The following is a 57,671-nucleotide window of genomic DNA, read 5'->3' on the forward strand; positions in this document are numbered from 1 at the left end:
TGTACCTGAAGATGATAAGGGTTTTATTAATCATAATGGATTATCTTCTAACCCGATACCCGGAGACGCATTACTAATGGCAAATCAGCAACAAAATCCTCTGTTTTCATGGCTCTATGATGAGGTTGATGCAAACATTACCCTGGATGGTTGTCACTTGACGCGCCATGAGGAAGTGAGTGCCCCTGACGCTGATTTACGCCTGCGCCTGGTCTATCAGGGGGCGCTGTCCCAGGAGGTTATCGCCGAGCAGCTCTTGTCTTGTGTAGCACGCGCGAGTATCGCCGTTATCACCCGTCAAAACGATCTTGCTTGTATCGAACTCTGCCTCGATGAACGAGCGGGACAGCAGCTCTGCCAAGGGCTTGGCAAGCGCGACAATATCGAGCTGCTGCATATTGGCGCAGAGCAGCCGAGGCTAGATCAGCCTGGGCTACTCGTGATGGACATGGACTCGACGGCGATTCAGATAGAATGTATCGATGAGCTGGCGGCCATGGCCGGGGTGGGAGAGGCGGTGGCCGAGGTTACCGAGCGCGCCATGCAGGGGGAGCTGGATTTCGAGCAGAGCCTGCGCGAGCGGGTGGCCAAGCTGGCGGGGGCCGACGCTAGTATCATAGATACCCTGTGTAGCAAGTTGCCGCTAATGCCGGGACTAGAGGCTATGGTGGCCGAACTACAAGCCCATGGATGGCGTTTGGTGTTGGCCTCTGGCGGATTTACCCCGTTCGTGGGGCATCTTAAGCAGCAATTAAATCTCGATGCCGCCTATGCCAACGAGCTGGTGATCGTCGAGGGTAAGCTCAAGGGGGAGGTAGTAGGCACTGTGGTCGATGCCCAGTTTAAGGCCGATACCGTGCTACGCAGCGCCGAGAGCTGGCAGATCCCCGAGGGGCAACGTCTGGCCATTGGCGATGGTGCCAACGATATCCCTATGGTACAGGCGGCGGATTTTGGCATCGCCTACCATGCCAAGCCCAAATTGAAGGCGGCGGCGGATGCGGCGATAGCTAAGTTGGATCTCAGGGTCCTGCCCTACATGCTAGTTAACCTGGCCTAGGCGGGATACTCGGCCTGCTCTAATTCTGAATCGAGGCTCGCCGTGTGCGGGCCCGTTATTTTACTCTCTCCTTATTGAAACTAATATAAAGCCCGCGTTTAAAACCATCTTTTTATCTTTGATCTACAAGTCATTATTTTTAAACACCTGTTTAAGCTTATTTAAGGTTCGTTTTGCTCTTGTATTAGCCCTTTAAAGTCAGTAATTTAAATCAAATTTAACTCGGATGTTTTCAGTGTTGCCTCTGATCCAAGAATCTCGTTTTATCCCTTACCGCCAGGGACAACTTCACCTGCGCATGCTCAAACGGTCCGGCGCCGACATGAGTCAACCACCCATCTTGATGCTTCATGGTGCCATGTCGAACGGCCGTGTCTTCTATAGCGACAAGGGCAGAGGTCTTGGCTGCTATCTGGCGGAGGCGGGCTATGTTGTCTATGTACTCGACACGCTGGGACGAGGTTTGAGCACCCCTAAATTGAGCACTGGTGCCAGTCATGGTCAGGGCGAGGTGATCCGTGAACAGCTTCCTCTGGTGCAGCACTATATTTTGTCTCAGCATCCTGAGGTTCATAGGGTGCATTGGTGCGCCCACTCCTGGGGAGGCGTACTGATGGCCAGTGCCATCGCTCGCTTCGACTTCTTTCAGGCCAGCGTTGCCTCGCTACTGACTTTCGGCAGTAAGCGCGCCATCAAGGTGCGCTCATTTAAGAAGTGGCTGATGGTTGATCTGGTGTGGAATAAGCTGGCACCGGCGATTGCCGCCGGACACGGTTATCTGGCCGCCGATCGCTGGCGTATGGGAATGGATAACGAGACCAAGGCCTCCCTGTCCCAGAGTATCGACTGGGTCAGGGGCGACTGGATAGATCACGACGATGGCTTCGATTATGCCAAGGCGGCAAGTGCCTTAGGCGCCAAGCTGGGCTGGCCTAAGGCCTGGTTTATTGCAGGCTCGGGCGATGAGGTGCTGGGTAATCCGGCCGATGTCCAGCGCATGATAAAGGAGTGCCATCTCAATCGGGTGACCTATACCTTGCTCTCTAAGGCCAAGGGTAACCTGCATGACTATGGTCATGCCGAGATGCTTACCCATAGAGACGCGACTAAGGACCATTTTCCTAAGGTGTTGGAGTGGTACCGCTCTTTTAGCTAGGTCGATTCCTTGACGAGCTCTATGTGTTGCTCATTGGATGACTCATCGAGCTGCTCGCAGTGCAACTGGGGGTAGCGCAACATCACCTCGTCTGTGATATCCAGTAGCTCACCAACCCCTATGATGTGCCACATCAACTGCTCGAGTTTCTTACCCTTATGCTGGGCGTGTAGGCCAATATATTCCAGTTCACGCTTGATATAGTTGATATCCGGCTTACCGGCGGCGCCGCGGTAGACGCGAAGGGCCATGAAGCGACCCAGATTTTGGCTCTGCCGTATGAAATGCAACTGCGCCTGTTGATCGCCAATCTCCATTGGCGGCACGCATTTTATCTTTATCCGTCCCTGGGACTGGCGGGAGATCTGCACATAGGTTTCAAAAAACTCGAGTCCATGTTGCGGCTTCATCTGCCGGATCGGGGTGATGAAATCCTCTTTGAGACGTCCCTTATCCAACAGGGCGCTGAGGTCATATTTCAGGGCTTCCTGGGTGGTTGCCGCAAAGAGGTCGGCGATGGCGTTGGAATGTTTACTAATGCCAAGAACACTGACTTTTGCCGATTTGGCTGTCTTCTCGACGAAGTAGGGGACGGATGCTAATTCGCGCATCAGGAGATTCTTTAGCCCGTCAGAGAGCTCCTTCATGTCGCTGTTGGCCTCGGTCAGTTTCCTCAGCTTGTCGCGGTTGGCCTCGATGAGGCGGCTGAGAAAGGCCACACCGACATGGGGCGTGTGGCCGACCATGGCGGCAAGATGTATGGTTACGCCATTCTTGCGGGTGCGGATCAGCCTATAAGGCAACTGTGCCAGGCGCGTCTTACCTGCAAGGTGTTGTAGCTTGGGAAAGGCGACCATCACGGGCGCAGTAGTATCTAAGTTGGCCGGTTCATCCAGGGTGACCTGTAGCCCCTTACCTGAGATATCTAAGGTAAATCCATGGTGCGTCTGTTTGTCCTGGCTGACGGTGACCAGTGTCTTAAAGGAGAAACGTGCCTCGTTGCGCCGCTCGGTAAATTGTAGCGACAGTAACTTAATCTCATCTTCTTGTAGTTTCTCCTGCCCGAAGCGCTTTAACTCGTTTGCCTGATGGCCTTTGGCATCCCAGGCCTCATACCTGGGCAGGGCTTCTTCATTGGTCAGATCGATTAGCTGTAACACATGGGTGAAGCGTTTGAGCTGGGCCTCGGTCAGGGAGGCATAATTAACCGAGTCTCCTGGAATCACGCTGGATTTGTAGGAGATCTCATGGTCTATCTCGTGACTGGCCAGCTTGAAGATACGCCAACTGGCCTTGGTGGCACCAAAGCGCAGGAAGAGCCCCAGCAGATCACTCTGCTTCAGTTCGGCCAGGGTGGCGGAATAGAAGAAGATCGCCCCCTGTGCCTGAAAGGTAAAGCAGAAAAACAGGCTGTGATCCGGATCTTGAGGCGCGTTAAACTGCGCCTGTAGACGCTCATGGGTTAGCATGCCGCCGAGCTGGCTGACAGATTTTTCATCCACAAAATATTGCTGCAGCTTCTGGTTGTCCCGGCTCAGCAGTTTGTGGGTGATGCGGTATTGTCCTTCAATCTGCTCCACGTACAGCGGCAGGTGGGGGAGGTGAGGCAAATAGTGGCGCTCGAAGCCCAGTCCTGTGGCGGCCACCAGTATGTCGTTGATGTCCACCTTATAGCGAAACTTATAGCCTTGGATCAGATTGGCTAACATGTCAGACAGGGCTTCGCTGCCGCCGACGCGCTTTAGGCGCATCCAGCTGAACTCATGGTTGCTCTCCACATCGACCACTTGATACTCGACGCCTTTCTGCAGGTCATCGAAATAGTATTCTTCGCTCAGCTCCAGCAGCTTGACGATAAGCGGCTGCTCAGGGTTGAGGCCGTGATCGACTGGCAGACGGATACGGGCGCCGCCGACCGAGAGGTCCACCGTAATACCTTTCACCTCATTGCGACCCGGCTGCAGTACACCGATGCGGATCGCGTAGTTCATTCGCTCCTCGGCGCGGTTAAAGTAACTGCCTAATATGGCGCCGCTGGCCACATAGGGAGTAAGGGCGGTATCGCTGGTTTGGTCGCCTTCCCGCGCGCGTTGCCGGCGCAGTTTATGCCCCTCGATCACCTGTTCGTATACGCCTAGGGTGTATTGCCCCCGGTACAGGGCCAGCGCCTGAATAAAGTTCTCTTTTGCAGGGGCGTCGACAAAGTGGGTCTGGGCGCCACTGTTAAAAGCCTCACAAGGCAGCTCGGATCTGTCCCTGAGATCGATAACTCGAGTACAAGGGGAGGAGAGTCGGTTGAGCTCCATCTTGAGCAGAAAACGGGTCGAATTGGACTCGCCCGAGGTCAGATGATCAAACAGCTCCTGGAAATTGGTTTCCATTAGCAGGGGTTTTAACTGTTCGATCAATGCCTTATGTTGCTCTAGACTCATGGATTATATCTTTTCGACTCGTAATTGATGGCGCGGCTTACCTTCTTGTGTCGGCGGCTTGGTTCAAAACTTGATAGCCTTTTGTTTATTCAACACAATTTTACTTTTCCGGTGAGGGGGAGCAGCTTGGTAAGCCTTAACGCCAGTGTAAGATATTTTGAAGTCATTGTGGGAATCATTTTACCGCTTAGTCAAAAGATGGATTGGGTTAAGCGGACTACAGCCGCTCATGATACTCATGTAGAATGCCTGCATGAAAAAGGGCTGTCTCTAGGTTTGCGCAGCTAGATCGGGGATAATCCGGACATTGAAGAGATGACAAACAGTTAAGCTATGGCGAAGAATAAAACAGCATATGTGTGCAGCGAATGTGGTCAGGACTTTCCCCGCTGGCAGGGGCAGTGTAATGCCTGCGGCGAATGGAACACCATCTCTGAGGTGAGGCTGGCACCGGCCAAGTCAAGCGCGGGCTCGGTGGCCGGTTATGCGGGGGCCGTCGGTGGCGGCTCGAAGAAGCTTAGCGAGGTGGAGGAGTTCGAGGCCAAGAAGCTGCTTACCGGCATTGGCGAGCTGGATCGCGTGCTGTGCGGCGGGCTCACCACGGGCTCGGTTAACATTATCTCGGGGGATCCCGGCGCCGGTAAGACGACCATTTTGTCGGATCTGGTGTCGCGTATGTCTCAACTGATGCCCTCGCTCTACTGCACCGCCGAAGAGTCGCTGTCGCAGTTTAAGAACCGGGTCAATCGCCTCAGGCTCGACTGCAACGAGGAAAACCTCTACCTGATGGCCGAGACCAATGTGGAGGCGATCATCGCCGAGCTGGAGGCCAAGCAGGTCAAGTTTGCGGTGATCGACTCAATTCAGGCCGTGGTGACGGATCTGGCCAACGGCAGCCCGGGGTCGCCATCTCAGGTCAAGGGCAGTGCCCAGGCGCTGACACAATACTGTAAGCAGAACAATGTCACCATGTTTTTGGTGGCCCACGTGAACAAAAACAACGAGACGGCAGGTCCGCAGACCCTGATCCATATCGTCGACTGCCTGACGCATCTCGAGTGTAACGACGGTCAGGTGCGCACCCTGAGGGCCAACAAGAATCGTTTCGGCGACGTGGATACCGTAGGCATCTTCAGGATGACGGAGCGGGGCATGATAAGTGTCGATAACCCCAGCGAGATCTTCCTCTCGGGCTCCACTACCGAGTCTCCCGGGGCGGCCATTACCTGTATCCGCAAGGGCAATCGCAACCTGCTGCTGGAGATCCAGTGCCTGACCACAGAGGCTGAGGGGGAGTTTCCCCAGCGGGTCTGTGTCGGCCTGAACATGAACCGCATCAAGATGCTGACGGGAATTTTGCGTAAACATACCCGCACCAAGATCTATCACGACACCTATTTCAATCTGGTGGGCGGACTCAAGATTGACGAGTCTGAGACCTGTATCGACCTGGCGCTGGTGGCAGCGCTGTTGAGCAGCCTCAACGAGTTTGTGGTGCCGCGCACCACCTGCATCATGGGCGAGCTGAGTCTCAACGGTGATGTGCGCCCCATTGACAGCGGCGTGCCCAGGGTGAAAGAGGCGGTGCAGCATGGCTTCACCGAGATCTTTATTCCCTATCGCAACTATCATAAGTCGATGGAAGGGTTGGGCGCCAAGATTAACCCCATCAAGACGATCCACGAGCTACTAGAGCTGATCTGTTAAGGTTTACTGTCAGCGAGAGGAAACCCATGCGTATACGCAGTGAAGCCCCCGGCGATAGTGCAGACATAGCAGAGATCACCAGGGCAGCCTTTCTCGAGGCGCCTCACACAGACCATACCGAGCATCTTATCGTCAATGCCCTGCGAGATGCAGGCGCGCTGGCGATATCATTAGTGGCCGAGGTGCAGGGAAAACTAGTAGGGCATGTTGCCTTGTCCCGGGTGAGCATCTCTGATGGGAGTCCAGACTGGTATGGACTCGGTCCCATCTCGGTATTGCCCGGGCTTCAGGGAGAGGGGATCGGCAGCGCCTTGATGCGCGCCGCACTGGAAGCGCTCGATAACGCCGGTGCCCATGGCTGCGTCTTACTGGGAGAGCCTGAGTTTTATCGGCGTTTTGGCTTTGCGTCCAATGCCGGACTTACTCTACCCGGCGTGCCAGAGGCTTATTTTCTTGCGCATAAAACGCGCGGCGAATGGCCTCAGGGAGTGGTGAGCTATCACGCTGCCTTTCAGGTAAAGGCTAACTAGATTGAACGTTTTCTTGTTGTAAAAGATAAAAAAGCCTCCGGATATGGAGGCTTTTTTGCACTTAAGGTTGTTTAGCTACACTTGCCAAAAGTGGGGGTTGAATTTCCATCTTGGGATTCAACGGTCAGGTTTGAACAGACTGGCTGGTCACCGACTTTCACATCGGTGAAGTTAAACTTCACCTGTTGGCCTTCATGCAGGTTTGAATAAACGGTATCGCCGTTTTTCAGGTTGTACTGCACTGTAAAGAAGGTGGGGAACACGCCGCCTTCGTTAAGGATCTGTGGGCCATCGACCGTTGGCACCATAACAGACTGTGGGATGGCTACCGCGCTGTGGAAGGCCAGTAGTTGCGCCGCCATGGTCTGCTGGTAGCTCATGTCTTTGAAGTCCTGGCTCTCTGCATGGTGCAGGCCGCGTACATAACGAGACAGTGATGAGTAATCCGCAGGCAGTTTAGTGCCCAGTGCACTGCGATCTACCGTCTTAGAGAACTTTTGGTGGTCTTGGAACAGAGGCTCGTTGGTGACGAAGCGCAGCTCGTCGTTGGTGCTGCCACGCCATACCTTCAGCTTGCCACCTGCGTTAAGTTGGATTAGAGCCACGTTACCCTCATTATCACGCAGGTTAAAATGCGCAGGTACTAAGTGATCCATGTCCATCAGGGGATCAGAGAAGGCTGGCTGCCATTCGCCTTTGTCCAGGCCGTCGATAGCCTCGGCAACGGTTTTGTAGTTTGAGGTGATGTAGGTCGCCAGCAGTCCGTTGTTGACCGCAGGTGCACCATCGTCATTGTCTTTATGCATCGCCAGAAACGGCGCGCTAGCTTCCTGGTATTGACCGTGGACAGACAGGCCTTGGTCGTTGATGGCGTCGTAGGCGGTGCCATGGAAGATAGGGTTATCAGACAGTGACATTGTCTTGTACTTGGTGGTCCAGGTGGCCTGAGTCTTGTAGCTAGGCGCATTGGAGCTCACTTCTATGCCTGCTGGAATGATCTTGGCGCGGGCTTCGACTGCGACTCCCCAATCTAGCGAGCGGGCGACTAGTGTGCCATAGTCTGTGGTGGCCGATACGCTAGAGCAAGCTGAAGCGGTTTGTACTGCACCTATAGTCATAAGAGCGGCGATGCTGGCTGCGACGATTGATGTTTTCATGGTGACTACCTCGTTTGGTTGAACCTAAAATGGGTTTATTTCACGGCTTAATTTTGCCTATGGAGCTAGAATAGGCTTAAAACCTAATAGTTAATAACTAATAACTATTCGATAATCGAATATATTGGGTTGCACTAGAGCCGAGCTTTTAGGTGAACTTGTAGGCAAACATTTAATTGAGTATTTAAGTGAGTTGTTAGGTGGGGCTTGAGGCGTGCTTGCGGTGCATTAGATAGGAAAACATAGAGCGTTAACCTGTGACGCCGGCATCAGGAGTTAGCCCGATGGACCGGCGTTAGCGGCAGCGCCAGATCGAAAAAGAGGACCCTGGGTCCCCTTTGTGTTGCATTCATTGCTGCTAAGCTAACTCTAGCAAAGTCCATGGCTGGCAGGAGGGCGCATCACCCTTGATCATGCACCTCGATAAACATCTTGAGTTCACGGTCGAGCAATGAGGCATCGCCTATGTTGAGCTCTAGCATGCGCCTTAAGTGGCTGATGCTGTCGATATCGATATGCAGGCATTCGAGGCCGAGTTGGCCGTCTTGACGGTGGATCACCTGGGTCTCCATGGTGACCTCTACATCCGAGCCTTCCAGGGTGAAGCTCAGGAGTATTGGTTCCTGGCTTGGTGTGAAGGCTGGGGGCAGCTCTACCAGGGCACCATTTAGGCTAAGATCATGGAGCGTGGTCGACCATACCTTATCGTCTTGGGTGAGCGTCGCATTGACATCGAAGAAGATGCGCGAAAATTGCCGCCTTTCATCCATAAGCTGTCTTAGCCTCTAATGTGAGCGTGATGTTAATAAGGTAAGCATAAGCTAACATGACCCAAGTGTAAAAATCTTGATTTATATTTAGCTTTAGTGACTTGAGGCAAAATCTCTTTGCCTGGGGCGATGAATCTGGTAGGCGACGCTGCTGGTGATTTTTTAGGGGCTATGGCGGCTAAAAATCGCGCCAGATCCCATAATTGAGATAAAGCTTATATGCAATTATGAAAAATTGTGAATAATAGCCTTAACCTTTATTTAACGTGTCTGGGAGCTGGGTCATGGCCCTAACTTCATTACAACCTTGTGTGCTTGTGGTCGACGATGAGGCGGTGATCCGTGCTCGTCTGAAGGGCTATTTCGAGAAAGAGGGTTATCGGGTGCTCGAGGCCGCCGATGGTGAAGAGATGTGGCAGCAATTCAGCCAGCAACATGTCGATCTCGTGATGCTGGATATCAACCTGCCCGGTGTCGATGGCCTTAGTCTGACGCGAGAACTGCGCAGTCGTAGCGACGTGGGGATCATCCTTGTGACGGGACGTGACGAGGCGATCGATAAGATCATCGGCCTGGAGATGGGCGCGGACGATTATGTGACGAAGCCCTTTGAGCTGCGCGAACTCCTGGTGCGGGTCAAGAATCTACTCTGGCGCATCTCTCTGGTGAAGAAGGCGCAGCAGCAGACCATCGCCGAGCTCGAACGCGGCGACGATCTCATCGAGTTTGAAGACTATAGCCTGGCCCTCAACAGTCGTAAGCTTTCCCTGGGCGATGAGGTGATCAAGCTGACCAAGGCCGAATTTGAACTGCTGAGCGCCTTCGTGCTGCATCCTCAGCAGGTGCTAAGCCGTGAGCGTCTGATGCAGCTCACCAGCCATCGCAATCAGGATGTGAATGACAGAACCATAGACGTGATCATTCGCCGTTTGCGCAACAAGCTAAATGCCGAGCTCTTCGTGACCGTCCACGGTGAGGGTTATCTGTTTGCCGCTAAGGTTGAGGATTAGCCCCGGGCACCTCGACCCGGTAGATGGGGTAAAAATCCGCCGGTGCCAGGCTGTCAGTCAGCTGTTTCACCTGGCTATTTTGAGGCGTGAGTCCCTTTATCCTGGGGCCGATATCACCAAAGGGGGCGGCGCCCTCGAGTTCTCGCACCACCACATCTATCGCTAACTTACCCTGCAGCACCACCTGATCGTCACTACTAAAGGCCACCCTATGGCGGTACAGGCCGCGCAGGGTGGCGGGCGAGAGATAGCTGCTCACCAAGGCTATGTCTTGTGCCGTGTCCTGTTGCGCCAGGGCGCCGATGGCGGCCTCGATGGCCACGGCGCTGCCGAGAATATAGTCGGGGGTGTGATCTTTGAGCAGGTGATGCAGCTGATCCCGATAGAGGGCGCGATTGTTGTCGGCATGGCGATTGGAGGAGATAGTTACCCGACTGCCCTTGAGTGCTGCCATGATCCCTTGTTCCACCCAGGTGCTGCCTCCCAGCTTCTCTGGGCCCAGCAGCAGTGCTAGCTTAGCGGGCTTATTTTTGGTGGTGCGGCGAATATAGTCGCCGGCATGCCATCCCATCTGATACCAGTTGACGCCAATGCGTGTGTTTACCAGCGGGCTGTCGAGTCGGTTGACCAAGGCCAGCATGGGCTTGCTGATCTGCCCCTGATAGTGCTTGAGCAGCTCTGGGTCCACTGTACCCAGCAAGATGGCGTCGAAATTGCCGGCCATGCAGCGCTCGAGCTGCTCGAGTTGTTTGGCCTTACCATAGTAACTGCCGGCCTCAAACAGCTCTAGGGCTACGCCCAATTGCCTAGCCTGGGTGACCAGGCCATAGTCTATGCCTATCCAATAGGCATCTTTGAGGTGAGGAACCAGGGCGCAGAGTCGCCAGGGCTGTTTGGTCATGTTCAGGGGCTGATAGGTGAGCGTCTCGACCTGCTGAAGCTTGGCGTTATAGGGGCTGCGCTGCTGAAGTGACCAAGTATCTGCGGCGTAGGCGTGTGCCGATATTGCCAAACAGGCAGAGATCGCTAGGCCATTGAGGCAAAGATAAAAGGCGCTGAAAAAGGGAGATTTATTATGCTTCACCACGGGGCACTCAGTATAATGTAACCAGACGCATGTTATTGATTCATTGTAACAGTTAAACGGGAGCCATGTGGGCGCTTTATCACTCTCAGGAAAAAGTTTAGTCGGCCGATTGATGCTGGCTTTCAGCCTACTGGCCCTGCTCTTACTTCTGCTGGTGAGCCTGGGCAGCATTTCCCTCTATTGGGTGAAGGCTGCCGACCAATATCTCTATGAAGAGGCGCTGCCCGCCTCTGAAGCCGCGCGCCAATTGATGCAGTCGGCCAATGTGCTGCAGGACAATGCCCAGGCGCTGGAGCGAGTCGAGGAGGAGGCGGAGCGCGCCTTTATCGGCCGCAAGCTATCCATCGAGAGCGGCAACCTGCTCGGCGCCATCGCTCGTCTCAAGTCGCTGAATCTGCAAGGCGATAGTCACCTGGGGCCCAGGGCGGCGGAGATCATCCATGATCTCACTCAACTCGGCCATCAGGTGGGAGAGCGTCTGGCGCTCGCCAAGCTGTTGAGGGGGGATGGCGAGGCCCTAGTGGACGCCTCCGGGCGGGCAATCGAGCTGCTGGAGGCGGAACTGGCCGTAGTCGATTCGGCCGTGCTGGCCAAGTTGAGCTTGGCTTACCCCGAGGTTGCCGGCGCGACACAGAGTGGCTATCTGCTCGATACCATCATTGAGAAAGATCTCGATATACAGGCGCGTCTCAATCGCGCCTTGGCCCTCATTCATCATCTGGCGCTGGTGGGTCAGCTACTGCAGTCGCCCGAGCAACATCTAGGCCTCACTAAGGTGCTGGTCAGCATGTCGCGGGTGCTGGCCGAGCAGCCCGGCGGCGAATATCGATTGCAGCCAAGCGAGGCTCAGGGCGGAGCCCCCGGTAATGATGCCGTTAACGCATCAACCAGGGAGCAGAGCGGCGATCTGCTAGCCACTCAGCCCGATCTGATGCCGCTCGAGCTGCTCAAGGGAGTGGTGCGCGATCCGGTGCGGGCGGCCGAGCTGGCCCATGAGTTAGATATCTTGCGCGGCGTCGGCGATAAGCTCATGCTGCAGCGCCGCTATGCCAAGGTGCTCGCCTCCCAGACGGCCCAGCTACAGCGGCTGAGCGATAAGCTGGGCCAGCTCAATACCCTGGTTGACTCGGCCATGAAGGCTCAGCAAACCCAGGCGGAGCAGGCGAGAGGCGATTTTTTACGTCAGCTCTTCTGGGCCAAGGCCGGGCTCTGGGGCACCGGCCTTGTGATGCTGGTGCTGATCCTGCTGGTGGTCTACCGGGTGATCTACAAGGGGATCGCGCTGAGGCTGCATGAGGCGACCGATGCCCTGGCACGCCTTAGCAAGGGCGATACTCAGGTGGCGCTCGATCCCCATGGTGATGACGAGCTGACCGCCATGGCCTCGGCCATCGATGCCTTTAAACAGAAGACAGATCATAATCAGCGTCTGCAGTCGGCGCTGCAGGAGACGGCCGATGAGCTATCGGCCCACAAGGCGTCGCTGGAGACCACGGTACAGAAGCGAACCCAGGAACTGGCCCAGGCCAATCGCCGCCTCGATGCCGAGGTTAAGGGCCATGCTCAGGCGAGACAGTTGGCCGAGGCGGCCGACAAGGCCAAGTCGCTATTTTTGGCGACCATGAGTCATGAGATCCGCACCCCCCTCAACGGTCTGCTCGGCACCCTGACCCTACTGGGGGAATCTGAGCTGCCCACGGCCCAGAAACAGATGCTCGCCCTGTCCCAGTACAGCGGCGCGCTGCTGCAGACGGTACTGAACGATATCCTCGATTTCTCCCGTCTGGAGCAGGGTAAGCTGACTAACGAGCTGCGCTCCGTGGCCATCAACGAGCTGCTTGATGAGGTGGTGGCCATCATGCTTGCCGGTGCGGGCAACGCCGGTCTGTCGCTGCGCCTCGAGCGAGACCAGTTGCCCGAGTGGGTAAGCCTGGATGGCCCCAAGCTGCGACAGGTGTTATTTAATCTGCTAGGCAACGCCATCAAGTTTACCCCGGCTGGGGAGATCCGTCTCAGGGTGCACCGCCAGGGGGAGCGTATCCATTTCGCGGTGAACGATACCGGCCTAGGGATCCCCGAGGAGGTTATGCCGCGCCTGTTTACCGCCTATAGCGCCCAGCCCAACCAGGGGCGAAGCCGGGGCACCGGTCTGGGGCTAGCCATCAGCAAGGAGCTGGTCACCCTGATGGGGGCGAGCGATGAGGGGCTCTGGGTAGAGACTGAGGTCAATAAGGGCAGTACCTTCGGATTTAGCCTGCCGTTGATCGCCTGTGAGGCGCCTGCGCAGAGCACGACAGATATCGTCCCTCAGGTCGCGCCTAAGCGGGTGCTGGTGGTGGAAGATAATCAGGTCAATGCCATGGTGGCTCAGGGCTTCCTGGCTCATCTTGGTCATGAGGGGATATTGGCGCCGAGTTGTGCCGAGGCGATGACGGTTTTCGAGGATAAAGAAGCGGGTTTTGATGCCGTGATGCTGGATATTCAGCTTGCCGACGGTTCAGGCATAGAGCTGCTGAGCAGATTGCGTGCCAAGGCTGCCCCCGGTGTGCCCTTTGCCGCCTTTACCGCTCAGCTACAGCCTCAGGATCTTGAGCGTTATCGCGAGGTAGGCTTCGATGAGATCCTGGCCAAGCCATTGAACATGCAGGCCTTGATGCGCTGGCTGGGGCGGGCCTCGCAATCATCAAGCCCGCTATCTACAGCAACCAAAGCCACAGAAGTAATAGAAGCAACAGAAGGCACCGAAGTCGCTAACGTCACGGCGCAAATCACTGAGGGTGAAACGCCTAAGGCGTCGAAGGATGAGCATCCTCTGCTGGATAGCAATCAGTTCCAGGCGGATCTCGACTGCCTCGGCAAGGCGGCGATGACCGAGATGCTTAGCCTCTACCTAAGCTCCAGCGAGGCGCAGCTGACGCAACTTGAGGCATTAGTGGACGCTGTGGGAACAGACAGCAAGAATGAGACCAGTGGCAAGCTACTGCACGGCCTCAAGGGCAGCAGCGCCAACATGGGCATGCTCAGCATGACACGGCGCTGCCAACAACTGGAACATCAGGCGCTGCAGGCATCTGACATAGCGGCGCTTAAACAGCTTTGGCATGAGTCGGTAGCCGCCTTCGAGACGCGGCTAGCCCAGGCGGTTTAACCTGCTCTGCACTGCCCCGCCGGGCGGGAAAATCTACTAGAGCCCTGGGGGAAATCTGCTACACTGCGCGCCTAATAGCGAGTCTAAGACCAAATCAATAGCAAACCATTAGCAACCATAGTCAACCTAAAGCGGGATCCTCACTTATGTTATTTTCTCAATTGTCTCTGCCAGCTCCCCTGCAACAGGCGCTAGAAGCGCTGGCGTTTCGCGAGGCGACTCAGATCCAGGCCGAGGCGATTCCCTTGGTGCTCGGCGGCGGGGATCTTATGGCCTCGGCCCAGACGGGCACGGGCAAGACGGCCGCCTTCGCCCTGCCTATCTTGGCTAACTTGATGGGCCAGGCGCAGGTCGAGGGCTCGACTAAAAAGCCAAGAGCCCTGGTGTTGGTGCCCACCCGCGAGCTGGCGCTGCAGGTTCATCAGGGGATCTCAGATCTCGCCCGCTTCACCTCGTTGTCGGCGGGACTGGTTTATGGTGGTGTCAGCATAGACGCTCAGTGTCAGCAGCTCGCCAAGGGGGGAGAGCTGATAGTGGCTACTCCTGGCCGCCTGCTGGATCTGCACAGACGCGGCGCGGTTAAGCTGGATGCGATAGCGCATCTGGTGTTTGATGAGGCCGACCGCATGTTGGACATGGGCTTTGCCGATGAGATAGCCCAGCTGATGGCCCTCTTGCCGAGCGAGCGTCAGACCCTGCTGTTTTCCGCCACCCTAGATGACAAGGTACTCGAACTGAGTCATCGCTGGCTTAGGCAACCTAAACGCGTTGCGGTCAATGCGCAAAACAGTGCCAGCAAGGACGTCGAGCAGCGAGTCTATGCGGCGGACAGCGAGCGTAAGTTTGCCCTCTTGTCGCACCTGATCAACAAGGGCGATTGGCAGCGGGTGTTGGTGTTTAGTCGCAAGAAGGTCGCAGCCGATAAGCTGGCTGCGCGCCTGAGTGAGCAAGGCATAGCGGCCAAGGCGTTTCATGGGGATCTGGGCCAGGGCGCCCGCGAGCAGGTGCTCGGTGATTTCCGCAAGGGAGGCGTCAAGGTGCTGGTGGCCACAGATGTAGCGGCGCGGGGGATAGATATCGAGTCTCTCGACTATGTGGTCAACTATGAGCTGCCCTATGTGGCGCAGGACTATGTGCATCGTATCGGCCGTACCGGCCGGGCGGGTAAACAGGGGGTCGCCGTGACTCTCTATTGCGAGGAGGATGCCCTGCTGCTGGAGGAGATTGAGGCGCTGCTGGATAAGCGCCTGCCTCAGCAATGGTTACCCGGTTTCGAGCCGGATCTTACCAAGGCGGATCCCAATCCCCGTCGTCATGGCAAGGCAGCGCAGAAACGCCGCGCCAAGCGGCGCGGCCAGGGTAGCAGACGCTAGCTGCTAGCCGTTAAAGTTAATATCAGGGTTAGGCCGAGAGCACCTCACAGTCCTGGCGTACCCAGGTTTGGGTAAGCCTGGCGAGGGCCTGATAGAAGCGGCCGCTGTCTCTGTCACTCACCCGCATGGCAAACTCGGGTAACCAGGCATCCAGGTACTGGGCGATAAAGGCCTGTTGGTCTTTATCGCCCAGGCGAGTGGCCTGCTGGGCGACATAGGCCAAGATCACCGCAATATGATCGGCGGGCTCGGGAAAGTCGCTCTGCACCTGTAGCTGACTCTGCATAAGCAGCGCCATCATTTCCTGATGCTGGTCGCCGAAGAGCAAAGGCTGCTCCTCGTCTTCCTTAGGCGTCAGATAGAGGCTGGCATAGGGATTGGCGCTCTGCTTGCCGCCCACCAGAAACAGGCCGCAATAGTCGGCGGCAAGGTTGAGCAGGGCGGGCTCATCATTGAGGCCTGCCAGTACCTCCTGCAGGGTGTTAACCTCAGGTGCCAGCTCGGGATCGGTGGCGAGCAGGTCAAAGAAGGCCTGCGCCTCGCTGCTTTGCAGGCAGGTCAGGCGCTGATGATCTATCTCTTTGGCAAACAGATCCGACAGCAGGCGGTAGACCCTGGCTCGCGCCTGGTTTTGCGCTGTTTGGTTAATCGATGTTTGGTTCATCTTGTTTCTCCTTTGACCCGGCCCTATTAGCGGCCGATCTCTATGGGACCGCTAAAGGCGCTGACTTCAGGCACCTTGCCGCTGAACTTCTCAAACTCCACCAGGCAGGTGTAAGCGGCGCAGGCCTGTGCCAGCTTGGAACTGCCGATATCCTGAGTCAGGGTGTTGGGATCGCCGTAGCTACACAGGGCGCCTATCTCGTTGCCGCCTTGCTTGCTGCCATCCTTGCCCACAGGGCCATACCAGGCTCCTTCGTGGATTCGAAGGACTCCTTGAGGGAAGCGGTTCGATACCCGTGCGCCCGCCAGTAGCTGCCCCCTGTCGTTGAACACGCGCACCAGATCGCCATCCTTGATGCCGCGAGCCTTGGCATCCAGGGGGTTGAGGTAGACAGGCTCACGCCCCTGTACGGTATAGGTCTCACGGTACTCCTGGGATTCACACATCTGCGAGTGCAGACGTTGATCCGGGTGGCATGACTGCATCCAGATGGGGTACTTGTCTGAGCCGGGGCCGCCGTGGCTGCGCTCGCTCTTCTCCATCCAGGTGGGGTGGCCAGGACAATCGTCGTAGTTGAACTGGGCGATCTTACGGCTAAAGATCTCGATAAGGCCTGACGGCGTGCCCAGCGGGTTGATCTCGGGATCCTCTCTAAAATCGCTGTGACGTGTCCAGGGCTGGCCTTCACCGAAGTGCACATAACCTTGCTGCCAGAAGGTGTCGAAGTCAGGCATCTCGAACTTACCGGCGTTGGCGGCCTTACATTCGTCGTAGAGCTTTCTCAGCCAATCCATCTCGGTCAGGCCGCGAGTATATTGCTTCTCTTTACCCATGAGCGCCGCGAAGCGGGTGAAGATCTCAAAGTCCGACAGGCTCTCGTACAGAGGTTCGACCATCTTCTGCATCGCCAGGACGCCGCGGTTGGCATAGCTGCCGTACACGTCGATGTCGTTGCGCTCGAAGGTGGTACAGGCCGGCAGCACTATGTCTGAGAAGCGGCAGGTGGCGGTCCAGTTCACGTCTACGGTGACCACACATTCCAGCTTGTGGAAGGCGCGCTTCATCTTGTTTCTGTCCTGGTGATGGTTCCAGGGGTTGTTGCCCGAGAACACCATCATCTTGATGTCGGGGTAGGTGACCTTGCTGCCGTTGGCATCTATCGTCTTGCCCGGCTCCAAGATGGCATCTATCCAGCGCGCAACAGGGATAGTGCTGCTGGCGCCCTTGAAGTCACTGCTGTCAAACAGAGGCTTTTGGCCCTCATCCAGGTTACGCGGGAAGGCGCCAGGCGCCGCCGCACCCGACGAAGGTACGCCTATGCTGGAGTAGTGGTGGCCGTAGCTGATGCCGCCGCCGGGCAGGCCGATTTGGCCTATCATGGTGGCCAGTACAGCCGCCATCCAGTATGGCTGCTCGCCGTGTTGCTGGCGCTGAATACACCAGCCCATCATGAGTTGGGTGCGGCCCTTAGTCATCACCTTGGCCAGATCTTTGATGATCTCGACGCTGACGCCGGTGATCTTGCTGGCCCACTCAGGCGTCTTGGCGATGCCATCTTTCTCACCCATGAGGTATGGCAGGAACTCGTCGAAGCCCAGGCTGTAGCCGTCGATGAAGGCCTTGTCGTGTAGCTCTTGGGTCACCATCTCGTGGGCGATACCCAGCATCAGGGCCACGTCTGTCTGTGGGTTGATGTAGAGCTGTTCACAGCCAAGGTACTTCTGGGTCTTGGTGACCACGGGATCTATGCTGATCACCCTGATCTTACCTTGGGCCACCTTCTCCTTGAGCAGCGCCAGATAGGCGTACGACTCGTGGGTCTCGGCGTTCCAGCCCACCTGCAGGTTCTTGTAGGGGTCGTTCGACCAGAGGATGATGGTGTTGCTGTGCTCGAGGATCAGCGGCCAGGAGGTGCCCTGGGCGTAGACCTCGGTCGAGCCGAGCACGTAGGGCAGAATCGTCTGACCGGCGCCGGTGGAGTAGTCGCCGACCTTCTTGACGAAGTTACCGTGCATTCCTACCGCGCGCTGCATGTGGCTGGTGGAGGAGTGCAGCTGACCCGTGGCGCGCCAGCCGGTTTGGCCTGCATGCAGCCCAGAGGGGCCATACTTGGTCTGGATCTCATCGAGTGAGTCCTTAAACAGCGACAGCGCCTTGTCCCAGGTGACGCGCACGAAACGGTAGTCGCCGCGCTCTTGGGTGTTGCTCTTGTGCCCCTTAAGCAGGAAGTCGAGGCGCACCATAGGGTAGCGCACGCGGGATGGGTTATAGACCAGGCCCTTGACCCCATTGATCATATCGGTGGGGTATTTATCCAGGTCGAAGGGGATCACCTTATCGATGACGCCGTTCTTGCGAGTCATCTTAAAGGCGCCGAAGTGGGAGCCGGTAGTTTTCCACACTTCATCTGTCCCTGCGCTGGCCAGGGCGTTGAGCGGCGCCAACAGCGATGAGCCGCTTAGGGTGACATAGGAGCTGGCGGCGAGGCCTTTTAGAAAATCTCTTCTGTTCATGATGCTATCCTGTTAGTGCGCTGAGGTGGCAAAAGTCGATGAATGTTCTTGCAGGTATTTCTGTACCAGTGCCTGGGTGTCCTGATCCATGTTGACGAAGGCGATCATTCCCTGAAACATGCCGGGCCAGGTGTTGGCGTCGAAATGCGCCTCATCGGGCTGGGTATGACAGACGCTACAGCTGCTGGAATAGGTGTCGCGGGCGTAATCCCACAGTGGCTGCAGATCTTTCACCAGATAGTCGCCATCCACCCAGATCTGCGCCTCGACGCGCTGCCAGGTCAGGCCGGTGAGCGGGTCTTGCTGCTCTTCGAACACTTCCATGACACCAGGCTCCAGGGCGGCATCTTTAGAGAGCTGGGCCGAGAGGATGTTCATGCCGAAATCGAAGTAGATCACCCGGCCTGCGCCTATCTTCTTGCGCCAGCCGTCGATACCTACCTTGGCGCGTTGACCCTTGACCTCGAGCACCTTCACCTTAGTGGCGATGTTGAGTGTGCCCGCCTCGACGTCAGTCTTTTCGTTGAAGAACAGCGGCTTGGTCAGAGCGCTGAAGTAGCTTTCGCCGACAGTTAAGCTGCTCTCGCCCGACCCCACCTGGGCGATAAGCTCTGGGGCGCGTGAGGTACCCATGTCAGGTAGCTTGTGGGCGATACCCTTGTGGCAGTCGATGCAGCTTTGATCTAACTCGGCGGCGCGCTTCATCTGCTTCTGGGCCAGCTTTGACATCTCGTCCCACTTCATCGAGTCATAGTTGTGGCAGTTCTTACAGGCGAGTGAGTTGTCGCGATCGAATCGTTTCCACTCGCGGCTCGCCATCTCCAGACGTTTGGCCTCGAACTTCTCTTCGGTGTTGACGGTTTGTAGCAGCCAGCCCCACATGTCATGTGACGCCTCTATCTTACGGCCTATCTTACGGCTCCAGTTGTGGGGCACGTGACAGTCGGGGCAGGTGGCCCGCACGCCTGAGTGATTCGACCAATGCACTGTGCTTTGCAGCTCCTGGTAGGGCTTACTCTCCATGCTGTGGCAGCTGATGCAGAAGGCTTCTGTGTTGGTCGCCTCCAGGGCGGTGTTGAAGCCACCCCAGAAGATGATGCCCATCAGGAAGGCTGACAGGCTAATGGCGCCAAGGGTGAGGTTTTTGGCGGGTTTGTTGAGGGTACGCCAAAGGGTGATAAACCACTTCATAGCAACATCCTTTCTCAAGTTGGTAATGGGGTTAATGGGCGACGACGCCGCCGAAGGCCTGGATCATCCAGATGATGAAGCCATAGGCGCTGATGCCTGTGACGGTCAGCATCGGGAAGAGCAGCACTATGATGAAGCCGAGGGCTTTGAGCTCTTTGGATTTATCCTGATCTCGTGTTTCGCTTATTGGCTGTGATGGCATGACAGACTCTCTTAGTTGATCTTTGTCCATGGCTGCATGGTAGAGGAGGGATGTGAATGGGGGTGCTGCCTGGCATGAACCAAGGGTGACAAGTTATGAAAAAATATGAATAAAACTGAGCCTGACGACTTGATGGCGAAGAATTTATTTATAACTGGCTGATATTGAATGAGTTAACTGAGTTTTCTCTTGAGTGGATGTCCCATGGTTGTCGCGGTATCTCAGGCTAAAAAGGCCTTCGCGCGAAAGTTGAACAAAAGTTTGGCGAATTGTTAGCTTGCTCTAGTTTATGTCACAGTCTTTGCTGTAGAATGCGCCGCCAACAAAGGCTGTGTTATGGGTAAGTGTTTGCTTACCTTAAAAGGTCGGTATCTCCTCGGTTACCGATCTGCAGGTCACGTAAGGTACACCAATAAGTACTCAGTGGATCTCTCACCCACAGACATCTGTCGTGGGGCTCTAACTTGCCACAGCCTTCCAAATTAAGAGATCAAAAAAGGTAACTACTATGAAGTCTGAACAGACTCTCGCTGCACCCGCTGTACCTGCAAGCTCCCTGCTTGACCGTTATTTTGCCATCACCGCTCGCGGCAGCACGCTGCGCCAAGAGGTGATTGCCGGCTTAACAACCTTCCTCGCCATGGTTTATTCGGTGATCGTGGTGCCAAACATGCTGGGCGCCGCCGGTTTCGATCCCGGCGCCGTCTTCGTGGCCACCTGTCTGATTGCCTCCTTCGGCTCGCTGCTGATGGGGCTGTGGGCTAATCTACCGATGGCGATTGGCTGCGCCATCTCACTGACCGCCTTCACCGCCTTTAGCATGGTGCTGGGCCAGGGGATCTCGATTCCCGTGACTCTGGGGGCCATCTTCCTCATGGGCGTGGTCTTCACCCTGGTGAGTGTCACCGGCGTGCGTCAGTGGGTACTGACCAACCTGCCTAAGGGGATCGCTCACGGTACCGGCATAGGCATAGGCCTGTTCCTGCTGCTGATCGCCACCAATAGTGTGCATCTGATCGTCGCCAACGACTCTGGCCTGCCGGTGAAGCTTGGCGATATTCATAGCCTGCCTGTCATCGCAACAGTGATTGGCCTGGCGGCCACCATAGGCCTGGAGCGCCGCGGCGTACCCGGCGGCATTCTGCTGGTGATCATCGCCCTGTCGGTATTTGGCCTGGCATTCGACCCGAGCGTGACCTACCAAGGCTTATTCGCCCTGCCTGATTTGATGTCAGATAAGTCGCTTATCGGTCAGCTGGATATCATGGGCGCCCTCAACCCTGTGGTGCTGCCTATTGTGCTGGCGCTGGTGATGACGGCGATCTTCGATGCCACAGGTACCATTCGCGCCGTGGCCGGTCAGGCCGAACTTTTGGATGAGAAAGACAATATCGTTGGCGGCGGTAAGGCGCTGACCTCAGATTCCATGAGCAGCATCTTCGCAGGCGCCGTGGGCGGCGCGCCGGCGGCCGTGTACATCGAGTCGGCGGCGGGTACCGCGGCCGGTGGTAAGACGGGCCTGACGGCGACAATCGTCGGCGTGCTCTTCCTGCTGATGGTATTCCTGGCGCCGCTTAGCTACCTGGTGCCGGCCTACGCCACGGCGCCGGCGCTCATGTATGTGGGCCTCTTGATGCTGAGCAACGTGACCAAGCTGAACTTCGACGACAAGGTCGATGCCATGGCGGGGCTAACTTGCGCGGTGTTTATCATCCTCAGCTGTAATATCGTTACCGGCATCATGCTGGGCTTTGTGACCCTAGTGGTTGGTCGTCTGGCCAGCGGTGAGTGGCGCGCCCTGAAACCCGGTGTATTAGCCATCACTATCGGTCTGGTGGTCTTCTACATGGGCGGCTGGGCCATCTAGTTTGCCTTGGTCCGCTATATAACTTTAGCGGCACCTCAGATAACACAAACCCAGGTCTTTTGACCTGGGTTTGTGGTTTAAGGCGGTAGAGTAAGATATGTCACCACAGGCAAATACTATTCCTGCTCGGGGGCTTCATCATGGCAGAAGGCACCTAGCAGATCTTTCCAGGTGATGATGCCCACTATCTTGCTAAATGCCATCACGGGCAGGCAGCCGATGTCGTGGGCCAGCATGAGTTGCCCGGCTGTCTTGATGTCGGCCTCGGGGGCTATGGTGATGGGATCCCGGCTCATTACCTGATGGGCGCGGCGCTGCAGGGTGTCGCTATCACGCTCGGTCTCGCCTATGCTGCCGATATGGGGGCTGAGGGTGCGCAGATAGTCGCGTTCGGATAGTACGCCTTGCAAGCTGTCGTTCTCGATCACCAGCAGATGATGAAAGGGGGCGCTGTCAAAGATCTCTTTGACTATGGTAAGCCTGTCGTCCATCTCTATGGTGACGACCCTGGTGCTCATGATCTCCGATACCCGTGTTGCCATGGCAGACTCCTGAGACTTAGGGGGAGGTTGACTGAGTTTTGTAAGGTTCTCAGTGACTTTGGTGAATGTTCACCCTGTTTCCAGTTATAACAGATAAATGAATGTTCAACAAATGACCATCTAAATTTCACATAAATGTCATGGGCTTGCCTTTTAATGACAGGGTTTATCTCCGCATCAGGGCAATTAGATGAAACCTATGCCATTGGCCAGCCAGTCAGAACTTTCTTACTCAGCTTTCAGGCAAGCAGATCTCAGTCAACACAAGGCGGTACGCTACTGCCGCGAGCTGATGCGACGCCCCTCTATTACTCCGGAAGACGCCGGATGCCAGCAGTGGCTGGGGGCCAAGCTTGTTGCCATGGGCTTCGCAGTCAGCCACTATCAGGATCAGGGGGTGAGCAACCTGCTGGCGTCATTCGATGAGCGCCCAGCGCAGTTGGCGCTGGCGGGGCATACGGATGTGGTGCCGCCGGGTGATCTGAGCCGCTGGCAGACGCCGCCGTTTGCCGCCACCTTAGTGGATGACATGTTGATTGGCCGCGGCGCGGTGGACATGAAATCTGGCCTGGCTGTGATGTTGGCGGCGGTAGAGGACCATATTGCCTGCCACGGCCTTCCAAAGGTCAACTGGCAGTTTATCGTCACCAGCGACGAAGAGGGCGAGGCGGAATATGGTACCCGCGCCCTGGTCGAGCGCCTCAAGGCTCAGGCTCGTCTGCCCAGGTATTGTGTGGTAGCCGAGCCGACCGCCGATAGGCAGGCGGGGGATGTGATTAAGATAGGCCGTCGCGGCGCTATCTCGGCCAGGCTGCAGCTCAAGGGCAAGCAGGGACATGTGGCCTATCCCAAGAACGCAGTCAACGCCCTGCACATGGCGGCCCGGGTAATGCAGGCGCTTGAAGCCCTAAGCTGGGACGAGGGCAGCGACGACTTTCCCGGCACCAGTCTGCAGGTGACCCATGTGGATTCCGGAGAGTTTACCGACAATATCGTCCCTGGAAGCTGCGAGATCTGTTTCAACATCCGCTACAGCTATCGCTACAGCGAGGCGGAGATGATGGCGCGGATCAAGACCTGTCTTGACGAGTTGGCCCTGGGTGAGGGGGCCATCAGCCTGCGCTGGGAGCGCGGCTGTCAGCCCTATCATACCCAGGAAAATGACCAGCAGAGTCTGATCGCCCAGGTGGAAGCGGCGATCTTCGAGGTTACCGCCAGCTTTCCGCGCCTCTCCACCTCGGGGGGGACCTCAGACGGACGCTTCCTGTCATCAACCCAGACTCAGGTGATCGAGCTGGGCCTCCCCAATCGCACCATACACCAGGTCAACGAGCGGGTGGAGCTGGCGCAGATAGTGCGCCTCTATCGTATCTATCGCGCCTTGCTGATGCGCTTTCATGACTAGTTCGTCAAGCTCGGGAGGCTTGGATTGACGGCAATTGATCGCCTCATTGTGCCGTCAATCCTCGTAATGAAAAAAGACGCCCTAGGGCGTCTTTTTTCTTGTTTGAAATAGCATTTGTTAGTGCTATTTCAACGGGCTGTCTTCGCCGCCGGTGTTGAGCTCTGGCAGGTGGCAGTCGATGTAGCGGGCGCGCTTCTTGGCCTTGAGTCTGTGGGTGTCCACCAGCACCAGCCCATCGATGCAGTCGCCAAACTCGGCGTCTATGCCAAAGTCGAGGAAACTCACCCCTAAACCGTCGCACAGCTCGCCATACTGTTTATAGAGGGCGGGCACGGCCGCGCCCATACTAGCCAGCGCCTGTTTGAGCAACTTAAATTCCGCCTGATAGTCCTCGCCGGGGAAGAGGGCATCGAGCTGTTCGTGCTGCTCTGGGGTGAAGCTGTAGCGGCTGTTGGCGTGGGCCAGCTCCTGCACAGGGCAAAAGTGGGTCTGGTAGAAGTAGACCAACATTGCCTTGGCCTGTTCAGGCAGGGCGTCGCTGATGGAGACGGGACCGAACAGGTAACGATACTCTGGATGTTTGGCGAGGAAGGCGCCTATGCCGAACCAGAGGTAATCCAGGCTGCGCTTGCCCCAATACTTAGGCTGTACGAAGCTGCGCCCCAGCTCCAGCCCCAGCTCGAAGTAGGGGGCGAACTCGTCGCGGTACTGAAACAGCGACTGGCTGTAGAGGCCCTTGCGCTCATCCTGGTAGAGGCTCTTGGCGCTGGCGAAACGGTAGGCGCCGACGATCTCCAGCGCCTTGTGATCCCAGAGTACCAGATGCAGGTAGTCGGCGTCGTACTTGTCTGTGTCGCGGCGCTTGCCGCTGCCTTCACCCACGGCGCGAAAGGCGATTTCCCGTAGCCTGCCTATCTCACGCATGATGGGATTGCTCTGCTTGTGGCGATAGAGATAGATGAGTTTCTCATCGTGGGTCTGGCCCAGTAGCTCGCACTGGGACAGGGCCTCGATCAGATCGCTGCGCGACTCTGGGTGGGCGATGGCGTTTTGGGTCTTAAACAGGGGGCTGCGGTTCTTGCCGATGCGGTAGAGGTGATTCTTGAGCAGCTTCACCTGGGTCTTGAGCGGGAAGTCGCTGCTGGCCACCACCTCCTTGGGGAGCAGCTGACCTATGCGCAATGGCATGGTGCGCTTGGCCTGCTTGAACATCTCCTTCACCAGCAACAGGCTGGCCAGGGGTTTGTAGATCATCGAGGCACCATAGAAGGTGGCCGAGTTCTTGGCATCGGCAAACAAGGGAAGTAGCGGCGCCTGACAGGCCTTGGCGATCTTCAGAAAGCCGCTGTGCCAGTGCAGATCCCTCACACCGTTGGGGCGCAGGCGCGAAACTTCGCCGGAGGGGAAGATCAGTACGGCACCTTCGCTCTTGAGGTGCTGGTGGATCTTCTCCAGATGCTGTTTTGGGGTGCCGCCCGTCATGTTACGCACCGGCAGCAGGATGGAGTGCAGCGGCTCTAGGGCCATCAGCAGCTCGTTGGCCACCACCTTGATGTCGGGGCGCACCTTGCTGATAAGCTTGATCATCGCCAGGGCGTCCAGTGAGCCGATAGGGTGGTTGGCGTAGATCACCACCCGGCCCTCGCTGGGGATATTTTCCACCTCTGTGCTGGGTACGCTATAGGTGAAGTTGAAGCTGGCCAGTACCTGCTCGATAAAGTCTACCCCCTCCAGGTAATCGAATTCCTGGGTGATGGCATGGCACTCTTTTTCCATCAGGAAATAGCGCAGCAGCGCCTTAGTGGGGGTCGCCAGCCAGGGGCTCTGATTGAGCTTGGGCAGGTTGTTGGCAACCACATCGTCTACGGTGAAAATCATCTTTTGCATGGGGTCTGCTCGCTGTGTAAGGGATGGTGCCTGTGATGGAGACACCCTATCCATAGCGCCAGAGTAAGCGGGGAGTTTGACTAAGGGATGAACAAATTATTGCAGCCAGGTGACGCCTATTGGACGATAAGGCTGTCGGGTAGATGTATGGTGAAGGTGCTGCCGCGCCCCTCCTGGGAGTCTATGCTGATATCTCCCTTTAGTACCTGGGTGACTATGTTGGAGACTATGTTCATTCCCAGGCCACTGCCACCCTTACCGCGCTTGGTGGTGAAGAAGGGCTGGAACACCTGGGCCTGAATCTCCTGGGACATGCCGCAGCCGTCATCCCGGTAGGTGATGCAGATACCCTGGTCGCCGCGGGTCACCTCCAGGCTAAGCTTGCCAGACTTGCCATCTGGATAGGCGTGGATCACCGAGTTATTAAACAGGTTACTGACGATCTGATAGAAGGCGCCCGGGGTACTCTTGATGACCAGTTTCTCCGGACATTGATAGCTATACTCGTGGGGCGTACGCGACAGCATGGGGTTTAGCGAGATGAAGATCTCATCCAGATAGGTATGTAGGTCGAACTCCCGCACATCTTCGTGGGACTGATCCACTGAGACCTGCTTGAAGCTGGCGATCAGCTTAGAGGCGCGTTCCAGGTTGGCCAGGACCAGGCGGCAGCATTCGGCCACCTCGGTTTGGTATTCCTCGAAGTCTTCCTCGGTGATCTCCCCGCGGCGATAGAGCTGGTCGAAGTGTTTGACACTCTCCTGCAGGTGCGAGGCGGCGGTGACGCTGATGCCTATGGGGGTGTTGACCTCGTGGGTGATACTGGCCACCAGGCCGCCCAGCGCCGCCATCTTCTCCTTGTCCATTAGCTCGCCCTGGGTATGTTCCAGCTCGTCCAGGGTGTGTTTCAGCTCATCGTTACGCTGTTGCAGCTCCAGGGTACGCTCTTTGACGCGCTGCTCGAGGCGCTGATTGAGTTCGCGCAGGGCGTGTTCGGTTTCTTTTTGTTGCTGAATATTCTTGATGGTGCCAGCGATACGCACCACCCTGCCCACTTCATCGCGCTCGACTACCTGACCACGGTTGAGTACCCAGAGCCAATTGCCGTCGGGTGCCATGCCACGATAGGTGAGGTCGAATTTGTCTATCTGGTCGTTGAGACACTCCTTGGCGATCCGGGACACCCTGGCGATATCGTCGGGGTGGACGCAGGCGGCGATGGTCTTCTTAAGCTCCTCTTCCTGCTCGGGATACTTGAGGAAGGTGTTGGTTCGGGTGGCCTTGCCCTGGGGGATGTTCCAGTCCCAAAATTCATCGCCACTGCCCCACAGCGCCAGCTGCAGGCGCTGCTCGCTCTCGGCCACCTCGTGCAGCAGGGCGGCCTGCTGCTGATACTGGGACCACTTGCGGTAAAAAATTAAACTCACCAGCATCAGGGTCAGGGTGAAGTAGAAGGTGTAGGCGAAGGGTGACTGCCAGGGAGCGGGCTCCAGCATGATCTTGAGGCGCCTGACGGGACTGTACTGTCGATTGATATCTTTGGCGCGGATCTCGAACAGGTAGTTGCCCGGGGCGAGGCCGGTAAAGTAGGCGACCTGCTCAGGTGAGCCGGCTATCCAGGTATCGTTGAGCCCTATCAGGCGGTATTGGTAGCTGAGCCGGGTTGCATTGTGCAGATCCGGGCTGTGGTAATGCAGCGAGAAGATGTCGGCCGTATGGGGCAGTGACAGGGCTGGCGGCAGTCGAGGCGTACCCTGCTTCATATCGGGTAAGACCTGGGCTTGGCCCAACACAAAGAGTTCGGTGATCACAGGTAGGGTAGGTGGCTGACGCCTGGGGAGCTGCGCCGGGTTAAAGTGGTTAAAGCCGTTGACACCCCCCAGATACAGGGTGTTGTGCCGCCCCAGCGCCGCGGCGCCGAAGTTAAACTCGTTATCTTGTATGCCGTCGATGTCGGTGTAATTGGTGGTCTTGAGAGTATCAGGATCGAGCTGAGTCAGTCCTTTAGTGGTGCCGAGCCACAGATGACGGCGCTGATCGGCAAACAGTAGATAGATGGTGTTGTCGATCAGGCCATCGGCGGTGGTGAACAGTCGACTGCTAAAATCTTGGGTATTGAAATGCACTAGCCCTTCGTTGCTGGCGATCCACAGGGTGTGGTCGTCACCGGTGACTATGGAGAAGAGATGTTGCTTGGGCAGGGCATGGGGCGTGTGGCTGGCAAAATGAGTGATCTCGCCGCTGGGCGTGAGTCTGAGCAGGCCGTCACTGGAGGAGGTAAGCCAGTAATTACCATCGCCGTCTTGCAGCATATCTGTGATCGTCTTGATGGGGAGCGGTACGCTAATAAAGCCTGTCTCTATGCCCGTGTATTTGGCTAATCCCCCTTCGCTGCTGGTGATCCAGGGGGTTCCCTGACTGTCGAAGTAGAGGGAGTAGAGCTGGTTGCTGGGCAGGCTATTGGGGCTCTTGGCATCGGCGCGGTAATGGATGTAACTCTGCTTGTCCCTTGTATAGATAAAGAGGCCATTCCCCCGGGTGCCTATCCAGAGTTGGCCGATAGCATCCTCCTTGATGAAGCTAACGAAGGCCTGACTCAGGCTAGGATTCTGTGGATGGAAGGGGATGAAGCCGTCGAGTTCCCCCCTAGGGTTCTTCTGTCCTAAATAGACGCCGCTGGCGGTGCCGACCCAGAGCTTGCCCTGGCTGTCCTCCAACAGGCTGCGAATGTCCACGTTGAGTAGGTTGTTGTCGCTGAAGCTAAAACCATGAATATGACCGAAATATTGGGCGTCGAGAAAGGTCTTGCTCAGACCGCCCCCCTTGCTGCCAATCCACAGTTGCTGCTCGTTGTCTATCCACAAGGATGTGATGACGGGGCTGTTGATGCTGTAACGGTTTTCGGCGGAGGCGTTGAGCCTGTGTAGTGCGTCGCTGCTGGGTTCGTATCTTGCCAGTCCCTGGGCGCGAAAGCCTATCCATAGGCTGCCGAACTTATCCCGTTTGAGGTCGGCGATGGAGAAGGCGGCGCTGGCGGGGACGGCGGCGATCGCCTTGGCCTGATCGTTGATGATATCCAGTAGAAACAGTCCCCGGGTATGGGTGCCGACCCAAAGGGTATTGCTCTTTCCCGCCTCGATGGCGGTCACGCCGCGAAGCCAGGCTTGGGCGTATGGGGTCACGCTAATCTCGTCGTTTGTCTGTTTGAGGCTGGCGAGCCCATTGAGTGTGCCTATCCAGAGCCTGTCTTGTCGGTCGCGATAGAGAGTGTTGATGCGTCCGCCGGGAAGGCCCGGCGTGTTGCCACTGTCCAGGGTGGCCAACAGCTTGTTGCTGGCGGGCGAGAAGTGGAGCAGTTGGTTGTCGGCGGTAGCTATCCATAGGTTGCCCTGAGGGTCTTCATCCAGATCGACTATGTCGTCTGGCAGCGGGCTATTGTTGGCATTAAATGGCTCGAAGATGCCGGTGTCGGCATGATAACGGTTGATCCCTTCGTTGCGGGTGATCAGCCAAAGGGTGTTACGGCTGAAGTGTAGCTTCTTGATATATTTGGCCGAGGGACCGAGCCCATCGTCTTGGGTGTCGAAGATCTTAAAACGCTTACCGTCATAACGATTGAGCCCTGCCTGGGTGGCGATCCACAGATGGCCATCTTTGTCGTTGACGATATCTGTGACAGTGTTCATCGACAGTCCTTCCTTGGCGCCGAATGAATCAAATTGTGGCTGGTAGCTCAAGGCTATGCCGTGCTGGCTCACTAACAACAGGAGTGCGAGGATGATGGCTCTCATCTAGGTTCGCCCTGTTGCTGTGTGTTTGAAAATCATAACTTGGCCCTTGTGATCTAGGGGGCTGTTTGGCGCTCATCCTTGCCAGGGGTGATTTTACGGATGAAATGCCGGGCAAAACGCTTGGCACAATGAGCGACTTCTCGAGTGTTTAAGTTTAGAACTGTTTGGGGAAATTGCGAGTTGAATGAATAAGATAATGTGCCATTGCGGGCAAAATAAAGGGCAGCTTGAGCTGCCCTGTTTTGGTCTGGTGACGCGGGTTTAGAAGATCAGGTGAGCGACACCGGCGATCACCGGCAGGGTGACCAGGGTTCTCAGGATAAAGACGACAAACAGCTCGGCAATGTTGACCGGGATCTTGCTGCCGATCAGCAGGGCACCGACTTCGCTCATGTAGATCAGCTGAGTCACCGACATGGCGGCGATGATGAAGCGGGTCATGTCAGACTCGATAGAGCTGGCCAGGATCGAGGGGATGAACATATCGGCAAAGCCCACCACTATTGTCTTAGAGGCCTCTGTGGCTTCCGGTACCTGCAGCAGCTCAAGTAGTGGAATAAAGGGCATGCCCAGGTAATTAAAGATAGGCGTGTACTCGGCGATCATCAGGGCGACCGTGCCTATGGCCATTACCACGGGAATGACACCAAAGATCATGTCGATGACATTCTTCAGGCCATCTTTCAGGGTGTGGCTAATGCCGTCGGCCTTGCCAGCCTTCTCTAGCGCCAGTTCCAGTCCCCATGCGAACACGCCCTTGCCCTGAGGGATCACCTCATCGTCAGGGTGACGGGGGGTCTCGTCTATGTAGTGATCTTTCTTCCAAGAGAGTGGGGGAAGCTTAGGCACGACTATGGCCGCGATGACGCCGGCGAGACAGACGGTCAGGTAGAAGGGCACAAACAGGTGCTCTAGCTTGACCTGTGAGATCACCACCAGCGAGAAGGTGATGGAGACCGCGGAGAAGGTGGTACCAATCACAGCCGCTTCTCTCTGAGTATAGAAACGTGACTCGTACTGCTTGCTGGTCATCAAGATACCGACGCTGCCGTCACCCAACCAGGAGGCCATACAGTCGATGGCGCTGCGCCCGGGGAGGTTGAACACGGGGCGCATGATCTTGGTCAGCAGGGTGCCAAAGAGTTCAAGCAGGCCAAAGTTGAGTAGCAGTGGCAGCAACATGCCGGCAAAGATAAACACACAAAATAGCACCGGCAGCAGGTCGTTGAGTACCAGTGCGCCGGTATTCCCCGAGTGAATCGCCTCAGGCCCAGTGCCGGTAAAGGTCAGCACGATGAAGATGGCCCCCAGAATGCGTATCAGGGTCCACATGGGGCTGACATCGAGCAGGGCACGAAAGAAGGGATAGCGGTCGAGTATCGCCGGCTTAGCCAGCTTGCAAATCAGGGTACTCACTGCGGTGATCACCACAATGGCGGTGACGATGGCGACAATGCTGTCACCCAATAGATTTTGCAGCCCCTTAGATACGATTGCGATGGGGATCGTGATGGCATCTTGATAGCTAATGGGGGTCATGAAGAGTAACAGTCCGATAATGGAAGGGACCAGAAACGTCAGCACTGTTTTTATGTTATGGGTTTGTTTTTCAGCCACTTTATTTAGCCTTTATTCTTTGCTTCCCAAATGCGGGCAGCCATCTACTTATAGATCCGTTAATCAATACACTCTGAATATCCATTCATGAGATAAGCGGGGAAGGTTACCCCCTAAGTCCAGTGATGTAAAACGATTATAATGCGTGATGAGTCGTTTCACCGTCGCAGCATAGTTATTAGCACTTTATGACTATTTATATTGTACCTAATTTGTCTTGAGCTATGCTAGGTAAAATATGGTTAAACTCTTTTGGAAACAGTGTTGTGCAACTGTTGCTTGTGTGTTGCCTTGGCGTGGGTCTAACCCAATTTGATGTCACTTTTTAGGAGGATTGCGGACTTGGTGGTGATTGTTGAGATTTTATTCAGTCCATGTCAGAAACATGCGCTAGACCTCGGCATAAATTTCTGATTCCATATATGGTTAACCGATGGAAGTGTTAAACGATAAAGGGCCTATGACTTCAAAAGAGCAGAAACTGTCTAAATTAGCATTTAGGTTTGGCTTGCTTGGACTCGTAGGACATCTTATCGGCCTGGTGGCGGCTAGCTTAGGCTTCAGCGATTACAGTGGCCAGGGCTTTAGCTTCTATAACTTTTCCCTGAGTGAGCTGGGTCAGTACGGCCATTCTGAGCTGGCGGTTATCTTCAATGGCGGCCTCTTCTTCGGCAGCCTCAGCCTGGCCCTGTTTGCCCTGTTTGCCTTGCAAAACAGCGATGATCCCTGGGTGTTAACCAGTTTCTTAATATTGGTATTGTCGCTGCTGGCGCTGGCTTGTGTGGGCCTGTTTCCGGTTAACGTCTATCACCTGCATATCTTAGGCATAGAGTACTACTTCTATTTCGCGGCGATGAGCGTGGCGGCCTATCTCATCTATCTGTTAAGAGGAAGGGACAGACCCAAGCGATTTGCCCCGCATGGCAGCCTGCTGCTCACAGGATTGACGCTGGGTCTGTTGCTGACCTTCATCCTGATGGCCCATACGGACGACGGCGTAGTGGCCAGCGGCACCTGGTTTTATCATGATCTCGTGATGGTGGAGCCGAGACCAGAGTTTCGCTGCCCCGTGATCATGGAGTGGGCGGCCGTGTTTAGCTTTATGGGCTGGTTGCTCTCGCTGGTGTGGACCCAGCGAGAGGGAGCTCGACTCGCTCAATCTTAAGTCTGTCCAGGCTGAATCTTTTCTGGCCCCAGGTCTGGCCCCAGGCCTAGCTTAGCGTCAGGCCGGGAAGCTGATGCCAGTAGCCATTGCACTGTCTGTCGTGGCTGGCGGACTTAGCCGGCAATTCATCGGCCAGGGCGATAGACGCCAGGGACGATGGGGAGATGCGGAAATAGTCGACCCCCAGGGCCTGCATCTGGGTTTGCTGGTCGCACAGATCCATATAGTTGGCCGACTGTGTCTGGATGCCGTTTAGGCGCAGCAGTGGCTGATCTTCCTGAGTCTGCACCAATAGACCCTCGGGATTTTCGATGCAGATGGTTTGGCACTTATCCTTGGTGAGTCCCTTGTGGCGGGCGGTAAAACAGCGAGCCGAATGGGCCAGCGGCATGTAGCCATGGCCGAATACTTCGACCTCGACCTGGCGCGGGGTGAGATCTTCAAGCACCTGGGTAAGCCAAGTCTTTGATAACTCCAACGGCATGACGAAACGTTGCATGCCCCAACTGGCAAACTTCTTCAGGGTCGCCGCGTTATAGCTGTTGATGCTGGGCCCACAGACGAAGGGGATCCCTTGCTCCTTGGCCAGATAGATGGCGCCGACATCGTTGGCCTCTATGGTAAATTCGCCATTCTCCACCTGCTTCTTGAGTTCAAGAAATTCCGACTGCGCCTCGATAAGCGCCAGGGTGGAGAGCACCACCTCCTTGCCTGCGGCCTTCAGCATGCGCGCGAGGGCGAGGTAGTCGCTAAACTTGAGCTCCCGGCGGCGACTGCAGACGGTCTCGCCCAGATAGACCAGGGGAACGTTGCTCTGGGCCACGGCCTCATAAAATTCGACCACCTTCTCTTTGGGCCAGCAATATTGAATCGGTCCTAATGAGGTTTTCATCTTGTTATCCTTTTGTCTTTATTGCTTTGCTGTTACTGCCAGGTGCGCTCGTAGGCGCCAAGTGTGGTGACCTGCCCCTCGGAGACCTTGGCCAGGGCCTGATCCCACTGGGCCTGGGTGGTGTAGGCCGCTGGGTCGTTCAGGTAGGTGTCGATCGCCTGACGCCAGACCCGGGTCACCTGCTCTACATAGGCCGGGCTGCGCTGACGCCCCTCGATCTTGAGAGACACCACACGGGCCTTGGCGAGCTCCGGCAGCAGGCTGAGGGTGTTGAGGCTGGTGGGGGATTCCAGCAGGTGCGAGGCCTCCTGGCTGTCGCTTGTGGTGTAGCGCCCCTTACAGACCACGGGATAGCCCATCTGCTCATCCTTGCCTGACTGGTCGATCAATACATCGTTGAGTCGTGTCTGCTGGTTGTCGCCTACATCTTGCCAGCGTACATGCTTGGCCGGTGAACAGGAGCCGCCTGTGTTGGGGGACTGGCCGGTCACATAGGAGGATAGGTGACAGCGTCCCTCGGCCATGATGCAGAGGCTACCGAAGGCGAATACCTCAAGATCCACTGGAGTCACCTTGGAGAGGTCTCTGACCTGCTTCATCGACAGCACCCGCGGCAGAACCACGCGGTCGATATTGAATTCCTGCTTGTAGAGGCTGAGGGCGCCCAGGTTAGTGGCGCTGGCCTGCACCGATAGATGCAGCGGCAGATGAGGATAGCGGCTGTGGGCATAGTCCAGCAGGGAGAGGTCGGCCATGATCAGCGCATCGACCCCAGTGTCGGCCGCCAGATCGATCGCCTGGTACCAGCGTTGTTCCTCACCGGGTTTGGGAAAGGTGTTGATAGTCAGAAAAATCTTCTTACCCGCCTGCTGGGTGAGCTTGGCCGCCTGGGCTAATTTTTCCGGCGTAAAGTTTAGCCCGGCGAAGGAGCGGGCGTTGGTATCGTTTTTCAACCCAAGGTAGACGGCGTCGGCACCGGCGTTTAAGGCGACCTTGAGGGAGGCGAGGTTACCCGCCGGACAGAGAAGTTCCATGTGCTGTTCTCCCTTAAAAAGTGTGAAGTGTAAAAGGGAATGGCTGAACAATTCTTGATGTAAAACAGGTTTGTGATCATAAAATCTGGTTAAAATTGATTTCCTTATCACTCTCGACAGCGGTTGTCGGGAACCTGACTAAACATTGATCGAAGTCACGATTTCGGTCCCCAAATTTGGTAGGAGAACGTCAGTCATGCAGCGAAGAGTGTTGGCAAACATGGCCAAACATCTATTGCAATATGGCCCCAAGGTCATAGCTAAGCCATTAAACTTTGTGCCTTTTTCTATTAAGGCTCAGCTAATCGAGCGCATCTTAAATCTGCTGATGGCGGAGCAGATCCAAGATGGCGAATTGGATTTTTTGCAGGCTCGCTGGGTGAAGATAACTGTGACCGATCTCGAGTTAAGCTTCGAGGTCAGCTTTGATGAGCGCCTCATCGTTCGCGAAAACGGCGAGGCTGAGGTGAGCTTTAGCGGTTGCAGTCAGGCGCTGCTGTTGATTGCCGCCGGTAAGGAAGACCCTGATACCCTGTTTTTCCAGCGTCGTCTGGCGATTGAGGGGGACACCGAGTTGGGTCTAGAGGTGAAAAACCTGCTGCTGAGTATCGAGTTCGATACCATGCCTGTGTTTATGCGTCAGAGCATCACTCAGGCGGCCGACATGCTGACCCAGCTACAGCGCCAAGCGAATATGCCCTGGGCCTGAATGGCCTGAGTTTAAAGGCTTTGAGTCTAAATGCTTTGAATCTAAAGCCTTTGAGTATAGAGCCTTTGAATATGAGTTCTCTTAAACGAGATACTAGCTAAATAAAAAGCGAAGCTTAGGCTTCGCTTTTTATTTGCTCATTTGATGACAGCTAGCCGGTAACAGTTATCGTCAATCACGGCTTAATCGATAGGCTTGCCGGTGATCAGGTGATACTTGACCAGTAGCTCATCCTGGGATTCCACATGGGCAGGATCGGGATCGATACAGTCGATGGGGCAGACGGAGACGCAGGTAGGCTTGTCGTAGTGGCCGACACATTCGGTGCACAGGTTTGGAGCTATTTCATAGATCTCCTCCCCCATGGTGATCGCCTGGTTGGGACACTCAGGTTCACACATGTCACAGTTGATACAGCTGTCGTCGATCAGTAATGCCATCTAGTCGTCTTGCCTTCTATAAAACTTGTCGATGCCTTGGCGGCGTTATTGCTATCAGGTTCAGTGGCCATGTTGGCCTCTGATGGGGCGGCATTATAGCACAGGCCCAGCGTTCGCCTAGCGCTCAAGGGGCGTATGATAAATTATAGGAAAAGGTGAGGCGGGGGCGAGGTGCGACTGGCCCCAAAGGAGCCAGCCTGTAGAATGAGCATCAAGGTTAGAAATTATAGGTGACGCTAAAGCCGCCATAATTAAAGGTGGCGTCGTTATAATATTCGTCGGTATCCGAGGTTTGTTTGAGCTGGCCATAGAAGAGCGAGGCTGCCCAGCGCTCATTGATCTGATAGCTTATATCGCCCCAGAGGTTATTGGAGTCATACTCAGATAACCCGGCAATTCGGTATCCCAGGGTGGCCTGAAACTCATGGGTAAAGCGATAGCCTAGTTCCACCACGGCCGCAGGGACGATAAAGAAATCGTTAAACTCCCCCAGGTTATCGCCATCTATGTTGTCGAGGCGGATCCATTGATCCACCAGGCTAAGACCTGCGCCGACGTTGGCAATCCAGTCGCCCTTGGGCAGCAGGTTAAACCTATAGTCAGCGGAGAGATTCCAGCTACGATAGGCGGCGATGATCTCGCTGCCTGCGGCATAGCGTTTGCCGTTAAAGCCGATATCCTGGTTGAGTACACTGGTGTCTCTGGCCTCCATAGGGGTGAACTCAAAGGCCAGATATTGATGGTTGTCCAGCCCCCATTTGACCTGTGCCGAGGCGTAGGTGTTGGGCTCGTAGGACTTACTAAAGCCGTTGAGATCGAAACCGGCTTCCTGTTTGTCACGAATATAGTTACTGTCGGTATCGAAGCCACCAATCATCAGGGTATAGCTGCTGTCGAGTGGCTTGTTTTGCCGTCCCCAATCATCGCTATTTACACGCTCGGCCCGTGGGCCCTTGCTGCCAGCCAGTCCTGGTGTGTAGCTCAGCGCCAGGCCGATATGATCTTCCCCCAGGCTCGGGGCGATCACCAGATCGGTTTGAGCATAGGGATCGGTAAAATAGAGGCTGGTCATCACGGCGATGGAACCACCCGCCAGCACATCGTCCATATAGTGGCGGTTGGCCCAGATGCGACTGCCGCCCACGAAGGCTGCCGCGGCATAGGCGGGAATGCCGTAGGCGTTACCGTATCTGTGATGAATGAAGGCGGCGCCCGAGAAGGCCGCGGAGGTATGGCCCGAGGGGAAGGAGTTGGCTTCTGAGCCATCTGGGCGTAGGCGCTCGTAGCCGAACTTCAGCGTGTGGGTAATGGCTGCCGTGGTGGCGACCCCTTTTGTGACCTGCCATGCGCCTTCGGTATCGCCTATCCAGAGGGCGCCGATTAGGCCTGCGGCGGGTAGGGCGATCTGCACCACGTCACCCACCTCTGAGACGGTGCCGGACTGACCTTGGAGGATCTCACTCTTGCCAAGGGCATCTTGGGGAATCAGGGGTCCTAACATTAAGGCTGGTAGCAGATATTTAAGATAAGTGTTGGCAGTTGTCATCTTTTTATACCTTGTATTTCATCAAGATAGAGTTCTGTTTTAGTGTAACAGCTAATGATGAATCCGCTACCAATTTGTAGATAAAATGTTGTGCCTGTGTTGTTGTGGTGGTGTTTGCTAAATCCGCCACAGCTAAGCATGTCGCGTAAGGCGTTTAGCGCAGTTTTAGTAGGTTTTTCTCTGGTGGGAATAAAAACAGCCCGAGTTGCTCGGGCTGTTTAGATGCTGTTTTTAAGGTGAGTCGCCAGAAGCGAGCCTTAAGGATGCGGCTGACGAGTGCTCTGATCGCCGGTGAGGTTACGCATCAAAATGGCGCGCTCAACCTCGACCTCGGCCGGTACCGGCAGATAAACGAAGTGCCCCGAACCTAGCCCAGCCTCGACGCTCTCGCCTTTGCGGTTTTCCAGGTGTTCTATGGTCAGGTTGATGTTGCCCTGAGGGGTCATCAGCTCGACGCTGTCGCCCACGGAGAACTTGTTCTTCACGTCGATCTCGGCCATCCCCTTGGCGTTGCGCTTGCCGGTAAACTCGCCGACAAACTGCTGGGTATCGCTGATGGAGTAGCCGTAGTCATAGTTCTGGTACTCGTCGTGTACGTGACGACGCAGGAAGCCCTCGGTGTAACCTCGGTGTGCCAGCCCTTCGAGCTGATACATGAGCGCGGGGTTAAACTCGCGGCCAGCCGCAGCATCTTCGATCGCCTGACGGTATAGCTGGGCGGTACGGGCCACATAGTAGAAGGACTTGGTACGGCCTTCAATTTTCAGCGAATCTACGCCCATCTTGGTCAGACGCTCGACGTGCTGGATGGCGCGCAGGTCCTTGGAGTTCATGATATAGGTGCCGTGTTCGTCTTCGAAGGCCGGCATATATTCGCCCGGACGTCCCGCCTCTTGTAGCAGAACCACCTCGTTGCTCGGCGCGCCTTCGCCCAGAGTTGGGTTGTGCATCTGCACCTCAGGGTTAACCGCCACTATGTCGCCGGTCTCTGTCTGCACCGCCTCATGGGCATCGTACTTCCAGCGGCAGGCGTTGGTGCAGGTACCCTGGTTAGGGTCACGCTTGTTGATGTAGCCCGAGAGCAGACAACGGCCCGAGTAGGCCATACAAAGGGCGCCATGGACGAAGACCTCGAGCTCTATGTCCGGGCAGCGCTGGCGGATCTCTTCGATCTCATCCAGTGACAGCTCGCGAGAGAGGATCACACGCTTGATGCCTTGTTGTTGCCAGAACTTGACCGAGGCCCAGTTGATGGCATTGGCCTGCACAGACAGGTGCACCGTCTGGTCCGGGAAGGCTTCGCGCACCATCATGATAAGACCAGGGTCTGACATGATCAGCGCATCGGGCTGCATGGCCACCACAGGCTCCATATCTTTGATATAGGTCTTGAGCTTAGTGTTGTGGGGGGCAATATTGCTCACGACATAGAGTTTCTTGCCCAGGCTGTGGGCCTCTTGGATACCCGTTGCGAGGTTTTCCATCTTGAAATCGTTGTTTCTGACACGCAGGCTATATCTCGGTTGGCCCGCGTAGACCGCATCGGCGCCATATGCGAAGGCATAACGCATATTCTTTAGGGTCCCGGCAGGAGACAGCAGCTCAGGTTTAAACATCATTTCTCTCAATTAACAGGTATCGAACAAACTTGGGGCGGGCATTTTACTCAATGGGACAAGCCTTATGCAAATTAGAAGTTGTTTATTTTATAGACAGCGTTAGATGGGACAGGTCAAAAGGCTTAATCTAGGAGAAAATTAAGCCAATTAATAACCTATAATCTGAAACTTAGCTAAAATTACACAAATTCTTAACTGGATGGACGATTTTTACCATCACGGTTAGCAAGAGTGCTGATATACTCTTTGGCAATATCAATATGGGCATATGTTTTATTAAGGAGTTTGCATGTCTAGCGAGCATCAACTACTGGTGGGGTTACTTAAAAAGTTAAAGGCAGACGCTTTGATCTTGCCGACTTTGCCCGAGGTAGCAATGCGCGTTCAGGAGGTGGTTTCCCGCCCCGACTCCAGTCCAAAACAGGTGGCCGAAATTATCGGGCAGGATGCCGCCATCTCGGCCCGTATGATCAAGGTGGCCAATAGTGCCATGTATAGCCGCGGCATCAAGGCAGAGAACATCAACGCGGCGGTGACTCGTATCGGCCTGACCCAGATCAAGGCGATAGCCACCTCTGTGGCCATGGAGCAGCTGTTTATCTCCACCAATGAGATGGTGTGGGAGGTGATGGACGAAGTGTGGCGCGCCTCTATCGAGGTGACCTCGGCGGCCTGTGCCTTGTTGCTTAAGTATTCCAAGACTCATAAGGGCTGCGGGCTTAACTATGACACCCTGACGCTGGCGAGCCTGGTACATAACATCGGCGCCTTACCCGTATTGACCGAGGCCGAGGCCAATCCTCATCTGTTCACCAGTATCGATCAACTCAGGGCGCTGGTGAGAAAGATGCAAGGGCCGCTTGGGCGTGCCGTGTTGAAGAGCTGGGATTTCTCTCCCGAGGTGATGGAGGTGGTCGAACGTTGGGCCGATCTGCCTTATCTTCCCGATCATGTCACCTACTTGGATTTTGTGCGTGCGGCAGCCTTCTATACCGGTGAACTGCGTGCGGGTCATGAGCTGGAGGAGCGTCTGGATGTGTTCGTTCAGCGAGGCTTGCCCGTGAGCCCTGAATACCTGGGATCGGATGAATTTCTCGATAATTACCATTCGATTAAGTTAAGTTATGAATAGATGAGGTGAGGTCGGCGAGCATGCCGATCTGTCTTGTCGTTTTTCCTGTTTATCAACGCATTAGGGAAAGTGTGGCCACAACTGAGCTGATTTGGTTAATTGTTTATCTGATAGCAATCGGCATCGCTAGTATCATCTACTGGTACTGGCATAGGCGCACTGAGCTTAAGTTTCTTAAACGTCTGGTGACTCAGCTGAGCCAACAGCACAAGGTGCGCCAGCCCCTGAATATCGTCTCCATTCCCTACCGTTTTATTCCCCTGTATGTGCAGCTGCAACATCTGCTGAAACAGCTACCGCCACCCAAGGGCCGCGATAAGCTGACGGGACTGCTCAATCGTGTTGGCCTCAAGGCCAAGTTGACCCGCAAGATGCCCCTTACCCAGGGGATGTTTGTGCTTATCGATATCCACCGCTTTCGCTACGTGAACGATCTCTTCGGTTTCTCTCTGGGTGACAAGCTGCTGCAAGCCCTGGCCGAGCGGCTTGAGCGGCGTATCGGCGACAAGGATATGTTGGCGCGGATGAATGAAGATGAGTTTCTGATCTATTTTCATACCCCCATGAGCGAGGCGGAGCTCATCGTCTTTCAGCAGGGGCTGGCGCAGCCCATCAGCATCAAGGGGACTGTGATCAACTTGCAGCTGCAACTCGGGTACCTGGATCTCTCCTTACATCACGCCGATGTCAGTCAGATGCTGCGCCGCCTGGATCTGGCATTGGTGCGGGCCAAGTCGGCCAGCAATTATATCGCCGCCTATCAAGAGGGAGACGATCGCAGTCAGCACAGGCAGTTGACCATAGTCAGCTGTTTCCCCAAGGCGCTCGAGCAGAACGAGCTCTACCTGGTGTTTCAGCCTAAATATAACCTGGCCAGCGGCGACTGTACCCATGCCGAGGCACTGATCCGCTGGGATAGCTCGGTACTTGGTTCAATCTCGCCAGGGGAATTTATTCCACTCTTAGAGTGTGCCGGCATGATCAGCCTGCTGAGCCAGTGGGTGATAGATCAGGTGCTGTTGCAGCAGGTGCGCTGGCAGGAGAGTGATATTCGCCTGCAGCTGGCGATTAACCTGGCGATTGACGATCTGAGCGAGAAGCAGCTGAGTGAGCGGATTATCACCCGCCTGAAACGGCATGGCTTAGGCGCTCAGGTGCTGTCCATCGAGATCACCGAGAGCCAGCTGATGACAGATATGGTTCGCACGGTGGCCGTACTCAACCGTCTCAAACGCGCCGGCGTTAAGGTGGCCATCGATGATTTTGGTACCGGCCACTCGTCGCTGGCCTATCTCAAACACCTGCCGGTGGATGAAGTCAAGATAGACAGGGCCTTCTTGACCGGGGTTGAGTCAGATCCCCGGGCCCAGCATATCGTTCGTAGCGCCGTCGACCTGGCCAAGGGGCTGGATTTTTCGGTGACCGTCGAAGGGGTCGAGCAGATGTCTGTGTTTAAGTTGTTGCAGGAGATGGGGGTCGATAAGATCCAGGGGGATATCTACGCCAAGCCGATGCGGGCGCCCGAGCTAGAGATGCACTGGCGCAAGTTAAATCAGCCGTTAGGCTAGGTTTTAATACAGACTAATGCCTCTATTGGTTGTGAGTTTTTAAAGGCTGATTGTCTGGTCGAAGTGGCGGCTGAGCTCTTCAATGAGGGGCGGCGTCATGGGACAGAGCTGCCTCGCCTTGTTCATACAGACCATCTCGATATGAGCTGTGACCGCCGGCTTGATACCATTGGGTCGCCAGATCTCCTGCTGCCATACGGTGCGATACTTGCTCTCGAAATAGAAGCGGGTACGCACATCCACCACGTCGGCAAACTCAACCCCTTCATGGCAGAGCATATCGCTGCGATAGACGGCGAAGCCCAGCCCCTGTTGCTGCCAGAGCGCTGCCAGTCGCTCGGCGCCGATCACATGCTCGCGGGCACGCTCGAAATACTTCAAGAAGTTGGGATGGTATACCACGCCGGAAAAGTCGGTATCTTCGTAGTAGATCTGTACCGGAAAATGAAAGGTAGGACTGAACTTATCGTGTGGCATCATTGGGAGTCTGGGCTAAGTAACGCTAAATAACAGGGGCGCCAGCATAGCATACTCTGAGTTAGTCTTGGCAATGCGTGCTTGCAAACGATTTGTTAGTCTTCTACTTACTGGCGATCGCCAGCAGGCTGTTCATGATGGTCTGATAGCTGCCATCTTGTTTGAGAGCCTTGAGGCCTTGATCTAGCTTATCCGCAAATAGCTGGGCATTAGGTTGCAGCTTGGAGAAGGCCACATAGAGGTCGCCGGTATGGTTGTGCACGCTGCGGCCTATTACCTTGCTGACGCCCATCTGGGCCAGATATTGATTGGCCACCTCGTCGTACATGATGGCGGCATCGATGCGGTTGAGCAGTAATAGATTGATCAACTGATTGTGGTTGTCCACCTCTACCAGTCTTAACTGCGTGAGCTGCGCCAGCTCATCGCCATACTCATAGCCCTTGATGATGCCGACAACTAGCCCCTCGGGGAGTTGCCACTTGCTCTGAGCCTGAAGCGGGTGGGCGTTATTCTGATAGAAGGAAGCTGACGTGGTAAACAGAGGGATCTGGCCGAAGACAAATTCTTCCTGGGTCTTGCGCTCTTTGTGTAGATTAAAGACGCCGTCGACTATGCCCTGTTTGGTCATCACCAGGCCGCGGGCGTAGGAGACCACCAGGCTATCGACATCGACATTGACCCGGCTAAATGCCTGCTTGACCAGGCGGTGCGACAGCCCCTTGCCATAGGGATCGGCAAAGGGGGCCCAGTTATCTTCGGCGGCCAGCTTCACCTTGAGACGCGTAGACGGGCTATCGGCCGAGGCAATACTCTTCAGCTCTTGGCCTGTGGCGTTTAGGCTAAAAAGCGCCAGCGTGACGAGCAGGCTGGAGCAGAGATGTGTGATTAGCCGAGAGAAGTGGGGTTGCAACATCAGATTCCTTGCAGCGGTCGCGTCCTTATTCTGCCCATGATAAGGGGTTTTCAAGGGAGATCAACCGCATTGCTGCGGCAATTGACGGGAATTTTGTAGCATACTGGCTACATCTGAGTCTAATGTCGGCGATCTTGGCTGTAATGCGGTCTTTAGCTGGTGAATTGTATTGTTGGGCAATGGCTTAGCGCAGTTAGGGAGAGGCGTTCAAAATCATTGGCTTACTTATGAGCTTGTCGATATTTTTTTCAGGGCATCTGCTACACTCTGAATGATGTTATCAGGTTGATAATAAAAAATTTCGCCACGAGAAAATTTAGACCTCGTATGAATCAAGATACATTATTTTCGTTATCTCAGAATGCTGCGCTCTTGCTGATCATGGTATTTATCTACGATGCCGTTCCTCGGCGGCAGCGTAGCGAACATTTTCTGTTGTGGCGTCTCATCATGGGGGCGGTCATAGGCTGCGTGACAGTGCTGACCATGATCACCTCCTGGGAGTATCAACCCGGGGTCTTCATCGACACCCGCTCTGTGGTGCTGGCCATCTCCGGCCTCTTCTTCGGTGGCCTGCCCACCTTCGTCGCTGCCGCCGTTGCCAGTGCCTATCGCCTGCTCCAGGGCGGGGGTGGCATGTTGGTTGGGGTGACTGTGATACTCGTATCGGCCATGTTTGGCAGCCTGTGGCGCTATTATCGTAAGACTACCATCGCCGATCTCAACTTTCTCGAGCTGTATCTGTTTGGTTTCCTGTTGCATTTTTCGACTCTGTCATTGTTGTTTATTCTGCCTTTCTCCATGTTCGTCGATCTCCTGGTGCAGATCGCCCTGCCTGTATTGTTGCTCTTCCCCTTAGTCACGGCTCTGCTGGGTATCTTGCTGGCGAGGCGCCTGGAGGTGGAACGGGACGCAAAGATCCAGCTGCAGGATGACTTTATTTTTCGTTCGCAATTTAATGTCGGCAATATGGGGATTGCTATTACCTCGGTGGATCAACGTTGGATCAAGGTGAACCCCCGTCTGTGTAAGATGCTCAAATACTCGGAGACTGAGCTGCTCAATCGGACTTGGACAGAGCTGACCTATTTTGAAGATCTCAAGGCAGATATGACCCAGTTCCAGCGCATGCTAAAGGGGGAGATAGATGCCTACGAGATGGATAAACGCTTCGTCGCCAAGGATGGCGAGATAGTTTATACCCACCTGACGGTGGCGTGCCGACGCAACAATAACATAGTGGATATGGTGATCGCCGGCGCCATCGACATTACCGAACATAAGCGGGCTGAGATGGCCATGCGTACCAGTCAGGAGCGGTTGGCCTTGGTGTTAGAGAGTAGCGATCTTGGGATGTGGGACTGGGACATCAAGAGCAACGAGACCAAGCGCAACCCCTGGTGTGCCAAGGTGCTCGGGTGTGATATCGAGCGGCTTAACCGCGACAGCCGAATCTGGATCGATGCCATCCACCCCCAGGATAGGATGGCGGTGCTCAACTCTATCGATCGCCATCTCAAGGGGGAGAGCCAGAAACACAGCATAGAATACCGGTTGATCAGTTTGAGTGGGGAAGAGCACTGGATATTGGACACGGGCAAGGTGGTGAGCCGGGACCGCAATGGTCAGCCGACACGTATGTGTGGTGTCCACTCGGACATCACCGAGCAGAAGAAGGTGCAGGAGTCGCTGGAGCTGGCGGCTTCCGTGTATAACAACTCCAGCGAAGCCATGAGCGTGCAAGATCATAAGGGTCACATCATCACCATTAACGCCGCCTTTACCTCGATCACAGGCTACAGCGAGGAGGAGGCGCTGGCGCAGAACATACGTATTTTACAGAGTGTGCGCACCCCTCGAAGCCAATACGATGAGATGAATCGCGCGATTCGCGACACCGGCTACTGGCAGGGAGAGTTGTGGATTAAGAACAAGAGCGGCGAGGAGTATATGGTCTGGTTGACCATCAATACCATCTTTGACCAACACGGCCAGGTGTATCGCAGGGTGGCGCTCTTCTCCGATATCACAGAGAAGAAGGAGGCCGAGCATATCATCTGGAAGCAGGCCAACTATGACCCACTGACCGGCCTGCCCAACCGTCGTATGTTGCTCGAATACCTCAGCACAGAGATATTGCGTATCGACCGTAATCGCAGCCACTTCGCCTTGATGTTTCTGGATCTGGATTTCTTCAAGGAGGTCAACGACACCCTGGGACATGATATGGGCGATCTGCTGTTGCAGGAAACCGCCAAGCGCCTCAAGGGCTGTATTCGTGAGTCGGATGTGGTGGCGCGCCTGGGGGGCGATGAGTTTACCGTAGTGCTCTCAGGTATAGACTCGCCCAGCGGCGTAGAGCGTGTTGCCCAGAGCATACTCGAGCGTATCGCGGAGCCATACAGCCTGGGGGATGAGACCGCCTACATAAGTGCCAGCATAGGTATCACCATCTATCCCGATGATGCGACTAGCATAGAGGGGCTGCTGAAACATGCAGACCAGGCCATGTATGCGGCTAAGGAGCAGGGGCGTAACCGTTTCCATTACTTTACCCCGTCGATGCAGGAATATGCCCGTTATCGCATGGCCTTGATCAAAGATCTGCGCAACGCCATCAATCGTAAAGAGTTTGAGCTCTACTATCAGCCCATCGTCGACATGGAACAGCAGAGAGTCTGTAAGGCGGAGGCGCTGATCCGTTGGGTGCATCCCCAGCGAGGTCTGGTATCACCAGGCGAGTTTATTCCTGTGGCGGAAGAGACAGGGCTAATCAATGAGATAGGTAATTGGGTATTCGAGAAGGCTGCCCAGCAGAGTGCTCGCTGGCGAACGCAGTTTGGGGTCGAGATCCAGATAAGCATCAATAAGTCGCCGATTCAGTTTCGCGATGAGGGCAATACCTTCAGCGACTGGCTGGCGCTGCTGCGTCATCTGGAACTCGCCAGTAACGCCATCTGCGTCGAGATCACCGAAGGCCTGTTACTGGATGCCTCCATGGGGGTGACCGACAAGCTGCTGTCCTATCGCGACGCCGGGATCCAGGTCTCCCTGGATGATTTCGGTACCGGCTATTCGTCGCTGGCCTATCTGAAAAAGTTCGACATAGATTACCTCAAAATTGATCAGTCTTTTACCCGTAACCTCGAATCCGACAGTGATGGCGTGGCCCTGTGTGAGGCGATCATAGTGATGGCCCATAAGCTGGGGATCAAGGTGATCGCCGAAGGGGTGGAAACTCAGTTTCAGCACGATATCCTGGCCAATGCCGGATGTGACTTTGCCCAGGGATATCTCTATTCCAAGCCCGTCTCTCTGCCAGAGTTTGAGCGCCTCTACGTCTATCCCGTGGATCACTAGCGTGGGCCGTGCAGATAGCAATATCCTTATGAGGCGCTTTTTGCTAGACTCCGCGCTCACTTTTTGTCTGCTCGCAGGTTGCCCATGAATTTCGATGCCCTCCCGTTAGATCCCTTACTGGCCCAGGCGGCCACCGCCTGTGGCTACGAGCGTCTGACTCAGGTTCAGGCCAAGGTGATCCCCAGCGCGCTTGCGGGGCGGGATCTGATGGTCTGTGCCCAGACGGGGACGGGAAAGACGGCAGCCTTTAGCTTCGTGCTGCTGCAGCGTCTGCTCAGTCAGCCCAGACAACAAGGGCAACTCAGCGCCCTGGTCCTGACTCCAACGAGAGAACTGGCGATACAGGTGGCAGAAAGTATTGCTCGCTACAGCCAGTTTACCCAGCTGACTAGCCTGGCCGTCTACGGCGGCGCCAACATCAATCCGCAGCGTAAGGCGCTGGCGAGAGGGGTAGACATCCTGGTGGCTACTCCGGGGCGTTTGTTCGATCTGCTGGGGCAACATGGGCTGAGCCTGGAGGCGGTGGAACAGCTCATTGTCGATGAGGCGGATCGCATGCTAGACATGGGGTTTGTGAAGGATATCGAGCGCACCAAGCGGCTGCTGGCCCATACTCACTCAACCATGTTGTTCTCGGCCACCTTTACCCCAGAAGTTAAGGCGCTAGCCACTAAGATGCTGGATGAGCCTGAGTGGATCAATGTAACCAGTTCAGGTAAGGGCCCTCAGATCGAGCAGAAAGTCTATCCCATAGATGGCCGCCGCAAGGCAGAGCTGTTGGCCGAGCTTATCGGCCGCAACAACTGGCAACAGGTGCTGGTCTTCGTTAACACCAAGGAGAGCGCCGAGCGACTGCATCGCGAGCTGAAGTTAGATGGCATTAAGAACGCCGTTTTTCATGGGGATAAGACCCAGGGGGCGCGCAATAGGGCGCTGGAACAATTTAAGGCCGGCGAGCTAAGGGTATTGGTGGCGACAGACGTGGCCGCCCGCGGCCTGGATATTGCCGCCTTGCCCCTAGTGATAAACCTGGAGTTGCCCGACGAACCCCAGGACTATGTCCACCGCATCGGCCGCACCGGCCGCGCCGGTCTCAGTGGGATCAGCATCTCCTTGGTTGCCAAGCAAGATGAAGCGGCCCTGGCGGCGGTCGAGGCCCTTATCGGCAAGACTTTGCCACGTGAGGTGCAACCAGGATATGAGCTGGGGGCGCCGTTACCCCAAAGATATCGTGAGCTTGACGTTGCTCAACATAAGGCGGCTCAACCCAAGCGGGGCAAGGGGCAGAAGTTTGGCGGCCAGGATAATAGAAGAGGCCAGAGTCGTGATAAAGCGAGGCGGTCACCAAATGGAAAGTCCTTCAAGGGCAGGCGTTAGGCGTTCGCTGGCAGGGACAGCATCGGCTTGAATTAAAAATCTTTTCAATCTCAGGCTCGCACTCTACACTGGGGGCGATTTTCCAATGTGGAGCCCCTAATGATCCTCAAACCCATTCCTACCCATGTCGTGACAGGTTTTCTCGGTGTGGGCAAAACCAGCTTTATCCAGTATTTGCTTGCCCACAAGCCAGCCGATGAGACCTGGGCCGTACTGGTCAATGAGTTTGGCGAGATAGGCATAGACGGCGAACTCCTCAAGGGGGGGAAGGGGGACGTGGTCATCAAGGAGGTGGCGGGTGGTTGTCTCTGCTGCGCCGCCGGGGTGCCCACTCAGGTGGCGGTCAATCAGCTCATCGCCAGAGCAAAACCAGATCGCCTGTTTATCGAGCCCACGGGCCTGGGTCATCCCAAGGCGATCGTGGAGACCCTGAGTCAGGGGCATTTTAAGCAGGTGCTGTCGATGCGTGCCAGCTTGTGTCTGGTGGACCCGAGAAAGCTTAGCGACCCGCGATATCTGGAGAGTACGCTTTTTAGCGAGCAGCTGCGCATCGCCGATCTCATCCTGGCCAACAAGATGGATCTGGCCAGTGACGATGACGTTAAGCGGCTAGAGGCTTACCTGACGCAGCAAGCAATCAAAGCCGAGGTCATGGTTGTGCAGGTGTCAAAGCTGCTCTTGGAAAATGACGCCGCCTTATATCAATCTCTTAATCAGCATTATTTTGAGCGGCCCACGGCCTGGCGTGTCCAGATGCCAGCGAAGCAAATATCAGGAGCTCGTTCCTCTATATCAACTGGCGCGCTGCAACGGCCCACTTTACCCTTCGACGAGGCGCCCGAGGCACAAGCTCTGCAATTCGACGAGCTGGGTATCTACCGCGCCAGTAATCAGCACGAAGACAGCTATACCCTTGGCTGGGTGTTTGACTGTCGCTACGAGTTTGACTTCGAGGCTCTGGTGGCCTGGGTAAAAAGGCAGGATATACTGCGTCTCAAGGCGGTGATGATCACCGAAGAGGGGATAGCGGCCTTTAACTATGTGGATGGACAACTCAGCGTGGCGGAGCTAGATGATAGCCTGGATTCGCGTCTGGAGATGATAGCCGCGGGACCGCTGTCACAGACAGAGATAGAGACGGCCTTGCTGCAGCTATCTAAACGTCTCGCTATCTGATATCTTCGCACACCAATAGCCGTTTCTGTGTTGAATCAATACCCTATCTAAGAGTCTAGCCTGAGAGCCTAGCCAGAGAACTATGTCTTTGAATCATGCCGCACACGAGAGTGATGAGCACTCAAATTTAGCCACTGCACCCATCCCTAAATTGGTGTGGCGTTATGCCATTCCTACCATACTCTCCATGGTGGTGACAGGCGTCTATGTGGCCATCGACGGCATGTTTGTCGGACATTACCTTGGCGAGGTGGGGCTAGCAGGCATGATGCTGGCCTATCCCGTGGGGGCGATACTCTACGCGGTCGGCGCCCTGATCGGCATGGGGGCTGCCTCCCTGGTATCGATAAACCTGGGGTTAAAAGATGTTGCCCGGGCGAGGCAGTTGTTGGGTAACGCCTTTTCCCTCTGCCTGCTGGCGGGCACATTCATGGCCCTAGGCGGTACCCAGTGGAGTCAGACCATACTCGTCTGGCTCGGGGCCGAGGGGGAGGTGCTGGCCAGCGCGCAGCAGTATCTGTTCTGGTATTTTGCCCTCGGGGTGTTCCCGGTGCTGGCGATTGCTTTTACCGCCTTGCTACGCAACGATGGCCGCCCAGGTTTTGTCACTGTGGTGCTTATTCTATCGGGCTGTCTGAATGTCTTACTGGATTGGCTGCTGATTGTCGTCTTCCCCTATGGTCTCGCGGGCGCCGCCATTGCCACCATGATCTGTCAGGCCTTTACCGCGCTCGCCTGTCTGCAGCACTTCTTCACCGAACGTACCCGCCTGGGCATCGACTGGCAACATATGCGCCTGAACCCTGATCACTGCATCAACATCCTTAGAGTCGGCGTGCCCAGCTTCTTGATGAATCTCTATCTCTCCATCGTACTGACCCTACATAACATGGCGTTTCTCTGGGTCGGGGGGCCGATCCATGTGGCGGCCTATGGAGTGGTGAGCTACGCCGAGGCTTTGTTCTACCTGATCTTTGAGGGAATCGCCTTCGGCACTCAGCCGCTATTTAGCTTTAATACCGGCGCCAAGCGTTTCGACAGAGTATTCGAGACCCTGAGGCTGGTCATCATCATGACCCTGGCGACCGCACTGGCGGGCGTCGCCTTCATCTACTGGGGGCCTGAGTATTTGGTCTATATCTTCGCCGGTGACAACCCTGAGCTGACGCCCGTCGCGATCGAGGGGATGCGTCTCTATTTCTGGGGGCTGCCGTTCGAGGGGCTTATACTCGTCGGTGCGGCCTTCTTCCAAGCCATCAACCGCCCGAGAGAGGCGTCGATATTAACCGGCAGCAAGCTGGTGTTGATCGCTCTGGTCCTCTATCTGTTCGCCTGGCTGTTTGGGGTAACGGGTGTCTGGATCTCCCTGGCGAGTTGCTCCTTATTCTTAACTATGTGGATGACATACACTTTAACTAAGCTTTCCAGGGATTTAAGTTAACCTCTATTCCTGTTATTCTTGTAGGGATTTTTGTTTCCGAGCCGTGAGTCGATACATAGGGGGTGCCAAGGCGGGCGTTGCCCGGTCGTTATAGGCGAGGCTATCTCTGGAAGCGAATGAAGCATGATCACAAATAAGGATATTTGTTCACTATGAAGAAGTCATTATCAGGCCTAGCCCTGATGCTTTGCGCGCAGTTTGCCGCGCCCCTTAGCCTAGCCTCGCCCTTTAGTGAGAGTTACGCCGCCTATCAGCAGGCCCTGGCGGCCCAAGACAAGGCTCAGGTGGCACTCGCCGCGGCCAAAGCCTATGAGTTGGGGCAGAACTATTTCGAGCCCGACAGCATAGATTTGGTCAATCTCGAGCTTAATCTGGCTACGGCACTGCAAGACAATGGTGAGACCCAGGCCGCGCACGAGCATTTTAACAGGGTCATTCAAAACTATCGTCAGCGCTTTGGTCGGGATGCCATAGAGCTTGTCGATCCCTTGATTGGCGCCGCACAAACCATGGATGCCTCCAAGGAGAAGGTCGACCTGTTTAAGCAGGCTATCTCTATCGCGCAGGATGCCGACAAACCGCAGCTGCTGGCCGAGGTAAAGATGTTGACCTTCCACGGGCTGGCCTCGACCCATTTCTATACCCGAGACATTCGTGACGAGGCGCTGGAAGCCTATGAGATCTATCGTCATGAGCTGCCGGCCGATGCCATGGCGCGACTAAAGGCCACCTATTATGCCGGTATGATTAAGGCGGCCGAGAAGAAATATGACAAGGCCATCCCTCTGCTCGAAGAGGTGATCAAGCAGTTCTCCGTACTCGACTTCAGTCACCCCTACAAGCTGGCCGCCCATGCGCGCCTGGTGGAGATTTTTGAGGCCGAAGGCGAGAGCGATAAGTCCACTCAACATTGTGTGGCCATAGGCAGCATGAAGCCATGGTCCGATGAACAGGAGCAGGCTCCCCTCTATCGTGAGGCGCCTAAATATCCTATCTCCTATGCCAGAGACGGCCGGGAGGGCTGGACTCAGATGTCCTTTACCGTGGATGAGCAGGGATTCGTGCGCGATCCTGTGGTGCTGGCCTCGGAAGGGGGGCAGAAGTTTACTCGCGAGTCACTAAAGGCCATCAAGCGTTGGCGCTATGCGCCTAAGTTTGTCGATGGCAAGCCCATCGCCGCCGAGGTGAGTGTCCAGCTGCACTATAAACTGAATTAATGCAAAGCCCGCATCGATAGCGGGCTTTTTTAATGCAACAGCAGGTTAAAACAGCTTGCTGCCCCAACCCAGCTTGTTTCGCAGCACGTGGAAGTAGTTGTAACCCTTGGGGTGGATCAGCCTGAGACGCTCCTTACTGCGGCGCACTATGATCTCGTCCCCCGGCAGTACAGGTAGGGTGACATGGCCATCACAGCTCACCTCCAGAGCGTCGCCGTTCTCCGGTGACACGACCAGCTTGATGATGCTACAGGCGTCGACCACGATAGGGCGGCAAGAGAGGGTATGGGGAAACATGGGCACCAAGATCAAGGCTTCCAGATTTGGCGTCAGTATGGCGCCCCCTGCCGAGAGAGAGTAGGCGGTTGAGCCGGTCGGGGTCGAGACTATCATGCCGTCCGCGCGCTGGCTGTACATGAACTTGTCGTCGATATAGACCTCGAACTCGATCATGTGAGCGATCTTGCCCGGGTGGAGTACCGCCTCATTGACCGCGGTATTGCTCGACTTCATCTCGCCATGTCTGTGCACCTCTGATTCCAGCAGGAACCTGTGCTCAGTCTCATATTCACCCTGGAGCACCTTGCCCAGGGCTTCCTCGAAGGTATCCGGGGGCAGGTCGGTGAGAAAGCCCAGGTTGCCCCGGTTGACCCCAATGACGCCGATATCGAAGCGGGCCAACACCCGTGCGGCGCCGAGCATGTTGCCGTCACCGCCGACCACTATGGCTAGATCGCAATACTCGCCAATCTGCAGCAGATCCACCGATTTCGTCTGGGGGCCAATTTCTGCGGCAACCCGCTCCTCGACATACACATCATAGGCCTGCATGGTCAACCAGTGGTGTAGACGTTTGAGGGTCTTATGAGTCCCTGGGTGATGGGGTTTGCCGATTAACCCAATTGTGTGAAACGCTTTGCTCATATTTCTGTTTGATCCATGCCTTAGGGCTTGAAACCTCAAATTTGATCCCCATAATATGCCCAGAGCATGCAGAAACAAAGCATTTTTAGCTGGAGTAACAATGAGCAAAGAGTCAAACAAAGCCCAAGAACCACAGATTGAAGAAACCGAAGCTGTAGAAGTTGAAACCGAGGTGGTTGAAGATGCAGCCAGTTTGATGGATGAACTTACCCAAGCTAATTTCCGTGTTGAAGAGCTGGAGCAGGCCCTGGCCGCCGCCGAAGCTAAGGTGGAAGAGCAGAAAGATTCTGTAGTCCGCGCCGCCGCCGAGGTAGAGAACGTGCGTCGCCGTGCGGCGTTGGATGTCGAGAAGGCTCACAAGTTTGCCCTGGAAAAGTTTGCCAACGAGCTGCTACCCGTTATCGATAACATGGAGCGTGCGTTGCAAGGCACCAGCAGTGAAGATGAAGCCACTAAGGCGATCTACGAGGGGGTTGAGTTGACCCTGAAGAGTTTCACCAGCGCCGTGGCCAAGTTTGGTTTGACCCAGGTCGACCCTCAGGGTGAAGCCTTCAACCCGGATCATCACCAGGCGATCGGTATGCAGCCTAGCGAGGAATTCCCGGCCAATACAGTGATGATGGTGATGCAGAAGGGCTATATGCTAAACGAGCGTCTGTTGCGTCCCGCCATGGTAATGGTGTCTCAGGGCGGCGCCAGCGTCGACACTCAAGCATAAGTAAATTGCTTCAAGAGATTAAAAAAGGCCTCATTAAGAGGCCTTTTTTGTGGGCTAGGGAGCGGGCTTAGTCCGCCAGATAGGCGCGGATCTGCGCTTCTATGCCCGGACCATCCAGCTGCAGCTCGGCCAGGATCTCGCCGCACTCGCCATGCTTGATAAACTCGTCGGGCAGGCCGATGTTGAGTACAGGCATTGGCAGCTTAAGCTGCTGCAACAGTTCGAGTACACCCGAGCCTGCGCCACCCATGATGGCGTTCTCTTCCACCGTCACCAGCAGATCATGGCTGGCGGCCAGCTGTTTCACCAGCTCCACATCCAACGGCTTAACGAAGCGCATGTCTGCCAGGGTGGCATCGAGCGCCTCGGCCGCCTGACTCGCCGAAGCCAGCGTGGTACCGAAGTTGAGGATGGCGATCTTCTTGCCTTCACGCTTGATCAGGCCCTTGCCTATCTCATAGGCGGTCATGGTCTCGACCTGAGGCTCGCCTGTGGCGCTGCCTCTTGGGTAACGGATTGCCGTCGGCCCCTCGTTATAGCAGTAGCCTGTGTAGAGCATCTGGCGACACTCGTTCTCATCCGATGGCGCCATGATCACCATGTTAGGAATGGCGCGCATATAGCTGAGATCGAAGGCGCCTTGGTGGGTCGGGCCGTCTGGGCCGACGATGCCGCCACGGTCGATGGCGAAGATCACCGGCAGTTTCTGCAATGCTACGTCGTGGATCAGCTGATCATAGCCGCGCTGCAGGAAGGTAGAGTAGATCGCCAGCACAGGTTTGTAGCCCTCACAGGCAAAGCCTGCGGCGAGCGTCACCGCATGTTGCTCGGCGATGGCCGCATCGAAATACTGTTTCGGGAAGCGCTGGGAGAATTCCACCATGCCTGAGCCTTCGCGCATGGCAGGGGTGATCCCCAGTACCTTGTCATCTTTCTGGGCCATGTCGCACAGCCAGCGACCAAACACCTGAGAGAAGGTGGGGTTAGCCGGTTTCGTGGCGGGCTTGGCAAAGGTGGATGGATCGAACTTAGGCACCGCGTGCCAGCCGATAGGGTCCTTTTCCGCCGGCTCATAGCCGCGTCCCTTCTTGGTCATGATGTGCAATATCTGCGGGCCGGAGAGGTTACGCATGTTGCGTAGGGTCTCGACCAGGGCGTCCACATCATGGCCATCAATAGGGCCGATATAGTTAAAGCCCAGCTCCTCAAACATGGTGCCGGGAACGACCATGCCCTTGAGATGCTCCTCGGTGCGCTTGGCCATCTCCTTGATGACAGGCATCCCCTTGAGCACCTTCTTGCTGTTCTCGCGAATGGTGGTGTAGAGACGACCGGACATCAGCTGCGCCAGGTGATTATTCAGCGCGCCGACGTTTTCGGAGATAGACATCTCGTTGTCGTTGAGCACGACCAGCATGTCGTTGTGCAGATCGCCGGCGTGGTTCATGGCTTCAAACACCATGCCACCCGTCATGGCGCCGTCGCCAATGACCGCCACCACCTTACGTCCGGCCTGTTCCTTCTCGGCCGCCACGGCCATGGCCAGCGCCGCACTGACTGAGGTGCCTGAGTGACCGACGCTGAAGGTGTCATATTCGCTCTCTTCCCGCCAAGGGAAGGGGTGAATGCCGCCTTTCTGGCGTATGGTGGGCATCTTGTCCCGGCGACCCGTGAGGATCTTATGGGGATAGGCCTGGTGGCCCACGTCCCAGATCAGGCGATCGAATGGGGTGTTGTAGACATAGTGCAGGGCGACCGTCAGCTCGACCGTGCCCAGGCCAGAAGCGAAGTGGCCACTGGAGATGCCTACCGACTGTAGGAGATAACTTCTGAGTTCGTCAGCAAGTTTTGGTAATACACCCTGGGGAAGCTGTCTTAATTCATCTGGGGTGTCGGCCTGTGCCAGCACAGGGTATTTCGTAATATCCAAACTCATAGCGAGATTCTTTGGCTCTTTATTATACTCTTCGCTCTATGATGAAACGGGCGAATTCGGCAATTAACTGGCTATTGTATGGTAATTTAGCCAGCGCTGATAGGGCGTCTTCGATCAAACTTTTCGCGGTCGCTTGGGCCCCGGATAAACCGAGTAGTTTCGGGTAGGTACTCTTGTTCGATTCACAGTCCGAGCCCTGGGGCTTACCCAGCTCTTCTGTGCTGGCGATGATGTCCAGCACATCGTCTTGTACCTGGAAGGCGAGGCCGATGGCTTCGGCGAATGTTATCAGATGGCGAGCTTGCTCATCTGTGACCTTGGCAGCAATGATAGGTAATTCTACTGCGCAGCGAATCAAAGCGCCCGTTTTTAATCTATGTAATCGCTTTAATGTCTCGAGATCTATCTGTTTGTCGGTGGCGTTCAAATCCATCGCCTGGCCGCCACACATGCCGCCGTAGCCGGAGGCCTTGGCGAGTGCTCGTACCATGGCCAGTTGCTGGTTGGCACTCAGTTCGCTGCCTTCCTGGCTGATGATCTCGAAGGCCAGGGTTTGCAGGGCATCACCCGCCAGTATGGCGGTGGCTTCATTGAAGGCGATATGCACGGTGGGTTGACCGCGGCGCAGGGCGTCGTCGTCCATGGCTGGTAGGTCGTCGTGGATCAGCGAATAGGCATGAATACATTCGATGGCGGCGGCGCAGGCATCGAGCCTGTGCAGTGGCACACCCAGCATCTCGCCCACGGCGTAGACCAAGAAGGGGCGGATACGCTTGCCGCCAATCAGGGCACCGTGTTTCATGGCGGCCTTGAGCTGTGGCTCGGTTTCGTCTTGTGCGTTGATAAAATGGCGTAGCTGGCCGTCGACGCGCTGTTGGTATCGCGTTATCGCTTCATTTAGCAATTATTCGCCCTCTGGCAGATAGGGTTGCAAGCTGGGTTGATCTTGTTCCTGGGTCAAGATCGAGACTTTCTGTTGGGCCTGTTCGAGTTTGCCTTGGCTGTTTCTGACCAGATTGATGCCGCGCTCAAATTGTTTGAGGGCGTCATCAAGCGAGACATCGCCCTGTTCCAGGCTGGTGACGATGTTTTCTAATTCTGTGAGTGACTCTTCGAAGGTCAGGTTTTCAGGTTTTTTGGCCACGGTGATTTTCCCAAGAATTTAGCGACAGACAAAGTATCTCAGTCGACCCTAGGGGTCAAATTGCGCTGTCGTATATTTGTGCAATAGCACGCTTTAAGGAGGTTTTTTTATAAAAAATTGAATTTGTAGCTAAACTTGCGTGTAAGCTGTCCGATAATTGAATTAGAACAATACTCAATTTTGTCAGATATTATATCGTAAACTCCTGTCTGCGGTTAGGCGAATTCCCGCCTAATTGATGACTTTTATGTCGTGGTTCCGGCCCAAGGAGATGCCTTTCGTTGCAAGAGTGAGTAGAGTAGAGACCTGTCTCGAGATGATTATGGTGTTGACTGAGAGCTTGGTCCTCCGACCGAGATATTAGCAATAGCCGATACTGTATAAGAGGAAGAGTTGTGGATTTAGCGACCCTGATAGGCCTGATTGGTGCATTTGGTTTTATTATCGGAGCTATGGTCAGCAGTGGTGGTATCGCCATCTTTGTTGACGTGCCCTCTGTGCTTATCGTGATGATAGGCTCTCTGTTTGTGGTGATGATGAAATTTAACCTCAAACAGTTCCTCGGTGCGGTCAAGATCGCCGCAAAAGCCTTTATGTTCAAGATAGATAAGCCCGATGAGTTGATCGAGCAGTCGGTCACCATGGCAGATGCCGCCCGTAAGGGGGGCTTTTTGGCCTTGGAAGAGGCGGAGATCAGCAACAGCTTCATGCAGAAAGCGGTCGACATGCTGGTGGATGGCCATGACGGCGAGGTGGTGCGTGAAGCCTTAGAGAAGGATATTGCCCTGACCGAAGAGCGTCACAAGACGGGGATTAGCATCTTCAAGGCCCTGGGTGACGTAGCGCCTGCCATGGGGATGATAGGTACCCTTATCGGTCTGGTGGCCATGCTGTCTAACATGGACGACCCTAAGTCTATCGGTCCTGCCATGGCGGTGGCCTTGTTGACCACCCTCTACGGCGCCATCATCGCCAACATGATCGCCTTGCCGATCGCCGATAAACTCTCTTTGCGTATGGGCGAGGAGATGCTTAACCGCAACCTGATCATGGATGCGGTACTCGCCATTCAAGACGGTCAAAACCCCAGGGTCATCGAGGGCTTCTTGAAGAATTACCTCTCGGAGAAACAGCGGGAGATAGACACGACGGACGGGGAATAGCCAGATGGCTAAGAAGGTCAAATGTGATTGTCCGCCCGCCGGGGCGCCTATGTGGTTGGCCACCTTCGCCGACCTCATGTCGCTCTTGATGTGTTTCTTTGTCCTGCTGCTGGCCTTCTCCGAGATGGACGTGATGAAGTTCAAGCAGATAGCCGGCTCGATGAAATATGCCTTCGGTGTGCAGAACAAGGTCGAGGTGAAAGATATTCCCAAGGGCACCTCGGTGATCGCGTTGGAGTTTCGTCCCGGCAAGCCAGAACCCACCCCGATTGAGATCATCAATCAGCAGACCAACGAGATGACCGAGCCTACCATAGAGGTACAGGCCGGTGATGACGACAGCGCCGGTGGCGTGCAGCAGCAGCGGGGCGAGCAGCGCGGCGGCGAGGCGTCTTCGACCGCTCAGGAAGAGGCGGATGCCGAGGCCCAGGCCAAGCAGGAGAAGCAGGATGCCGCGTCACAGGATCAGATTAACGATCAGGTGAAGAAGATGGCTCAGGAGCTCAACAAGGAGATCGTCGATGGGGCGATCGAGATTGAGTCCTTGGGACAGCAGATCATCATTCGCATCCGAGAAAAGGGCGCCTTCTCATCGGGCTCAGGCTTCC

Annotated in this window: 45 protein-coding genes (2 of these 45 cut by a window edge); 21 read left to right on the forward strand and 24 right to left on the reverse strand. The window is 55.6% G+C overall.

What is annotated here, in order from left to right:
- A protein-coding gene (locus GNT65_RS08390; protein ID WP_181006214.1) for a YtjB family periplasmic protein crosses the window boundary here: on the reverse strand, positions 1-34 show its beginning. Its footprint begins 701 nt before the window's first position; only the first 34 of its 735 coding nucleotides appear in the window; it begins with the start codon at positions 32-34; the stop codon falls past the left edge of the window.
- A gap of 42 nt (positions 35-76) precedes the next feature.
- On the opposite strand from GNT65_RS08390, the gene serB reads away from it, so the two are divergent.
- Together serB and GNT65_RS08400 are read left to right on the forward strand one after the other, a co-directional pair.
- Positions 77-1,060 (forward strand): phosphoserine phosphatase SerB, encoded by a 984-nt coding sequence (gene serB, locus GNT65_RS08395; protein WP_160795201.1) that lies wholly within the window; start codon positions 77-79, stop codon positions 1,058-1,060.
- A 226-nt stretch (positions 1,061-1,286) separates the two neighbouring features.
- Positions 1,287-2,216, forward strand: coding sequence for an alpha/beta fold hydrolase (locus tag GNT65_RS08400; protein WP_160795203.1), 930 nt, complete (start codon positions 1,287-1,289; stop codon positions 2,214-2,216).
- Here GNT65_RS08400 and GNT65_RS08405 read toward each other — a convergent pair.
- Positions 2,213-4,648, reverse strand: a complete 2,436-nt coding sequence (locus tag GNT65_RS08405; RefSeq protein ID WP_160795205.1) for a PilZ domain-containing protein — start codon at positions 4,646-4,648, stop codon at positions 2,213-2,215. The two genes, GNT65_RS08400 and GNT65_RS08405, sit on opposite strands and share 4 nt — an antisense overlap.
- A gap of 333 nt (positions 4,649-4,981) precedes the next feature.
- On the opposite strand from GNT65_RS08405, the gene radA reads away from it, so the two are divergent.
- Positions 4,982-6,355: a DNA repair protein RadA gene (radA, locus tag GNT65_RS08410; RefSeq protein WP_160795207.1), complete on the forward strand. Its 1,374-nt coding sequence runs from the start codon at positions 4,982-4,984 to the stop codon at positions 6,353-6,355.
- 26 nt (positions 6,356-6,381) lie between these two features.
- Positions 6,382-6,885 (forward strand): GNAT family N-acetyltransferase, encoded by a 504-nt coding sequence (locus GNT65_RS08415; protein ID WP_160795209.1) that lies wholly within the window; start codon positions 6,382-6,384, stop codon positions 6,883-6,885.
- Between the two features lie 71 nt (positions 6,886-6,956).
- Here the strand turns inward: GNT65_RS08415 and GNT65_RS08420 are convergent, their stop codons facing one another.
- Together GNT65_RS08420 and GNT65_RS08425 are read right to left on the reverse strand one after the other, a co-directional pair.
- Positions 6,957-8,042: a linear amide C-N hydrolase gene (locus GNT65_RS08420; RefSeq protein WP_160795211.1), complete on the reverse strand. Its 1,086-nt coding sequence runs from the start codon at positions 8,040-8,042 to the stop codon at positions 6,957-6,959.
- 401 nt (positions 8,043-8,443) lie between these two features.
- Positions 8,444-8,812 (reverse strand): PilZ domain-containing protein, encoded by a 369-nt coding sequence (locus GNT65_RS08425; RefSeq protein WP_160795213.1) that lies wholly within the window; start codon positions 8,810-8,812, stop codon positions 8,444-8,446.
- 284 nt (positions 8,813-9,096) lie between these two features.
- Here GNT65_RS08425 and torR point away from each other — a divergent pair, with 284 nt between their 5' ends.
- Positions 9,097-9,822 carry a two-component system response regulator TorR gene (gene torR, locus GNT65_RS08430; protein ID WP_160795215.1) on the forward strand — a complete coding sequence of 242 codons (726 nt, stop codon included), beginning with the start codon at positions 9,097-9,099 and terminating at the stop codon, positions 9,820-9,822.
- Here torR and torT read toward each other — a convergent pair.
- Entirely contained in the window at positions 9,806-10,909 is a 1,104-nt protein-coding gene (gene torT / locus GNT65_RS08435) for a TMAO reductase system periplasmic protein TorT (RefSeq protein WP_160795217.1), read from the reverse strand. The two genes, torR and torT, sit on opposite strands and share 17 nt — an antisense overlap.
- A gap of 112 nt (positions 10,910-11,021) precedes the next feature.
- On the opposite strand from torT, the gene torS reads away from it, so the two are divergent.
- Complete coding sequence (gene torS, locus GNT65_RS08440; protein WP_181006215.1) at positions 11,022-14,057, forward strand: TMAO reductase system sensor histidine kinase/response regulator TorS; 3,036 nt, start codon at positions 11,022-11,024, stop codon at positions 14,055-14,057.
- A 146-nt stretch (positions 14,058-14,203) separates the two neighbouring features.
- Entirely contained in the window at positions 14,204-15,430 is a 1,227-nt protein-coding gene (locus GNT65_RS08445; RefSeq protein WP_160795221.1) for a DEAD/DEAH box helicase, read from the forward strand.
- Between the two features lie 28 nt (positions 15,431-15,458).
- Here GNT65_RS08445 and torD read toward each other — a convergent pair whose 3' ends face one another.
- The 4 genes from torD to torE are packed head-to-tail and all read right to left on the reverse strand — an operon-like array spanning position 15,459 to position 20,000.
- Positions 15,459-16,094 carry a molecular chaperone TorD gene (gene torD / locus GNT65_RS08450; RefSeq protein WP_160795223.1) on the reverse strand — a complete coding sequence of 212 codons (636 nt, stop codon included), beginning with the start codon at positions 16,092-16,094 and terminating at the stop codon, positions 15,459-15,461.
- 26 nt (positions 16,095-16,120) lie between these two features.
- Positions 16,121-18,607: a trimethylamine-N-oxide reductase TorA gene (gene torA / locus GNT65_RS08455; protein ID WP_160795225.1), complete on the reverse strand. Its 2,487-nt coding sequence runs from the start codon at positions 18,605-18,607 to the stop codon at positions 16,121-16,123.
- Between the two features lie 12 nt (positions 18,608-18,619).
- A complete protein-coding gene (gene torC, locus GNT65_RS08460; RefSeq protein ID WP_160795227.1) occupies positions 18,620-19,798 on the reverse strand; it encodes a pentaheme c-type cytochrome TorC in 1,179 nt (392 codons plus the stop codon).
- 31 nt (positions 19,799-19,829) lie between these two features.
- The gene (gene torE, locus GNT65_RS08465) at positions 19,830-20,000 is read right to left on the reverse strand and encodes a trimethylamine N-oxide reductase system protein TorE (RefSeq protein ID WP_160795229.1); all 171 of its coding nucleotides are present in this window, start codon (positions 19,998-20,000) and stop codon (positions 19,830-19,832) included.
- A gap of 508 nt (positions 20,001-20,508) precedes the next feature.
- On the opposite strand from torE, the gene GNT65_RS08470 reads away from it, so the two are divergent.
- Positions 20,509-21,867 (forward strand): NCS2 family permease, encoded by a 1,359-nt coding sequence (locus GNT65_RS08470; protein ID WP_160795231.1) that lies wholly within the window; start codon positions 20,509-20,511, stop codon positions 21,865-21,867.
- Positions 21,868-21,983: 116 nt separating this feature from the next.
- On the opposite strand, the gene GNT65_RS08475 is transcribed toward GNT65_RS08470, so the two are convergent.
- Positions 21,984-22,409, reverse strand: coding sequence for a CBS domain-containing protein (locus GNT65_RS08475; protein WP_160795233.1), 426 nt, complete (start codon positions 22,407-22,409; stop codon positions 21,984-21,986).
- Positions 22,410-22,599: 190 nt separating this feature from the next.
- Here GNT65_RS08475 and dapE point away from each other — a divergent pair, with 190 nt between their 5' ends.
- The gene (dapE, locus tag GNT65_RS08480) at positions 22,600-23,814 is read left to right on the forward strand and encodes a succinyl-diaminopimelate desuccinylase (protein ID WP_160795235.1); all 1,215 of its coding nucleotides are present in this window, start codon (positions 22,600-22,602) and stop codon (positions 23,812-23,814) included.
- A gap of 123 nt (positions 23,815-23,937) precedes the next feature.
- Here the strand turns inward: dapE and olsF are convergent, their stop codons facing one another.
- The 3 genes from olsF to GNT65_RS08495 all read right to left on the reverse strand — a co-directional run bounded on the left by olsF (position 23,938) and on the right by GNT65_RS08495 (position 31,109).
- Complete coding sequence (gene olsF / locus GNT65_RS08485; RefSeq protein ID WP_476748635.1) at positions 23,938-25,692, reverse strand: bifunctional ornithine lipid synthase OlsF; 1,755 nt, start codon at positions 25,690-25,692, stop codon at positions 23,938-23,940.
- A gap of 125 nt (positions 25,693-25,817) precedes the next feature.
- Positions 25,818-29,492 (reverse strand): two-component regulator propeller domain-containing protein, encoded by a 3,675-nt coding sequence (locus GNT65_RS08490; RefSeq protein ID WP_160795239.1) that lies wholly within the window; start codon positions 29,490-29,492, stop codon positions 25,818-25,820.
- Between the two features lie 261 nt (positions 29,493-29,753).
- Positions 29,754-31,109, reverse strand: a complete 1,356-nt coding sequence (locus tag GNT65_RS08495; protein WP_160795241.1) for a YjiH family protein — start codon at positions 31,107-31,109, stop codon at positions 29,754-29,756.
- Between the two features lie 508 nt (positions 31,110-31,617).
- Here GNT65_RS08495 and GNT65_RS08500 point away from each other — a divergent pair.
- Positions 31,618-32,274, forward strand: coding sequence for a hypothetical protein (locus tag GNT65_RS08500; protein WP_160795243.1), 657 nt, complete (start codon positions 31,618-31,620; stop codon positions 32,272-32,274).
- A gap of 46 nt (positions 32,275-32,320) precedes the next feature.
- On the opposite strand, the gene GNT65_RS08505 is transcribed toward GNT65_RS08500, so the two are convergent.
- Positions 32,321-33,166, reverse strand: a complete 846-nt coding sequence (locus tag GNT65_RS08505) for a U32 family peptidase (RefSeq protein ID WP_160795245.1) — start codon at positions 33,164-33,166, stop codon at positions 32,321-32,323.
- Positions 33,167-33,198: 32 nt separating this feature from the next.
- Positions 33,199-34,200, reverse strand: a complete 1,002-nt coding sequence (gene ubiU / locus GNT65_RS08510) for a ubiquinone anaerobic biosynthesis protein UbiU (protein ID WP_160795247.1) — start codon at positions 34,198-34,200, stop codon at positions 33,199-33,201.
- Between the two features lie 196 nt (positions 34,201-34,396).
- On the opposite strand from ubiU, the gene ubiT reads away from it, so the two are divergent.
- Entirely contained in the window at positions 34,397-34,909 is a 513-nt protein-coding gene (ubiT, locus tag GNT65_RS08515) for a ubiquinone anaerobic biosynthesis accessory factor UbiT (RefSeq protein WP_160795249.1), read from the forward strand.
- 182 nt (positions 34,910-35,091) lie between these two features.
- Here ubiT and GNT65_RS08520 read toward each other — a convergent pair whose 3' ends face one another.
- From GNT65_RS08520 to trhP, 3 genes are all read right to left on the reverse strand, one after another.
- Positions 35,092-35,349 (reverse strand): YfhL family 4Fe-4S dicluster ferredoxin, encoded by a 258-nt coding sequence (locus GNT65_RS08520; RefSeq protein ID WP_160795251.1) that lies wholly within the window; start codon positions 35,347-35,349, stop codon positions 35,092-35,094.
- A 217-nt stretch (positions 35,350-35,566) separates the two neighbouring features.
- Positions 35,567-36,850 carry a phosphatase PAP2 family protein gene (locus GNT65_RS08525; protein WP_244952134.1) on the reverse strand — a complete coding sequence of 428 codons (1,284 nt, stop codon included), beginning with the start codon at positions 36,848-36,850 and terminating at the stop codon, positions 35,567-35,569.
- A 302-nt stretch (positions 36,851-37,152) separates the two neighbouring features.
- Positions 37,153-38,511, reverse strand: coding sequence for a prephenate-dependent tRNA uridine(34) hydroxylase TrhP (trhP, locus tag GNT65_RS08530; protein ID WP_160795464.1), 1,359 nt, complete (start codon positions 38,509-38,511; stop codon positions 37,153-37,155).
- Between the two features lie 292 nt (positions 38,512-38,803).
- Between trhP and GNT65_RS08535 the strand changes: the two genes are divergently transcribed.
- Both GNT65_RS08535 and GNT65_RS08540 read left to right on the forward strand, forming a co-directional pair.
- Positions 38,804-39,646: an HDOD domain-containing protein gene (locus GNT65_RS08535; protein WP_160795255.1), complete on the forward strand. Its 843-nt coding sequence runs from the start codon at positions 38,804-38,806 to the stop codon at positions 39,644-39,646.
- Positions 39,647-39,717: 71 nt separating this feature from the next.
- Entirely contained in the window at positions 39,718-41,214 is a 1,497-nt protein-coding gene (locus GNT65_RS08540) for an EAL domain-containing protein (protein ID WP_160795257.1), read from the forward strand.
- A 39-nt stretch (positions 41,215-41,253) separates the two neighbouring features.
- On the opposite strand, the gene GNT65_RS08545 is transcribed toward GNT65_RS08540, so the two are convergent.
- Together GNT65_RS08545 and GNT65_RS08550 are read right to left on the reverse strand one after the other, a co-directional pair.
- Positions 41,254-41,694, reverse strand: coding sequence for a thioesterase family protein (locus tag GNT65_RS08545; protein WP_420853512.1), 441 nt, complete (start codon positions 41,692-41,694; stop codon positions 41,254-41,256).
- A gap of 100 nt (positions 41,695-41,794) precedes the next feature.
- Entirely contained in the window at positions 41,795-42,607 is an 813-nt protein-coding gene (locus GNT65_RS08550) for a substrate-binding periplasmic protein (RefSeq protein ID WP_160795259.1), read from the reverse strand.
- A 327-nt stretch (positions 42,608-42,934) separates the two neighbouring features.
- Here GNT65_RS08550 and GNT65_RS08555 point away from each other — a divergent pair, with 327 nt between their 5' ends.
- From GNT65_RS08555 to GNT65_RS08575, 5 genes are all read left to right on the forward strand, one after another.
- Positions 42,935-45,967, forward strand: coding sequence for an EAL domain-containing protein (locus GNT65_RS08555; RefSeq protein WP_160795261.1), 3,033 nt, complete (start codon positions 42,935-42,937; stop codon positions 45,965-45,967).
- Between the two features lie 84 nt (positions 45,968-46,051).
- Positions 46,052-47,344, forward strand: a complete 1,293-nt coding sequence (locus GNT65_RS08560) for a DEAD/DEAH box helicase (RefSeq protein ID WP_160795263.1) — start codon at positions 46,052-46,054, stop codon at positions 47,342-47,344.
- A 99-nt stretch (positions 47,345-47,443) separates the two neighbouring features.
- Entirely contained in the window at positions 47,444-48,520 is a 1,077-nt protein-coding gene (locus tag GNT65_RS08565) for a CobW family GTP-binding protein (protein WP_160795265.1), read from the forward strand.
- Positions 48,521-48,602: 82 nt separating this feature from the next.
- The gene (locus tag GNT65_RS08570; RefSeq protein ID WP_160795267.1) at positions 48,603-49,961 is read left to right on the forward strand and encodes an MATE family efflux transporter; all 1,359 of its coding nucleotides are present in this window, start codon (positions 48,603-48,605) and stop codon (positions 49,959-49,961) included.
- 152 nt (positions 49,962-50,113) lie between these two features.
- A complete protein-coding gene (locus tag GNT65_RS08575; protein ID WP_160795269.1) occupies positions 50,114-51,178 on the forward strand; it encodes a TonB family protein in 1,065 nt (354 codons plus the stop codon).
- Between the two features lie 45 nt (positions 51,179-51,223).
- Here GNT65_RS08575 and nadK read toward each other — a convergent pair whose 3' ends face one another.
- Complete coding sequence (gene nadK / locus GNT65_RS08580; RefSeq protein WP_160795271.1) at positions 51,224-52,102, reverse strand: NAD(+) kinase; 879 nt, start codon at positions 52,100-52,102, stop codon at positions 51,224-51,226.
- Between the two features lie 100 nt (positions 52,103-52,202).
- Between nadK and grpE the strand changes: the two genes are divergently transcribed.
- Complete coding sequence (gene grpE, locus GNT65_RS08585) at positions 52,203-52,820, forward strand: nucleotide exchange factor GrpE (protein ID WP_160795273.1); 618 nt, start codon at positions 52,203-52,205, stop codon at positions 52,818-52,820.
- A gap of 67 nt (positions 52,821-52,887) precedes the next feature.
- On the opposite strand, the gene dxs is transcribed toward grpE, so the two are convergent.
- From dxs to xseB, 3 genes are read right to left on the reverse strand one after another with little or no spacing between them, the layout of a single operon-like run.
- The gene (gene dxs / locus GNT65_RS08590; RefSeq protein ID WP_160795275.1) at positions 52,888-54,756 is read right to left on the reverse strand and encodes a 1-deoxy-D-xylulose-5-phosphate synthase; all 1,869 of its coding nucleotides are present in this window, start codon (positions 54,754-54,756) and stop codon (positions 52,888-52,890) included.
- A gap of 22 nt (positions 54,757-54,778) precedes the next feature.
- Positions 54,779-55,660, reverse strand: a complete 882-nt coding sequence (gene ispA / locus GNT65_RS08595) for a (2E,6E)-farnesyl diphosphate synthase (protein WP_160795277.1) — start codon at positions 55,658-55,660, stop codon at positions 54,779-54,781.
- Positions 55,661-55,900, reverse strand: a complete 240-nt coding sequence (xseB, locus tag GNT65_RS08600; protein WP_011866566.1) for an exodeoxyribonuclease VII small subunit — start codon at positions 55,898-55,900, stop codon at positions 55,661-55,663.
- Between the two features lie 395 nt (positions 55,901-56,295).
- Here xseB and pomA point away from each other — a divergent pair, with 395 nt between their 5' ends.
- Together pomA and GNT65_RS08610 are read left to right on the forward strand one after the other, a co-directional pair.
- Complete coding sequence (pomA, locus tag GNT65_RS08605) at positions 56,296-57,063, forward strand: flagellar motor protein PomA (protein ID WP_011866565.1); 768 nt, start codon at positions 56,296-56,298, stop codon at positions 57,061-57,063.
- A gap of 4 nt (positions 57,064-57,067) precedes the next feature.
- Positions 57,068-57,671, forward strand: the 5' portion of a protein-coding gene (locus tag GNT65_RS08610) for a flagellar motor protein MotB (protein ID WP_160795279.1). Its footprint extends 341 nt past the window's final position; only the first 604 of its 945 coding nucleotides appear in the window; it begins with the start codon at positions 57,068-57,070; its stop codon lies off the right edge, out of view.

This window comes from Shewanella insulae, assembly GCF_009831655.1.
Lineage (GTDB): Bacteria > Pseudomonadota > Gammaproteobacteria > Enterobacterales > Shewanellaceae > Shewanella > Shewanella insulae.

What these genes read in the sequence shown, in the direction of transcription:
- grpE (WP_160795273.1), top strand. Translation starts at nt 52,203, where the DNA reads ATGAGCAAAGAGTCAAACAAAGCCCAAGAACCACAGATTGAAGAAACC.
- olsF (WP_476748635.1), bottom strand. Translation starts at nt 25,692, where the DNA reads ATGATTTTCACCGTAGACGATGTGGTTGCCAACAACCTGCCCAAGCTC.
- GNT65_RS08520 (WP_160795251.1), bottom strand. Translation starts at nt 35,349, where the DNA reads ATGGCATTACTGATCGACGACAGCTGTATCAACTGTGACATGTGTGAA.
- GNT65_RS08445 (WP_160795221.1), top strand. Translation starts at nt 14,204, where the DNA reads ATGTTATTTTCTCAATTGTCTCTGCCAGCTCCCCTGCAACAGGCGCTA.
- GNT65_RS08545 (WP_420853512.1), bottom strand. Translation starts at nt 41,694, where the DNA reads ATGATGCCACACGATAAGTTCAGTCCTACCTTTCATTTTCCGGTACAG.
- GNT65_RS08565 (WP_160795265.1), top strand. Translation starts at nt 47,444, where the DNA reads ATGATCCTCAAACCCATTCCTACCCATGTCGTGACAGGTTTTCTCGGT.
- dapE (WP_160795235.1), top strand. Translation starts at nt 22,600, where the DNA reads ATGAAACCTATGCCATTGGCCAGCCAGTCAGAACTTTCTTACTCAGCT.
- torR (WP_160795215.1), top strand. Translation starts at nt 9,097, where the DNA reads ATGGCCCTAACTTCATTACAACCTTGTGTGCTTGTGGTCGACGATGAG.
- GNT65_RS08550 (WP_160795259.1), bottom strand. Translation starts at nt 42,607, where the DNA reads ATGTTGCAACCCCACTTCTCTCGGCTAATCACACATCTCTGCTCCAGC.
- serB (WP_160795201.1), top strand. Translation starts at nt 77, where the DNA reads ATGGCAAATCAGCAACAAAATCCTCTGTTTTCATGGCTCTATGATGAG.
- GNT65_RS08425 (WP_160795213.1), bottom strand. Translation starts at nt 8,812, where the DNA reads ATGGATGAAAGGCGGCAATTTTCGCGCATCTTCTTCGATGTCAATGCG.
- radA (WP_160795207.1), top strand. Translation starts at nt 4,982, where the DNA reads ATGGCGAAGAATAAAACAGCATATGTGTGCAGCGAATGTGGTCAGGAC.
- GNT65_RS08560 (WP_160795263.1), top strand. Translation starts at nt 46,052, where the DNA reads ATGAATTTCGATGCCCTCCCGTTAGATCCCTTACTGGCCCAGGCGGCC.
- GNT65_RS08475 (WP_160795233.1), bottom strand. Translation starts at nt 22,409, where the DNA reads ATGGCAACACGGGTATCGGAGATCATGAGCACCAGGGTCGTCACCATA.
- torA (WP_160795225.1), bottom strand. Translation starts at nt 18,607, where the DNA reads ATGAACAGAAGAGATTTTCTAAAAGGCCTCGCCGCCAGCTCCTATGTC.
- GNT65_RS08570 (WP_160795267.1), top strand. Translation starts at nt 48,603, where the DNA reads ATGTCTTTGAATCATGCCGCACACGAGAGTGATGAGCACTCAAATTTA.
- GNT65_RS08505 (WP_160795245.1), bottom strand. Translation starts at nt 33,166, where the DNA reads ATGAAAACCTCATTAGGACCGATTCAATATTGCTGGCCCAAAGAGAAG.
- GNT65_RS08575 (WP_160795269.1), top strand. Translation starts at nt 50,114, where the DNA reads ATGAAGAAGTCATTATCAGGCCTAGCCCTGATGCTTTGCGCGCAGTTT.
- GNT65_RS08400 (WP_160795203.1), top strand. Translation starts at nt 1,287, where the DNA reads ATGTTTTCAGTGTTGCCTCTGATCCAAGAATCTCGTTTTATCCCTTAC.
- torE (WP_160795229.1), bottom strand. Translation starts at nt 20,000, where the DNA reads ATGCCATCACAGCCAATAAGCGAAACACGAGATCAGGATAAATCCAAA.
- GNT65_RS08525 (WP_244952134.1), bottom strand. Translation starts at nt 36,850, where the DNA reads ATGTTAGGACCCCTGATTCCCCAAGATGCCCTTGGCAAGAGTGAGATC.
- GNT65_RS08490 (WP_160795239.1), bottom strand. Translation starts at nt 29,492, where the DNA reads ATGAGAGCCATCATCCTCGCACTCCTGTTGTTAGTGAGCCAGCACGGC.
- GNT65_RS08470 (WP_160795231.1), top strand. Translation starts at nt 20,509, where the DNA reads ATGAAGTCTGAACAGACTCTCGCTGCACCCGCTGTACCTGCAAGCTCC.
- GNT65_RS08415 (WP_160795209.1), top strand. Translation starts at nt 6,382, where the DNA reads ATGCGTATACGCAGTGAAGCCCCCGGCGATAGTGCAGACATAGCAGAG.
- torD (WP_160795223.1), bottom strand. Translation starts at nt 16,094, where the DNA reads ATGAACCAAACATCGATTAACCAAACAGCGCAAAACCAGGCGCGAGCC.
- ubiU (WP_160795247.1), bottom strand. Translation starts at nt 34,200, where the DNA reads ATGGAACTTCTCTGTCCGGCGGGTAACCTCGCCTCCCTCAAGGTCGCC.
- dxs (WP_160795275.1), bottom strand. Translation starts at nt 54,756, where the DNA reads ATGAGTTTGGATATTACGAAATACCCTGTGCTGGCACAGGCCGACACC.
- ubiT (WP_160795249.1), top strand. Translation starts at nt 34,397, where the DNA reads ATGCAGCGAAGAGTGTTGGCAAACATGGCCAAACATCTATTGCAATAT.
- GNT65_RS08535 (WP_160795255.1), top strand. Translation starts at nt 38,804, where the DNA reads ATGTCTAGCGAGCATCAACTACTGGTGGGGTTACTTAAAAAGTTAAAG.
- trhP (WP_160795464.1), bottom strand. Translation starts at nt 38,511, where the DNA reads ATGTTTAAACCTGAGCTGCTGTCTCCTGCCGGGACCCTAAAGAATATG.
- nadK (WP_160795271.1), bottom strand. Translation starts at nt 52,102, where the DNA reads ATGAGCAAAGCGTTTCACACAATTGGGTTAATCGGCAAACCCCATCAC.
- torC (WP_160795227.1), bottom strand. Translation starts at nt 19,798, where the DNA reads ATGAAGTGGTTTATCACCCTTTGGCGTACCCTCAACAAACCCGCCAAA.
- GNT65_RS08420 (WP_160795211.1), bottom strand. Translation starts at nt 8,042, where the DNA reads ATGAAAACATCAATCGTCGCAGCCAGCATCGCCGCTCTTATGACTATA.
- torS (WP_181006215.1), top strand. Translation starts at nt 11,022, where the DNA reads ATGCTGGCTTTCAGCCTACTGGCCCTGCTCTTACTTCTGCTGGTGAGC.
- GNT65_RS08555 (WP_160795261.1), top strand. Translation starts at nt 42,935, where the DNA reads ATGAATCAAGATACATTATTTTCGTTATCTCAGAATGCTGCGCTCTTG.
- GNT65_RS08405 (WP_160795205.1), bottom strand. Translation starts at nt 4,648, where the DNA reads ATGAGTCTAGAGCAACATAAGGCATTGATCGAACAGTTAAAACCCCTG.